Raw genomic sequence first — 57,671 nt, 5'->3', positions numbered from 1 at the left:
CGCGGGCGCCGCCGAGGTGCCCGTCCACGAGCGGGGCGACGTCCTGGTCGACGCCGACCGGGCCGCCGCCATCGCCTCCGCGGTCGCCCGCGCCGAGCCCGGTGACACGGTGCTGATCGCCGGCAAGGGCCACGAGCAGGGCCAGGACATCCACGGCGTGGTACGCCCCTTCGACGACCGCGTGGTCCTGCGCGCGGCCATCGAGCGGTCCCTGGGGCACCGGCGCGCCGAGAGCGCCGACCACCGCGCCCACACCCACGAGAACAACAGTCAGGGATGACCAAGTGATCACCCTTTCCCTCGCCGAGATCGCCGAAATCGTCGGCGGGCAGTCGCACGACATACCCGATCCGGCAGCAACCGTCAGCGGGCCGGTCGTCATCGACTCCCGGGAGGTGAAGCACGGCAGCCTGTTCGTCGCCTTCGCCGGCGAGCGGGTCGACGGCCACGACTATGCGCAGCGCGCCGTCGAGGCGGGCGCGGCAGCCGTGCTGGCCGCCCGCCCCGTCGGCGTTCCGGCGATCGTCGTCGACGACGTCGTGGCCGCACTCGGCGCGCTCGCCCGCACCGTCGTGGGCCGCCTCGGCACCACCGTCGTCGCGCTCACCGGCTCCGCGGGCAAGACCTCCACCAAGGACCTCATCGCCCAGCTCCTCGAACGCAAGGGGCCCACCGTCTACCCGGCGGGCAACCTCAACAACGAGATCGGCCTGCCGCTCACCGCGCTGCGCGCCACCGAGGACACCCGCCACCTCGTCCTCGAAATGGGTGCACGCTACATCGGCGACATCCGCTACCTCACCGGTCTCGTCCCGCCCCGCGTCGGCCTCGTCCTCAACGTCGGCACCGCTCACATCGGCGAGTTCGGCGGCCGCGAGCAGATCGCACAGGCCAAGGGCGAGATGGTCGAGTCGCTGCCCGAGGACGGCGTCGCCGTACTCAACGCCGACGACCCGCTCGTACGCGCCATGTCCTCCCGCACGAAGGCCCGGGTGCTGCTCTTCGGGGAAGCCGCGGAAGCGGACGTACGGGGCGAGAAGGTCCGTCTCACCGACGACGGACGCCCCGCTTTCCAGCTCCACACACCCACCGGGTGCAGCGACGTGACCATGCGCCTGTACGGTGAGCACCACGTGTCGAACGCGCTCGCCGCGGCCGCCGTCGCCCATGAGTTGGGCCTGTCCGCAGACGAGATCGCCGAAGGGCTCTCCGAGGCGGGCACCCTCTCCCGCTGGCGCATGGAGGTCACCGAGCGTCCGGACGGCGTGACGTTCGTCAATGACGCCTACAACGCGAACCCCGAATCCATGAAAGCCGCGCTGCGCGCGCTGGCCGCCATGGGGAAGGGCCGGCGTACGTGGGCGGTGCTCGGCCAGATGGCCGAGCTCGGCGACGCCTCGCTCGCCGAGCACGACGCGGTCGGACGGCTCGCCGTCCGGCTCAACGTCAGCAAGCTCGTCGCGGTCGGGGGCAGAGAAGCCTCCTGGCTGCAACTGGGCGCATACAACGAGGGTTCGTGGGGTGAGGAGTCGGTGCACGTGTCCGACGCACAGGCCGCGGTCGACCTGCTGCGCAGTGAACTGCGCCCGGGAGACGTCGTGCTGGTGAAGGCGTCCCGGTCGGTCGGCCTGGAGCAGGTCGCCATGGCACTGCTGGGGAACGCGTCCGAGGGCGAGGTCTCCGGCCGATGAGGCAGATCCTCTTCGCGGGGGCCATCGGGCTCTTTCTGACCCTGGTCGGAACTCCGCTGCTGATCAAGCTGCTGGCCCGCAAGGGATACGGGCAGTTCATCCGGGACGACGGCCCGCGTACCCACGGGTCCAAGAAGGGCACGCCCACCATGGGCGGTATTGCCTTCATCCTGGCGACGATCATCGCGTACATCGCGGCGAAGCTGATCACCGGCGAGGAGATGCGATTCTCCGGCGTGCTGGTGCTCTTCCTGATGGCCGGCATGGGCCTCGTGGGCTTCCTCGACGACTACATCAAGATCGTCAAGCAGCGTTCGCTGGGCCTGCGGGCCAAGGCGAAGATGGCGGGCCAGCTGATCGTGGGCATCGCCTTCGCGGTGCTCTCGCTCCAGTTCGCGGACAAGCACGGCAACACCCCGGCCTCCGACCGGCTGTCGTTCGTCGCGGACTTCGGCTGGTCGATCGGCCCGGTGCTGTTCGTCGTCTGGGCGCTGTTCATGATCCTGGCCATGTCCAACGGCGTGAATCTGACGGACGGTCTGGACGGCCTGGCCACCGGTGCCTCGGTGATGGTCTTCGGCGCCTACACCTTCATCGGGCTGTGGCAGTTCCAGGAGTCCTGCGTCAACGCGGACACCCTGACCAATCCCAACGCCTGTTTCCAGGTACGCGACCCACTCGACCTCGCGGTCGTCGCCTCGGCGTTGATGGGCGCCTGCTTCGGCTTCCTGTGGTGGAACACCTCGCCCGCCAAGATCTTCATGGGTGACACCGGTTCGCTCGCCCTCGGCGGCGCCCTCGCCGGTCTGGCGATCTGCTCCCGCACCGAGTTCCTGATGGCCATCCTCGGCGGCCTCTTCGTGATGATCACCATGTCCGTGGTCATCCAGGTCGGATCCTTCAAGATGACCGGCAAGCGGGTCTTCCGGATGGCGCCGCTCCAGCACCACTTCGAACTCAAGGGGTGGTCCGAAGTCCTTGTCGTGGTCCGCTTCTGGATCATCCAGGGCATGTGCGTGATCGTCGGACTCGGACTCTTCTACGCGGGATGGGCAGCCGAGAAGTGAGCAACCAGGACTGGCAGGGCAAGCGCGTCACCGTCGCGGGACTCGGGGTCTCCGGAATCCCGGCGGCCAAGGTGCTGCACGGCCTCGGGGCCGTCGTCACGGTGGTCAACGACGGGGACGACGAGCGTTCCCGTGCGCAGGCCGCGGAGCTGGAGGCGCAGGGCATCACCGTGCGCCTCGGCGACGGGGCGACCCTGCCCGGGTCCACCGAGCTCATCGTCACCACCCCGGGCTGGAAGCCCGACAAGCCGCTCTTCACCGCAGCCGCCGAGGCGGGCGTCCCCATCTGGGGCGACGTCGAACTCGCCTGGCGGCTGCGGGGCCCCGGCGCGGCTCCCTGGCTCGCGGTCACCGGCACCAACGGTAAGACCACGACCGTACGGATGCTCGCCTCGATCCTGGAGGCGGCCGGGTTGCGCACCGCCGCAGTCGGCAACATCGGCGTCTCCCTCCTGGACGCCGTGCTCGGCGACGAGGAGTACGACGTACTCGCCGTCGAGCTGTCCAGCTACCAGCTGCACTGGGCGCCCTCGCTGCGCGCCCACTCCGCCGCCGTCCTCAACCTGGCCCCGGACCACCTCGACTGGCACGGCTCCATGGCGGCGTACGTCGCGGACAAGGGCCGGATCTACGAGGGCAACCGCGTCGCCTGCGTCTACAACGCGGCCGACCCGGCGACCGAGGACCTGGTCCGCGAGGCCGACGTCGAGGAGGGCTGCCGGGCCATCGGCTTCACCCTGAACACACCGGGCCCGTCCCAACTGGGCGTCGTCGACGGCATCCTCGTCGACCGCGCCTTCGTGGCGAACCGGCAGAAGCAGGCCCAGGAGCTCGCCGAGGTCGGGGACATCGACCCGCCCGCCCCGCACAACATCGCCAACGCCCTCGCGGCGGCGGCCCTGGCCCGCGCCTTCGGCGTCGAGCCCGCGGCCGTACGCGACGGACTGCGGGCCTTCCGCCCCGACCCGCACCGCATCGAGCACGTCGCGGACGTCGCCGGGGTCGCGTACGTCGACGACTCCAAGGCCACCAACACCCATGCCGCCGAGGCCTCCTTGGCGGCCTACGACCCGATCGTCTGGATCGCCGGCGGCCTCGCGAAGGGCGCCACCTTCGACGAGCTGGTGACCGGGGCCGCCGGGCGGCTGCGGGGCGTCGTACTGATCGGCCGGGACCGGGAACTGATCCGCGAAGCCCTCACGCGACACGCCCCCGAGGTCCCGGTGGTCGACCTCGACCGGACCGACACTGGGGCGATGTCCGAGGCGGTCCGCGAGGCGGCACGGCTCGCCCGGCCGGGAGACACCGTACTGATGGCCCCGGCCTGTGCCTCGATGGACATGTTCGTCAATTACAACAAGCGGGGCGAGGCGTTCGCGGACGCGGTCCGCGCACTCGCCGCCGAGAGCGCCTGACGGGCCCGGCCCCCGCGCCGTACCGTCACGGCCGTCGGCCCTCGCCGGAGGCCCCGGGCACGAGCAGTGGAGGGGACAGCGACAATGCCGGCCGAAGAGAGCTCCGCCGGGCCCCGTGGGGGCCGCTCACGGGCCACCGCGGCGATCAGCCGGGCGCTCACCCCGCCGCTGCTCGCGGGAGCGGCTGCGGGCGTCCCGGCGCCCCTCGGCCCCGCCCTCAGGGTCCGGTCGGCCACCGGCTCACGGCGCCCCTCGGTGCCGCGCTCCAAGGGCCGCTCCACCGGCAGCCCCCGCGCTCCGCGAGGCGGCGTGCGGCGGATGTACGAGCAGGCACGCCGGGCCTGGGACCGCCCTCTGACCGCGTACTACCTGATCCTGGGCGCCGGCCTGCTGATCACCGTGCTCGGCCTGGTGATGGTCTACTCCGCGTCGATGATCAAGGCGCTGGAGCTCGACAAACCGGGCACCTACTTCTTCCGCAAACAGTTCCTGGCCGCCGTCATCGGCGCCGGACTGATGGCGCTCGCCGCCCGGATGCCCGCCAAACTGCACCGGGCGTTCGCCTACCCGCTGCTCATGGGCACCGTCTTCCTGATGGTGCTGGTCCAGGTGCCGGGGATAGGGATGTCGGTCAACGGCAACCAGAACTGGCTCTACCTGGGCGGCCCCTTCCAGCTCCAGCCCAGCGAATTCGGCAAGCTCGCCCTGGTCCTGTGGGGCGCGGACCTGCTCGCCCGCAAACAGGACAAACGGCTGCTGACCCAGTGGAAGCACCTGCTCGTCCCGCTCGTCCCGGTCGCCTTCATGCTCCTCGGGCTGATCATGCTCGGCGGCGACATGGGAACTGCGATCATTCTCACCGCGATCCTGTTCGGACTGCTCTGGCTGGCCGGGGCACCCACCCGGCTCTTCGGCGGAGTGCTCGGCTTCGCCGCGCTGATCGCCTTCGTGCTGATCAAGACCAGCCCGAACCGGATGTCCAGGCTCGCCTGCATCGGCGCCAGCGAGCCCGGACCGGGGGACTCCTGCTGGCAGGCGGTGCACGGCATCTATGCTCTGGCGTCCGGCGGATGGTTCGGTTCCGGGCTCGGTGCGAGTGTGGAAAAATGGGGCCAACTACCTGAACCGCACACCGACTTCATCTTCGCCATCACCGGGGAGGAACTGGGGTTGGCGGGGACGCTGTCGGTACTCGCCCTCTTCGCGGCTCTAGGCTATGCGGGTATCCGCGTGGCCGGACGCACGGAGGACCCCTTCGTGAGGTACGCCGCGGGAGGTGTGACCACCTGGATCACGGTGCAGGCCGTGATCAACATCGGTGCGGTGCTCGGCCTGCTGCCGATCGCCGGTGTCCCGCTCCCGCTGTTCTCCTACGGAGGATCGGCCCTGCTGCCGACCATGTTCGCCGTCGGGCTGCTGATCGCGTTCGCGCGAGAGGATCCCGCAGCGAAGGCGGCCCTGGCCATGCGGAGGCCCGGGGTGAGATGGAAGACGATGAGACGGCGCGTCAAGAAGCGTCCGTCCGGAGAGCGGTGAATTTCGGTGCATGTCGTACTCGCCGGTGGGGGGACCGCCGGCCACATCGAGCCCGCGCTTGCCCTCGCGGACGCCCTGCGCAGGCAGGACCCGACCGTGGGAATCACTGCCCTCGGCACGGAGCGCGGACTCGAGACCAGGCTCGTACCCGAGCGGGGGTACGAACTCGCCCTGATCCCGGCGGTGCCGCTGCCGCGCAAACCCACCCCGGAACTGATCACCGTCCCGGGACGGCTGCGCGGCACCATCAAGGCCGCCGAGCAGATCCTGGAGCGCACCAAGGCGGACTGCGTCGTCGGCTTCGGCGGCTACGTCGCCCTGCCCGGCTACCTCGCCGCCAAGCGGGCCGGAGTGCCGATCGTCGTCCATGAGGCCAACGCCCGTCCCGGCCTGGCCAACAAGATCGGTTCGCGGTACGCCCACGGCGTCGCCGTCTCCACCCCCGACAGCAAGCTGCGCGGTGCCCGCTACATCGGCATCCCGCTGCGCCGCACCATCGCCACCCTGGACCGGGCCCGGGTCCGCCCCGAGGCACGTGCCGCCTTCGGTCTTGACCCCAACCTGCCGACGCTGCTGGTCTCCGGCGGCTCGCAGGGCGCCCGCCACCTCAACGAGGTGGTCCAGCGGGTCGCCCCGCTGCTGCAGCGCTCCGGGATCCAGATCCTGCACGTGGTCGGACCGAAGAACGAATTGCCGCGCGTCGACAACATGCCCGGGATGCCGCCCTACATCCCGGTACCGTACGTGGACCGGATGGATCTCGCGTACGCCGCGGCCGACATGATGCTCTGCCGTGCCGGCGCGATGACCGTCGCCGAACTCTCCGCCGTCGGGCTCCCCGCCGCCTACGTCCCGCTGCCCATCGGCAACGGCGAACAGCGGCTCAACGCCCAGCCGGTGGTCAACGCCGGCGGCGGACTGCTGGTGGACGACGCGGCGCTCACCCCCGAGTGGGTGCAGGGCAACGTCCTCCCGGTGCTCGCGGATCCGCACCGGCTGTACGAGATGTCCCGCGCCGCCGCCGAGTTCGGCCGCCGGGACGCCGACGACCTGCTCGTCGGCATGGTGTACGAGGCGATTGCCGCACGCCGAGGCGCGTGAGGCGGACGGGTCCGGGGGCGGCGCCCCCGGACCCGGCGTAAGGAGCGAGCGTGGCCGGACCGACGACCGCCCAGCGCGGAGCACGGCAGCGGGAGAACTCCCCGGCCCGCCCGCCGCGCCCGCGCCCCGAAGGGCGCAGACTGCCCGGCCGCATGAGGCTGATCCTGATCGGCGTGCTCGTGCTGCTGCTCGCCGCCGGCGCCGTCTGGGCGCTCTACGGCTCCTCCTGGTTCCGGGCCGAAGAGGTCAGGACCACCGGTGTCGACGTTCTGACACCGTCCGAGGTGGAGGCCGCCGCGGCGGTACCGATCGGGGCCCCGCTGATCTCCGTGGACACCGACGCCATCGCCGACCGGTTGCGCCAGAAGTTGCCTCGTATCGATTCCGTGGATGTCGTACGGTCATGGCCGCACGGAATCGGACTTAAGGTGACGGAACGACAGCCGGTCCTGCTGGTCAAAAAGGGCGCAAAGTTCATTGAAGTGGACGCGAAAGGCGTGCGTTTCGCAACGGTGGACAAATCGCCTGGGCGTGTGCCTCTGCTGGAACTGACACCTGATCAGTCCGCGAGTCTGCGCCGCTTCGGCAGTGCCCGGCTGGTGCGGGAAGCGGTCCGGGTCGCGGGCGAACTCCCGGGCGGCGTCGCCAAGGACACCAAGGTCGTACGGGTCACCTCGTACGACTCGATCTCCCTGGAACTCACCCGGGGGCGCACGGTGATCTGGGGCAGCGGTGAAGGAGGTCCGGTGAAGGCGAGAGTTCTCACCGCTCTCATGAAATCCGCTCCCAAAGCGGGACACTTCGACGTGAGTGCACCCACCGCCCCTGCCGTGTCGGGCAGTTGACGCACATTTGGCCTGGCCAGCACCCTGGTTGGTCAGCGCTACGGGTGATCACATAGGGTGAAAAGAAAAACGGGAGGTTCGGCGTGTTCGTTGAACGTGCGCCACTTGTCGACTTAGTGTCCTGTTCGGAAGAGTCCATGAAGCAGACACACTGGTAACCCTAAACTTCAACGTTAGGGTTTGGGTCGGCGTTTCGGACCGTCCCAATCGGCATCCGTCGTCGCGGCGGGACTACCGCGAAGCGACGACACGTAACTCGAGGCGAGAGGCCTTCGACGTGGCAGCACCGCAGAACTACCTCGCAGTCATCAAGGTCATCGGTGTCGGCGGCGGTGGTGTCAATGCCATCAACCGAATGATCGAGGTCGGTCTCAAGGGCGTCGAGTTCATCGCGATCAACACTGATGCGCAAGCCCTGTTGATGAGCGACGCCGACGTCAAGCTCGACGTCGGCCGCGAACTCACCCGCGGCCTTGGCGCCGGCGCCAACCCGGCAGTCGGTCGCAAGGCGGCAGAGGACCACCGTGAGGAGATCGAGGAGGTCCTCAAGGGGGCCGACATGGTCTTCGTCACCGCCGGGGAAGGCGGCGGCACCGGCACCGGCGGCGCACCCGTCGTCGCCAACATCGCGCGCTCGCTCGGCGCCCTGACGATCGGCGTGGTCACCCGCCCGTTCACCTTCGAGGGCCGGCGACGCGCGAACCAGGCGGAGGACGGCATCGCCGAACTCCGCGAAGAGGTCGACACCCTCATCGTCATTCCCAACGACCGGCTGCTGTCCATCTCGGACCGCCAGGTCAGCGTGCTCGACGCGTTCAAGTCGGCCGACCAGGTACTGCTCTCGGGTGTCCAGGGCATCACCGACCTCATCACGACCCCGGGTCTGATCAACCTCGACTTCGCCGACGTCAAGTCGGTCATGTCCGAGGCCGGATCGGCACTCATGGGCATCGGCTCGGCCCGCGGCGACGACCGCGCGGTGGCCGCCGCGGAGATGGCGATCTCCTCGCCGCTCCTGGAGGCGTCCATCGACGGCGCCCGCGGTGTCCTGCTCTCCATCTCCGGCGGCAGCGACCTCGGTCTCTTCGAGATCAACGAGGCCGCCCAGCTGGTGAGCGAGGCGGCGCACCCCGAGGCGAACATCATCTTCGGTGCGGTCATCGACGACGCGCTGGGCGACGAGGTACGTGTCACCGTGATCGCCGCGGGCTTCGACGGCGGACAGCCGCCGACCCGTCGTGAGAACGTCCTGGGCGCGAACTCCGCCAAGCGCGACGAGCCCGCCGCGCCGGTCCGGGCCCCCGAGCCCGTGCGTCAGACCAGTGGGCTGGGCTCCGTGCCCACCCGCGAGGAGCCGCCGGTCCAGGCGGAGCCCGTACCGGTGGTGAGCGAGAACCACCTGTCGCCGATCGCTTCGCCGCACGTCCCGCCGGCCCGTCCTTCCTACCAGGACTCCCAGGCCGAAGAGCTGGATGTTCCGGACTTCTTGAAGTGATAGCTCAGCTCCACGCACGGTCCTCGGCGGGCGGCGCCCACTTCTCCTTCACCGACAGGTGGGGCGGAGTGAGCGCCGCTCCGTACGAGGAGCTCAACCTCGGCGGCGCGGTCGGAGACGACCCCGCCGCCGTTCTGGCCAATCGCGAACGCGCCGCCCGGAACCTCGGTCTGGACCCGGCGCGGGTCGTCTGGATGAACCAGGTGCACGGGCGGGACGTCGCGGTCGTCGACGGGCCGTGGGGAGACGCTTCTGAGATCCCCGCGGTGGACGCGGTGGTGACCGCGCGGCGCGGGCTCCCGCTCGCCGTGCTCACCGCCGACTGCACTCCCGTACTGCTCGCCGACCCGGTCGCCGGGATCGCGGCCGCGGCGCACGCGGGCCGTCCGGGTCTGGTCGCCGGGGTCGTCCCCGCCGTGGTCGAGGTCATGGTCGGGCTCGGCGCCGACACCTCCCGGATCGTCGCCCGCACCGGACCGGCGGTCTGCGGACGGTGCTACGAGGTCCCCGCCGACATGCGCGCCGAAGTCGCCCGGAGCGTCCCGGCCGCCTGGTCCGAGACCAGCTGGGGCACTCCGGCCGTGGACGTCACCGCCGGGGTCCATGCCCAGCTCGAAGCGCTAGGCGTCGAGGACCGGCAGGCCTCGTCGGTCTGCACCCTCGAATCGAGTGACCACTTCTCGTACCGCCGCGACCGCACCACCGGGCGGCTCGCCGGATATGTCTGGTTGGACTGATAGGGCATGACGGACCGTAAGGCTCAACTCGCCGAAAATCTGGCGCGGGTGGAGGAACGCATTGTTTCCGCCTGTGCCGCCGCCGGTCGTGAGCGGGAAGAAGTGACCCTCATCGTGGTCACCAAGACCTACCCCGCGAGCGATGTGCGGATTCTGCATGAACTGGGTGTGCGTCATGTCGCGGAGAATCGTGACCAGGACGCGGCTCCCAAGGCAGCCGAATGCGCGGATCTGTCGCTCACATGGCATTTCGTCGGTCAATTGCAGACGAATAAGGTTCGTTCTGTAGCGAGTTATGCCGATGTCGTGCAGTCGGTGGATCGGACCAGACTGGTCACCGCGCTCTCGGCGGCCGCCGTGCGCGAGGGGCGCGAACTCGGCTGTCTCATCCAGGTCGCACTCGACGCGGAGAGCGGCGAGCGGGGTGACCGGGGCGGCGTCGCGCCGGACGGGATCGAGGAGTTGGCCGCCGCGGTCGATTCCGCGCCGGGGCTGCGGCTCGGCGGTCTGATGACCGTCGCACCGCTCGCCGGAGCGTACGCGGGACGGCAACGGGCCGCCTTCGACCGGCTGATGGAATTCTCATCCCGCCTGCGCGGGAACCATCCGGCTGCGAACATGGTCTCTGCGGGGATGAGTGCGGACCTCGAGGATGCCGTCGCGGCCGGAGCGACACATGTGCGCGTCGGTACGGCGGTACTCGGAGTCCGACCCGGGCTCGGGTAACGTCGCCAAGCAGGTCGGACCACAGCAGAAAATATGGTCATTCCCGCCTATGGCGGGCAGGCCTCAGTGGATCGCGGGGCACTTGGTGACAGATGCCGATCCACCACAGAGCGGAGGACTCAGAGCATGGCCGGCGCGATGCGCAAGATGGCGGTCTACCTCGGCCTCGTGGAGGACGATGGGTACGACGGTCCGGGGTTCGACCCCGACGACGAATTCGAACCCGAGCCGGAGCCCGAGCGCGACCGGCGGCGGCACCAGCCCGCGCATCAGGTGGAGCGGGACCGGGAGCGGGACGAACCGGTACGAGTGGTGCAGCCTCCCGCGCAGCGGGAGCCGGTTCAGATCCCGGCGGAAAGAGAGCGACCCGCCCGAATCGCCCCCGTGGCATCCATCACACCTGAACGCCCGAACATGGAGAAGAACGCACCGGTGATCATGCCCAAGGTCGTGTCCGAGCGGGAGCCCTACCGCATCACCACACTGCACCCCAGGACCTACAACGAGGCCCGTACCATCGGGGAACACTTCCGTGAGGGCACTCCGGTGATCATGAATCTCACGGAGATGGACGATACGGACGCAAAGCGACTTGTCGACTTTGCTGCAGGACTCGTCTTCGGTCTCCATGGCAGCATTGAGCGCGTGACGCAGAAGGTGTTCCTGTTGTCGCCTGCTAACGTCGATGTCACGGCGGAGGACAAGGCCCGTATCGCTGAGGGCGGATTCTTCAACCAGAGCTGAGAACACGACACCGGGAACAACCCGGCCGCGAGGCCGGAGCTACGAGAGCCAGGGGAGAGGGAAGCGCGAAATGGGCGTCGCACTGCAGGTTGTCTATATCGCGCTGATGTGTTTCCTCATCGTGCTGATCTTCCGGCTGGTCATGGACTACGTCTTCCAGTTCGCGCGTTCATGGCAGCCCGGCAAGCCGATGGTGGTCATACTTGAGGCCACCTACACTGTCACCGATCCACCGCTCAAGCTTCTGCGGCGATTCATCCCGCCGCTGCGTCTCGGGGGCGTGGCACTCGACCTGTCCTTCTTCGTTCTGATGATCATCGTCTACATCCTGATCAGCATCGTGATCAGGCTGTGAGCGATACGGTCTTGCCGACTGCCGACGACTACGTAGAGGTGAAGAAGAGATGCCGCTGACTCCTGAGGACGTGCGGAACAAGCAGTTCACGACCGTCCGCCTCCGAGAAGGCTATGACGAGGACGAGGTCGATGCCTTCCTCGACGAGGTCGAGTCCGAGCTGACCCGCCTGCTCCGTGAGAACGAGGACCTGCGCGCGAAGCTGGCCGCTGCCACGCGTGCCGCCGCGCAGAACCAGCAGCAGCAGGGCATGCGCAAGCCGGAGCCGCAGGACCGGCCCGGGGCACCCGTGCCCGCCGCCATATCGGGTCCGCCGGTCCAGCAGCAGCCCCCGCAGATGGGTCCGCCCCAGCTGCCCGGTGGTGCTCCGCAGCTGCCCGCCGGTCCCAGCGGTCACGGTCCTGGTCCCCAGGGCCCGCACGGCCCCGGTCCGCAGGGTCCGCACGGCCCCGGTCCGATGCAGGGCGGCCCGATGGGCGGCCCCATGGGTGGTCACGCCCCGCAGCAGCAGATGCAGCAGATGCAGCAGATGCAGCAGCCGCCGCAGATGCAGCAGCCCGGTCAGGGCCCCGGTGGCGACAGCGCCGCCCGTGTCCTCTCGCTCGCGCAGCAGACCGCCGACCAGGCGATCGCGGAGGCCCGTTCCGAGGCCAACAAGATCGTCGGCGAGGCGCGCAGCCGTGCCGAGGGCCTGGAGCGGGACGCACGCGCCAAGGCGGACGCCCTGGAGCGGGACGCGCAGGAGAAGCACCGCGTGGCGATGGGCTCGCTGGAGTCGGCCCGCGCGACGCTGGAGCGCAAGGTCGAGGACCTGCGTGGCTTCGAGCGTGAGTACCGGACCCGCCTGAAGTCCTACCTGGAGAGCCAGCTGCGTCAGCTGGAGACCCAGGCGGACGACTCGCTGGCCCCGCCGCGGACTCCCGCGACCGCTTCGCTGCCGCCGTCGCCCTCGCTGGCCCCGGCCGGTGCGGGTGCCATGGGTCACGCCATGGGCGGCAACCACGGCAACCAGCAGATGGGCGGCAACCCGTCCATGGGCGGTGGGCCCTCGTACGGCGGCCAGCAGCAGATGTCGCCGGCGATGACCCAGCCGATGGCGCCGGTGCGGCCGCAGGCGCCGCAGCCGATGCAGCAGGCTCCTTCGCCGATGCGTGGGTTCCTGATCGACGAGGACGACAACTGAGCCGGGTGCGCGCGTTGAGCGCGTAGCCGTCGGCAGGCTGAGGGCCGGGCCCCGGGGATTCCCCGGGGCCCGGCCCTTTTGTCGTGCGTGGTGGGCGGGCGCGGGCGCGGGCGCCGGGGCGGGGGCGTGGGCCTTGAGTTGTGGGCAGCAGGTGGGGGGCCGCTGCGCGGGGCCGTTCCCCTACCCGCCCCTTCCCGAACCTGGGGCTCTGCCCCAGACCCCGCTCCTCAATCGCCGGAGGGGCTGAAAAGCGGAGCCGGGAGGCTGGAGGGTGGAGCTGCACGGCTGGAGGGCGGGGTCGGGAGGCCCGGGAAGCAATGAGAAAGGCCCGGTCGGACTGGTGTCCGGCCGGGCCCCTCTTCCTGCTGTGGGCTACTGCTCCGTCTTGCGGAGGCGGAACGTCAGGGACAGGCCCTCGTCCTCGAACGGGGCGCCGTACGCCGGGTCCGCCTCGCCCTGGGCGTAGTCCAGTGCGAGGACCTCGTCCGCGATCAGGGCCGCGTGCTCGGTCAGGGCTTCCACCGTGGCGGGGGAGGCCGACGTCCAGCGGACGGCGATGCGGTCGGCGACGTCCAGGCCGCTGTTCTTGCGGGCCTCCTGGATGAGGCGGATCGCGTCACGGGCGAGGCCCGCGCGCCGGAGCTCCGGGGTGATCTCCAGGTCCAGGGCGACCGTCGCGCCCGAGTCGGACGCGACCGACCAGCCCTCGCGCGGGGTCTCGGTGATGATCACCTCGTCGGGGGAGAGGGTGATCGTCTCGCCGTCCACCTCGACCGACGCCGTGCCCTCGCGCAGGGCCAGCGAGAGGGCCGCCGCATCGGCGTTCGCGACCGCCTTGGCCACCGCCTGGACGCCCTTGCCGAACCGCTTGCCGAGCGCCCGGAAGTTCGCCTTCGCGGTCGTGTCGACCAGCGAGCCGCCGACCTCGGACAGCGAGGCCAGCGAGGAGACGTTCAGCTCCTCCGTGATCTGGGCGTGCAGTTCGGGGGAGAGCGCCTCGAAGCCCGCCGCCGCGACCAGTGCCCGGGAGAGCGGCTGGCGGGTCTTCACACCGGACTCGGCGCGGGTGGCCCGGCCCAGCTCTACCAGGCGGCGCACCAGCGCCATCTGGGTGGAGAGGGCGGGGTCGATCGCCGTCGGGTCCGCCTTGGGCCAGGTGGAGAGGTGGACCGATTCGGGGGCGTCCGGCGTGACCGGGACGACCAGGTCCTGCCAGACCCGCTCGGTGATGAACGGGGTGAGCGGGGCCATCAGCCGGGTCACCGTCTCGACGACCTCGTGCAGGGTGCGCAGCGCCGCCTTGTCGCCCTGCCAGAAGCGGCGGCGCGAGCGGCGTACGTACCAGTTGGACAGGTCGTCGACGAAGGCGGACAGCAGCTTGCCGGCGCGCTGGGTGTCGTAACCGTCCAGGGCCTGCGTGACCTGGTCCACCAGCGCGTTCAGCTCGTTCAGCAGCCAGCGGTCCAGGACCGTGCGGTCCGCCGGTGCCGGGTCGGCCCCGGAAGGGGCCCAGCTGGACGTACGGGCGTACAGGGCCTGGAAGGCGACCGTGTTCCAGTACGTCAGGAGGGTCTTGCGGACGACCTCCTGGATCGTGTTGTGGCCGACGCGGCGCGCCGCCCACGGCGAGCCGCCCGCCGCCATGAACCAGCGCACCGCGTCCGCGCCGTGCTGGTCCATGAGGGGGATGGGCTGAAGGATGTTGCCCAGGTGCTTGGACATCTTGCGGCCGTCCTCGGCGAGGATGTGGCCCAGACAGACCACGTTCTCGTAGGACGACTTGTCGAAGACCAGGGTGCCGACCGCCATCAGCGTGTAGAACCAGCCGCGGGTCTGGTCGATGGCCTCCGAGATGAACTGCGCCGGGTAACGGCTCTCGAAGAGTTCCTTGTTCTTGTACGGGTAGCCCCACTGCGCGAACGGCATCGAACCCGAGTCGTACCAGGCATCGATGACCTCGGGGACGCGGTACGCCTCCAGCTGGCAGTTCTCGTGCGAGCAGGTGAACGTGATCTCGTCGATGAACGGGCGGTGCGGGTCGAGGCCCGAGAGGTCGGTGCCGGTGAGCTCGCTCAGCTCTGCGCGCGAGCCGACGCAGGTGAGGTGGCTGTCCTCGCAGCGCCAGATCGGCAGCGGGGTGCCCCAGTAGCGGTTGCGGGACAGCGCCCAGTCGACGTTGTTGTTCAGCCAGTCACCGAAGCGGCCGTTCTTGACCGAGTCCGGGAACCAGTTGGTCTTCTCGTTCTCCTGGAGGAGCCGGTCCTTGATGGCGGTCGTACGGATGTACCAGGACGGCTGCGCGTAGTAGAGCAGCGCGGTGTGGCAGCGCCAGCAGTGCGGGTAGCTGTGCTCGTACGGGACGTGCCGGAAGAGCCTGCCGCGGGCGGCCAGGTCCTCGGTGAGCGCCTCGTCGGCCTTCTTGAAGAAGACACCACCGACCAGCGGCAGGTCCTCCTCGAAGGTGCCGTCGGGGCGGACCGGGTTCACGACCGGCAGGCCGTACGCCTTGCAGACCAGGAGGTCGTCGGCGCCGAAGGCGGGGGACTGGTGGACCAGACCCGTACCGTCCTCGGTCGTCACGTACTCGGCGTTGACCACGTAGTGGGCCTCGGCGGGGAAGTCCACCAGGGTGAAGGGGCGCTCGTAGGTCCAGCGCTCCATCTCGCGGCCGGTGAAGGTCTCGCCGGTGGCCTCCCAGCCCTCGCCCAGCGCCTTCTCGACGAGCGGCTGCGCGACGACGAGCTTCTCCTCGCCATTGGTCGCGACGACGTAGGTGACGTCGGGGTGCGCGGCCACGGCGGTGTTGGAGACCAGGGTCCAGGGGGTGGTCGTCCAGACGAGGAGGGACGCCGAGCCGGCCAGCGGGCCGGACGTGAGGGGGAAGCGGACGAAGACCGACGGGTCGACGACCGTCTCGTAACCCTGTGCCAGCTCGTGGTCGGAGAGACCCGTGCCGCAGCGGGGGCACCAGGGGGCGACGCGGTGGTCCTGGACCAGGAGGTCCTTGTTGAAGATCTCCTTCAGCGACCACCACACCGACTCGACGTACTCGGGGTCCATCGTGCGGTACGCGTCGTCGAGGTCGACCCAGTAGCCCATGCGGGTCGTGAGCTCGGTGAACGCGTCCGTGTGGCGGGTCACGGACTCACGGCACTTGGCGTTGAACTCGGCGATGCCGTACGCCTCGATGTCCTTCTTGCCGTTGAAGCCCAGTTCCTTCTCGACCGCGAGCTCGACCGGCAGTCCGTGGCAGTCCCAGCCGGCCTTGCGACCGACGTGGTAGCCCTGCATGGTCCGGAAGCGGGGGAAGACGTCCTTGAAGACGCGGGCCTCGATGTGGTGGGCGCCGGGCATGCCGTTGGCGGTGGGCGGGCCCTCGTAGAAGACCCACTCGGGGCGGCCCTCGGACTGTTCGAGGCTCTTGGCGAAGACCTTGCTGTCGCGCCAGAAATCGAGCACGGCGTGCTCCAGCGCGGGCAGGTCGACCTGGGCGGGTACCTGGCGGTACTGCGGCGATGTCATGGGCGGACTTCCTCCGGCGGACGTTTTCCACTTCCGTCGGAGGGACGAGGGCCTCATCGGCTCCCGCGGTACCACCCTCCTTGGCCCCGGGCGTGCGCCCGTGGCCCCCTCATTGGGGTCGCGATGCCGGTTCTACTTGCCTTGCGGCGTTCTTCCGACGGCTCCGGGTGATCTTCACGACGCGCTCGCCCCCGGGCTTCCACCGTCCCCGGGTCGCTCCTGGCTGCGTACGACGCTACTCGTCCCATCCACGCCTCTCGCTGGGCCCAGTGTACGGGCCCTTACGGGCGACGGCCGACCGGTTTAACCCGAGGGGCGGGGCGTGACCCGAATGGGCAGACGGAGGAGTACGGAGTCCGGGCGGGGTGCCGGGAGGCGGATTACCCGGCGGTGAGCTGGGCACAACGGATGCAGGCAGGTCGGTATCCGGACGCGGGGAGGGGCGATTCGGCGGCGTGCCCCGTTGCCGCGGCGCTGGGGTCGATTTATCGTCCCAGCACGATTCGCGTGCAAGATCACAATATGTGAAGGGGCCGCGGCCATGGTGGCGAAGAAGACCGCCGCGAAGAAGACGGCGTCGGCCGGATCCACGGGCGCGGCGGCCGGGGAGACGGGCGGTGACGCAGGTATGGAGACTGTCCCGGAGGTCGAGGCCGAGGCCGGTGCGACGGAGGCCGCCGTGAAGAAGACGGCGGCGAAGAAATCCGCGGCCAGGAAGACAGCGGCCGGAATGAAGGCGGCGTCCGCCGAGCATGAGGATGCCGAGCACGAGGATGCCGGGCCCGCGGAGCCGCCCAAGAAGGCACCTGCGAAGAAGAGCGCGGCCAAGAAGGCTTCGAAGAGGGCCGCGTCCGCGGCCAAGGGGGCGGCCGAGGCCGCCGGGAAGACGGGAGCCCACACGGTGGTAGCCAAGAAGAGCGCGACCCGGACCCGCACGGCCGGCACGGGCGCGGCGCCCGTGCCCCCGGCCACCGGGGGCGTCACGACAGCCCCCGGCGAGCTGGCGGTCCGACCGGGCGAGGACCCCTGGACCCCGGAGGAGGTCGCCGAGGCGCGGGCCGTGCTGAGCAGCGAGACCATGCGGCTGCGCAGTGAGCTGGAGGCCGCGAGTGCCGCGCTCGCCGGACTGATGCGTGACTCCGGTGACGGCGCGGGTGACGACGAGGCGGACACCGGCACCAAGAACATCACCCGCGAGCACGAGATGTCGCTCGCCGCCAACGCCCAGGAGATGCTGGAGCAGACCGAGCGGGCCCTGGCCCGGCTCGACGCCGGGACGTACGGACTGTGCGAGATCTGCGGCAATCCGATCGGCAAGGCGCGGATGCAGGCGTTCCCGCGCGCCACGCTCTGTGTCGAGGACAAACAGAAGCAGGAGCGGCGCGGTTGATCCCCGGCGGTGTGTCGTACCCTCGTCCTCAGTCAGGAACCTAGGTTGAGGGATTCACGTGGCAGAGGCGGAGCGCATCATCGGTACGCCGGACATCCCCGATGCTGAGGGGACCGAAGGGGGCGAGGCCGCGGACCGGGCCGATGACCGGGGCGGGGAGACCGCCCCGAGCAGGGGCAAGCGGAGGATCATGGTGCTCTTCGCCGTGGCCGTGTTCGCCTACCTCATCGACCTGATCAGCAAGATGCTCGTGGTCGCGAAGCTGGAGCACCACGAGCCGGTCGAGCTCATCGGCGACTGGCTGCAGCTCAGCGCGATCCGCAACGCCGGTGCCGCGTTCGGTATCGGTGAGGCGTACACCGTCATCTTCACGTTCATCGCGGCGACCGTCATCGTCGTGATCGCCCGGCTCGCGCGCAAGCTCTACAGCCTGCCGTGGGCCATCGCGCTCGGCCTGCTGCTCGGCGGTGCGCTCGGCAATCTCACCGACCGCATCTTCCGTGCCCCGGGCACCTTCCAGGGCGCGGTGGTGGACTTCATCGCCCCGGCGCACTTCGCCGTCTTCAACCTCGCCGACTCCGCGATCGTCTGCGGCGGCATCCTGATCGTGATCCTTTCCTTCAAGGGCCTGGACCCCGACGGCACCGTGCACAAGGACTAGTGGCCGCAAGGCATACTCGACAGGTGAGTACGTATCCCGAGGTCCGCACCCTGCCCGTACCCGACGGTCTGGAAGGCGAGCGTGTCGACGCCGCCATTTCCCGGATGTTCGGTTTCTCCCGCACCAAGGCCGCCGAGCTGGCAGCCGCCGGGAAGGTGCAGGTGGACGGCTCGGTGGTCGGGAAGTCCGAGCGGGTCCGGGGTGGTGCCTGGCTGGAAGTGGAGATGCCGCAGGCGCCCGCTCCGGTGCAGATCGTCGCCGAGCCCGTCGAGGGCATGGAGATCGTGCACGACGACGACGACATCGTCGTGATCGTGAAGCCGGTCGGGGTCGCCGCCCATCCGAGCCCCGGCTGGACCGGCACGACCGTCATCGGGGGTCTCGCCGCCGCCGGGTACCGGATCTCGACGTCCGGTGCCGCCGAGCGCCAGGGCATCGTCCACCGTCTCGACGTCGGCACCTCCGGCCTGATGGCCGTCGCCAAGTCCGAGCGGGCCTACACCCTGCTGAAGGCGCAGTTCCGCGACCGGGTCGTCGAGAAGAAGTACCACGCGCTGGTGCAGGGCCACCCGGACCCGATGAGCGGCACCATCGACGCCCCCATCGGGCGCCACCCCAACCACGACTACAAGTGGGCCGTCACGGCCGAGGGCAAGCCCTCCGTGACGCATTACGACCTCATCGAGGCCTACCGCTCCGCCAGCCTCCTGGACATCAAGCTGGAGACGGGCCGTACGCACCAGATCCGGGTGCACATGTCCGCCCACCGCCACCCCTGCGTCGGTGACCTCACCTACGGCGCCGACCCGACGATGGCCAAGCGCCTCGGCCTGACCCGGCAGTGGCTGCACGCCGTCCGGCTCGGCTTCGAGCACCCGTCCGACGGCAGCTGGGTGGAGTTCACCAGCAGCTACCCGGACGATCTCCAGCAGGCCCTGGACAAGATCGCGGCGGAGAGCGAATGACCGGCGCGCCCGCCCCGTACACCACGCGTACCGTCGTCGACGAGCAGGACCTCGCGGCCTGCTTCCTGGTCCGCAAGGACGTCTTCGTCGGCGAGCAGGACGTACCCGAGGAGATCGAGTACGACGTCTACGACGCGGACGCCCTGCATGTCGTCGCCGTCGCGGCGGACGGCTCGGCGCTGGGCACCGGGCGGCTGCTGCACGGCCCGGCCGCCGCCGCGAAGACGGGCGGCGACCCGGCCGTCGGTTCGCTCGGCAGGCTCGCGGTGACCAAGGAGGCACGCGGCCTCGGCGTCGGCGCGGCGCTGGTCCGGGCCATCGAGGACGCGGCCCGTGAGCTCGGTCTGGCCGCCGTCGATCTGCACGCCCAGACCCATGCGCTGGGCTTCTACGAGCGCCTCGGCTATGTGGCGTACGGCCCCGAGTTCCCGGACGCGGGCATCCCCCACCGGGCGATGCGCCGCACCCTGCGGGACTGAGGGCCTCCGGCCCGGCGGTTCAGTCGGGCAGGCCCCAGCGGGTCCACGTACCGTTCGACGGCACATCGCGCGGGGCCGTCCGTGGGCGGCGCGAACCCTGCGGGGTGACCACCGCCGTGGAGCCGCGCGGCAGGGCGACCGTGATCCGGCCCGGTCCGGTCTCCCGCCAGTGCAGCGGGCGCCCGTGCGCGTCCCGTACGTCGATCCGGCCCGCGATGGAGTGGTCCAGGGTCAGCGGGGTGCCCGCCTCGCTGCGCACCCGTACCCAGCGCGTGGCACCGCCCGAGCGGTCCGCGTCCACCAGGAAGGCGCCCTGGGTGCGCAGTGACGCGATCGACGCGTCCGCCCAGCGGTCCGAGACGGACGGGAAGACCTTCACCACCCCCTCGTGGCCCTGCACCACCATGTCGAGCATCGACTGGGCGGCGGACAGCGGGCTCTCCAGGGCGAGGTTCTTGCCCTCCCGGTACATCGTGTTGACCGTCATCCGGCAGTCCGCGACCACGTTGAGGTCGGTGAAGAAGGTCAGGAAGTCGAGGGCCTTCTCCGGCTCGCCCATCACCGAGTACATGGACGAGGCGGTGGCGTAGCTGTAGCCGTGCCACAGCTGCTGCATGGAGACCCAGTGGTCCATGGAGCGCCGCATCACCTCGCGGTCCCCGGGCCGGTCCCAGTTCCGTTCGCGCAGCGGGTACAGCCACAGCAGGTGCGAGTGGTGCCGGTGCGAGTCGGCGAGCGGGACGTCCTTGCCGATCATGACGCCGGCCGCCGGGTCCTCGGCGTACGGGGTGAGGCGCCGGTCGATGTCCTGCCAGCGCTTCAGCCGCGGATCGTCGTTCCGCAGCAGCTTCGCCGACGCGATCAGGGTGCGCACGCCCCAGCGGATCAGCGAGAGGTCGTAGGTGCAGTCCACGGCGTTGGCGTACTCGGGGGAGCGGGTCTCCGGCAGGTGCAGACGGCCGTCCGGGCCCTCGTGCAGGAAGTGCGCGTAGAAGTTGATGGCCTTCGCGAGGATCGGGTACACCACGTCGCGCAGGACCGACAGGTCCATCGAGTGCCGGTAGGACTGCCAGACGTTGTGCAGCGCCCAGGTGAGATTGCCGAAGTTGTCGGAGACATGGGCCGAGCCGGGGGCGCCGACGTCGTAGGTGTCGCCCGCGCGCAGCTGCCAGTCGGAGGGGTGGCCCAGCGCGTAGCTCTCGCCGTCGCGGTAGTCGGCCGGGACCGAGGCCGGGAGGTTGTGCTCGAAGCGGCGGAAGGCGCCGGTCACCGAGTCGAGTTCGGGGTGGTTGGAGCCGTGGACGGGGGCCATGCCGATCTGGACGTTGAGGTTCCACCAGACCGCGGTCCAGTTGTTGCCGACCTCGGGGAACCACGGGCCCCATTCGGAGATCGTCGGGCCGTCGGCCCTGGTCGACGCGGCGAGCTTGTAGAGCTGGATGAGATAGAAGCTCTGCAGCCGCTTGTCCGGTACGGAGAGGAAGCTGCGCCGGTAGTACGCGTGCCACCAGCGGCGGTGCCGGTCCACCAGCCGGTCGGGGTCGGCGGCCAGGGTGCGGTCCACGGCCCGCAGCGCGTCGGCCGTCGCCCCGGACACCTGGCCGGGGAAGCGGTACACGAGGTGCGCGGCGAGCAGTCGGCCGGTGCCCTCGCGCCGCTCGCGCCAGGCGGTGGCCCAGCCGCCGCCCGCGAGCAGCGGCTGCTCGACGAAGCCGTCGCCGGTCCGGGGGTCCGGATTGGGCGTGTAGTCCTCGGGTCTGCCGCTGGTGCGGGTGGTGGCGGCCCGCAGCCACTGGAAGGACCAGGCCGCGGACTCCTCGCCGGGGCTGGGGCGGGTGGAGACCAGCAGGGCGCCGGTGTCGTTCTGGACGAGGGCGGAGAAGGCCAGGGAGCCACGGGTCGTGGTGACGGTGCCGCGCAGCTCGGCGTCGTACAGGTCCAGGGTCCAGTCGACGGCGGTGATCTCCCCGGCGAGGGTCAGGGTGAAGTACCCGATGGGGAGGCGGGAGAAGCCGATGCCGCCGCGCCACTGGCCGCGCTGGTCCTGCACCTGGCTGTGACTGATCATCAGCTTCAGTGTGTCGGCGGTCTTTCCGGCGTACAGCTGGGCGCCGAGACGGCCGTTGGCGAGGAACGGGGCCTGCTGCCAGTCGGCGGGGAGCGTGCGCCAGGTCATGGCGGCGTCGCGGACGGTCTTCTCGTGGATGTCGATGTCCGGGTGCTCCGTCGGTACGGGGCCGGCCGCCGCCCATGAGGTACGGGAGCCTGCCAGCCAGAGTGCGGATGTTCCGGCAGCGGCGGTGGAGACGAAATGCCTTCGGGAGAACGCGGTCACGTGGCCTCTCCTGACAGTCATGTATGTGGTGACAGTTCCTGTCCCTGAATCACGCACGCCGCATACTGCCCGCCCCGAGGAAGCAGCGGAAGGGGGCCGACGGTATAGACATCGGAGGAATGCCGGTCGAGGAGGTGGGAATGCGGGGGTGTTGTCTGGATTGCGGGCCTCGCGTGGCAGGCTTTGCCCCCAGATCCGCCGATCACGGAGATCGGCGCCCCGCGCTCCGGAAGGCACCTCGTGGACCAAATGGCACTGCTCCTCCTGCTGTTGCTCGGGGCTGTGGTCACGGTCCCGCTGGGAGAGCGTCTCGGGCTGCCCGCGCCGGTGCTGATGACGCTCGCCGGGGTCGGCATGGCGTTCCTCAGCTTCGTACCGAATGTGGACATCCCGCCCGAGATCATCCTTCCGGCGCTGCTGCCGCCGCTGCTCTACGCCTCCGTGCAGCGGACTTCCTGGCGGCAGTTCGCCGCCAATAAACGACCGATCTTTCTGCTGGCCGTGGCGCTGGTCTTCGTCACGACGGCCGCCGTCGCCGCGGTCGCCAATGCGATCGTCCCCGGGCTGCCCATCGCCGCGGCCGTGGCGCTCGGCGCGCTCGTCGCCCCGCCCGACCCGGTCGCGGCGACGGCCGTCGCCGGCTCGGTCGGGCTGCCGCGCAGGCTCGTCTCCATCCTGGAGGGCGAGGGGCTGTTCAACGATGTGACCGCGATCGTGCTGTACCACGTGGCGATCGCCGCCGCGGTGAGCGGGAGCTTCTCGCTCCCGGAGGCGTTCGGGCTGCTGATCCTCTCGGCGGTGGTGGCCGTGGTCGTGGGCCTGGTGCTGGGCTGGCTCACCATCAAGCTCATGGGTCTGCTCGGCGACGCCACGCTCCAGGTCGGCCTCACCCTGCTGGTGCCGTTCGTGAGTTACGTGCTCGCGGAGGAGCTGATGGGGTCGGGTGTTCTCGCCGTCCTCACCACCGCGCTCTTCCTCGCCGAGCACACCGCCGACGCCGACGACGTCCTCGGGCGGCTCACCGGCCGTACCTTCTGGGAGATCGTCGACACGCTCGTCACCGGGGTCGCCTTCGGGCTGATCGGCCTCGAACTGCACAACGTCTTCGGGACGGCGGACGGGCGCGAACTCCAGATGCTGGGCTGGGGACTCGCCGTGGTCGTGGTCGTCGTCGGCGTGCGGCTGCTCTATCTGCTGCCCGCCACCTGGCTCGCCAAGCGGCTGCACACCCGGCGCGACGTCAGCGAGGAGATTCCCACCAGCTGGCGGGAGACCGTCGTCATGTGGTGGGCGGGGATGCGCGGAGTGGCCTCGGTCGCGCTGGCGCTCGCGATCCCGCTGAAGACGGACGACGGGAAGCCGTTCCCGGGGCGCGACGAGATCGTCTTCATCGCCTTCGCCGTGATCATGGCCACGCTCGTCGTCCAGGGGCTCACCCTGCCGTGGCTGGTCCGCAAGCTCCGGGTCAAGGCGGACACGGACGCCGAGGAGGCACTGGAGAAGGACCTCGCGATCCGCGCCGCGAAGGCCGCGAAGGAGCGCCTCAAGGAGATCCAGGAGGTCGAGGAGTTCCCGGACGAGGTCACCGAGCGGCTGCACCGGCTGGCGTACGACGTGGGGGCGCGGATCAGTCCCGACATGGTCGACGACGAGCGACGCGAGGCGTACGCGAAGCGGGCCGAGCGCTTCAAGGCGGTCAGCCGCGTCCAGCGCGAGATGATGTCGGCCGCACGCCACGCGGTGCTGTCGGCCCGCAACGAGGCGGGGGCGGACCCGGAGGTCGTCGACCGGGTGCTGCGCCAGCTGGACGTCCGCAGCCTGCGGTGAGGCGGGAGGGCCGAGCGGCCCGGGGCCTGGCCTGGCCGGGCCGCTGTCCGCCGTCCCCGTCAGCCGCGTCCCGTGCGGGGGGACTTGTCCCGGTCCGAGGGTTTCTCGTCCGTCGGGCGGGACGGATGCGGCCACTCGTCGGACGGAAGCGCCGCGGGCGCCGTCGCGATCCTCGGCAGCGCGTACGGATGGTGGTCGCGCAGCCAGCCGATGAGCTCCTCCCGTACGGCACAGCGCACCGTCCAGATGTCGCCCGGGTCCTTCGCCGTGACCACCGCGCGGACCAGGATCGTCGATGGTGTGGTGTCGGTGACGGCGAGGGACCAGTCCCGGCCGTCCCAGGCGGCGCACTCGCCCAGGATGTCCCGCAGCTGCTCGCGCATCGCGGCGACCGGGGCGGAGTGGTCGAGGTGGAAGAAGACCGAGCCGGTCATCTGCGCGCTGCCGCGCGACCAGTTCTCGAACGGCTTGCCGGTGAAGTACGAGACGGGCATCGTGATCCGCCGCTCGTCCCAGGTCCGTACCGTGAGGAAGGTTAGCGTGATCTCCTCGATCGTGCCCCACTCGCCGTCCACCACCACCGTGTCACCGATGCGCACCATGTCGCCGAACGCGATCTGCAGCCCCGCGAAGAGATTGCCGAGCGTCGACTGGGCGGCCACACCCGCGACGATGCCGAGCACACCGGCCGAGGCCAGCATCGAGGTGCCGAAGGTCCGCATCGCCGGGAAGGTCAGGAGCATCGCACCGACGGCGACCGTCGCCACGATCGCGGTGACCACCCGCTGGATCAGCGTCACCTGGGTACGGACCCGCCGCACCCGCGCCGGATCGGTGGTGTTCGCGGCGTACCTCGCGTAGAGGGAATCGACGACGGCCGTCGCGATCCGCACCACCAGCCAGGCCGAGGCCCCGATCAGCACCAGTGTCAGGACCTGGCCGATCCCCGGCCGGTGAGCGTTGATCGCTTCGAGCCGGGTGTGGGTGTACGAGCCCCGCAGCAGCGCCGCGCACAGTGTCAGCTGGAGCGGAATCCGGCAGCGGCGCAGCAGCCCCCACAGCGGGGTGTCGTGGTGCCGGCCGTCGGCCCGTCTGAGCAGCAGATCCACCAGCCCGCCGACCAGCAGAGTGATCACGACCGAGCCGCCGACGACGATCAGCGGGCGCAGTATGTTCTCCATCCCGTCGTTCTCCATGCTCCTGACCGTAGCTGGCACCATGGGACTCATGAACATCATGCTTTTCCACTCGACGTACGGTCTGCGCCCCGCGGTGCATGCGGCGGCCGACCGGCTTCGCGCCGCCGGGCACGAGGTACAGGTGCCCGATCTCTTTGAGGGGCACACGTTCGAAACCGTCGAGGAAGGCATGGCCTTCAAGGAAGAGGTGGGCAAGGACGAACTGCTCCGGCGGGCCGTGCTGGCCGCCGCCCCCTACTCGGACCGGGGCCTGGTGTACGCGGGTTTCTCGTTCGGCGCCGCCACCGCGCAGACCCTGGCCCTCGGCGACGAGAAGGCCCGCGGTCTGCTGCTGTTCCACGGCACCTCGGACATCGCCGAGAACGCGTCCGTGGACGAGCTGCCGGTACAGCTGCATGTCGCCGACCCGGACCCGTTCGAGACGCACGACTGGCTGAACTCCTGGTATCTGCAGATGCAGCGGACCGGCGCCGATGCCGAGGTCTACCGCTACCCGGGCGCGGGCCATCTCTTCACGGACGCCGAACTGCCCGACTTCGACCAGGCGTCGGCCGAGCTGGCCTGGAAGGTCGCGCTCGGCTTCCTCGCCACGCTCTGAACGCGCGGAGGGCCCCGCACCGTGCGGGGCCCTCCGTACGGACAGGACGGATCAGCCCCGGTAGGCGGTCCAGCTGTCGCTCATCCGCTGCACCTGGCCCGCGGTGAACTGGGTCATGCACGAGTCGTACGTGTAGTCCATGAAGTTGTGGATCGGGTCGACCCCGGTCTTGTTGGTGCAGGTGTCACGTCCGGTCGGGCATTCGTACGCGGCGCTCTTCTCGGCCGGGGTGTCGGCCACGTAGTCGCCGTTGCCGTTACAGCCGCCCTGGAACGTGTGGTAGAGCCCCATCCAGTGGCCGACCTCGTGGGTGGCGGTGTCGCCCTCGTTGTAGTTGGTGGCGGAGCCGCCGGGCAGCGAGGCGTCGAGGATGACGACGCCGTCGTCCGAGGGATTGGACTTGTACGAGCTGGGGAAGGTGGCCCAGCCCAGCAGGCCGCCGCCGAGGTTGGCGGTGTAGATGTTGAGGGCGTTCGCGCCGCCCTTGCGCAGCGAGGACTTCATGGCCTTCTCGGCGGCGGAGCCCGGGGAGACGCCGTCGTACCAGGAGCTGTTGTCCGTGTAGTCCGTGCCGGCCAGCGTGTACTGGAAGCCGGAGTTCGTGTTGCCCGAGCCCTGTCCGCTGTAGGCGGCGTTCAGGACGCTCATCTGGCTGCTGATCGCGGACGCGCTGAGCTTGCCGGTCGTCCCGGAGTGCACGACGTGGAAGTACACCGGGATCGTCGCGCCCGCGGTGAGCGAGGAGCCGCTGAGCCGGCGGTCCGCGAGTCTCTGCTTCAACTGCGCGTCCATGGCCTTGGCCTGGGTCGCGGTCAGCTCGTTCGGGTCGTCGGTGTGGGCGGTGCCCGAGGGGCGGGCCTCGCGCGCCGTGGCGCTGGTGCCGGCGTCGTCCCCGCACTTCTGGGCGGCGGACGCGGAGACCTTGGAGGCGGCGGAGGCGGCGGAGCCGGAGGGGGCGGAGAGCGGTGCCAGGGCCAGAGTTCCGGCCAGAACGGCGGTGCCGATCGCACGGTTACGCATACGCGGCGATATACGGGCAAGAGTGCGCACGGGGACTCCTCGCGGATGTGTGGGGGAGGAATTTCCTCACCCGCCGCCGGGAGATTACGTGCGCATGTCAGGCCCCGAGGAGGAATGATCAGGCCCAATCGGTTATTCACCAAAGGGCGGAAACCGGGAGGAATCTTTCTTCGTGTTCCAGAGTTTGAGACGGCGACGTAACCGTAGGCGTTACCCCGGCGGGCGGTGTGTCCCCATTCGGTCCATGGGACACGCCACCCGCCGTAGCGACGTAATGCGCCGTCAACATATGGAGGAGTGGCCGAAAGTAGTGCCTCAGCGCACCGGGCGGTCCACCCGCTCGACCTTCTGCGTCCCGCTGAGCGTCCGGTACGAACGCGTCCAGGCGGAGGTCGCGTCCCGCTTCGTCCGGTCGGAGACGGCGTAGTAGTCCATCTGCGAACGCTCGGCGGTCACGTCCAGGACGCCGTAGCCGTGCGAGTCCATGTCCACCCACTTCACATGGCGGTTGGCGGCCTTGACCGCGGCGGCCGCGACCACCGAGACCGTCTGCGGCGCCACATGCAGGATGTCGTCGATGTTGTCCGAGGTCACCGATGTCACCACGAACTCGGTGGCGGCCGAGGCGGAGAGCGGATACGTCGCCGCCTTCACCGGCACGTCGTTGGCCCAGGCCATGTGGATGTCACCGGTCAGGAAGACCGTGTTGGTGATCGACCGGTCCCGCAGGTGGGTGATCAGCTCCTTGCGGTCGTCCGTGTAGCCGTCCCACTGGTCGACGTTGACGGCGAGGCCCTCCTTGGGCAGCCCCAGCAACTCGGCCAGCGGTTCCAGCAGATGGGCGGGCACGGAGCCGAACGTGACCGGCGAGATCATCACCGACGTGCCGACCAGCTTCCAGGTGGCGTCCGAGCCGGCCAGCCCCGACTTCAGCCAGTCCAGCTGCGCCCGGCCGGTGATGGTGCGCTCCGGGTCGTCGACCGCGCCGCTGCCGATGGACGCCTGCTGGGAGCGGAAGGTGCGCAGGTCGAGGAGATGGAGATCGGCCAGGTTGCCGAAGTGCAGCCGCCGGTAGACGGTGCCCTCGGTGGAGGCGCGGACCGGCATCCACTCGAAGTACGCCTGCTTGGCGCCCGCCGCCCGGTCCGCCCAGGAACCCTCCGTGCCCGGTGTGTGGTTCTCGGCCCCGCCCGACCAGGCGTCGTTGGCGAACTCGTGGTCGTCCCAGATCGCGATCACCGGGTGGGTGGCGTGCAGGGTCTGGAGGTCGGCGTCCGTCTTGTACGTGGCGTGCCGGGTGCGGTAGTCGGCGAGGGTGAGGATCTCGTGCTTCGGCTCGTGCTGCCGTACGACGTACTTCGCGTCCGGGTAACTGCCCGACGCGTACTCGTAGATGTAGTCGCCGAGATGAAGGACCGCGTCGAGGTCGGCGCGGGCGGCGAGGTGGCGGTACGGGGAGAAGTACCCGGCCTCCCAGTTGGCGCACGACACCACCCCGAACCGCACGCCGGGTATGGCGGACCCGGCCGCGGGAGCCGTCCGGGTGCGGCCGGTCGGTGAGACGGTCTCCGCACCGTCGCCCGCCGAGAAGCGGAACCAGTACGCGGTGGCGGGGGCCAGGCCCCGCACATCGGCCTTGACCGTGTGGTCGGACGCGGCCGTCGCGACGGTCGTGCCCCGGGCCACGACCCGGGCGAAGTCCTTGTCCTCGGCGACCTCCCAGCGCACCGCCGTATCGGCGCCGCGGCCCGAACCGGGGACCGCGTCGGGGGCCGGGGTGACGCGGGTCCAGAGCAGGATGCCGTCGGGGAGGGGATCGCCGGAGGCGACGCCGTGCAGGAAGGCGGGGCCGTCCGCGGCGCGGGCGGCGGTGGCGGAGCCCAGCACCGGGGCTGCGACGGCGGTGGCGGCAGCGGCCTTGACGACCGTGCGGCGGCTGGGGGCGGAGAGCGGCGAGGAAAGGTGTCGACTGGTCACGGGGCAGAACCCTACTGACGGGTAAGCCGAACGGGCAGGCGAACGAAGGAAGTTCGCCTGCCCGCCGGGGAGCCGCTGCCGTGATGTCGCCGGTCGGTCAGCCCTTCAGTGCGGCCGTGATCGCGGTGTTGAAGTCGTCCACCGTCATCGGAGCGTTCTCGCTCTTCCCGTCGGTGAGCGCCTTGCCGTTCATCTTCAGGGTCGGCGTGCCCTTCACACCGCTGTCCTCGAACTTCGCCGACATCTTCATCGCCCAGTTGTCGAACGTGCCGTCCTTGACGTTCTTCTGGAAGGCGGCGTTGCCCTTGAGCGCGTCCACCGTGTCGGCCACCTTGATCAGGTAGGAGTCGTCCTTGAACTTGTCGTCGGTCTCCTCCGGGTGGAACTTCGCGGAGTAGAGCGCGTACTTGTAGTCGAGGAAGGCCTCCGGGCTGACATTGAGCGCGGCGCCGAGCGCGCTCAGCGCGTTCTTCGAGCCCTCGCCGCCGGTCATGCCGTCGATGAACGTGGCACCGATGTACTTGATCTTGTACTTTCCGGCGTCGACGTCCTTGTGCACCGTCTCGCCGATGGACTGCTCGAACGTTCCGCAGATCGGGCAGCGCGAGTCCTCGTACAGCTCCAGGGTCTTCTTGGCGCTCGACTTGCCGATGACGACCGTGGTGCCGTTCTCGCCCGAGGTGTTCTTGGGCGCGGTCACGTTCTTCGCGTCCTTGGCCGCCTCCCAGTGGGACGGCTTGTTCAGCTGCATGATGCCCCAGGTGCCGGCCCCCACGACGGCCAGGACACCGACGATCGAGACGCCGACGATGATCTGCCGGCGGGCCTTGTCCTTTTTGGCCTGGCGCTCGCGCTCGGCACGCAGCCGCTCGCGGGCCGCCGACTTGTTGGCCTGGCTGTTGCGATTGCTCATGTCTGTGTCTCCATGGTGTGAGGGGTACGTCGTCGGGGATGTGCGGGCTCAGGCGATGGCGCAGGCCGAGCGCGGCGGTCCCCTCCGTCCCACGGAGTGCACGAGCAGACGGGCGTGTACGAGCAGGTGCGGGCCGTGTCCGGCGGGCCGCACCCGGCGGCGTACCGGGCGGCGGGCCGTACCGACCACGGCGACCGCGACCAGCAGCGGCCGGAACGCCAGGACGGCGACCGCCTCCAGCAGACCGGCCAGCGCGGACTCGCCCCGCCGGAGCCAGGCCGCGGCGAGCAGGCCGACCGTCACATGGGCGGCGAGCAGCAGCCACGGCACCGCGGGGCCGGGCGAGGCCAGCAGCGCGGCCGTGGTGTGTCCGGCATCGGTCACCGAGGCGAGCGGGGTGACTTCGGCACCGGCCCGTGCCGCACCGGCGCCGAACTGGCCGCCGCAGAGCACGTCGACGCCGACCGAACGCAGCGGCCCCGCGATCGGGCCGCCGGCCGCGCCGTAACAGACGTGCTGACCGGTGGTGAAGATGGTGTCGGCGGCCAGCTCCAGCGGGACCAGCAGCCCGGCGATCGCCCCGAAGCCGCGCTCCCGGCCGGCCAGCGCGTACGCCACGGCGAAGACCGCGCCGGCCAGCAGGACGACGGCGGTCAGCGGCAGCGGGACCCGGGAGAGCAGCACATGGGACGCAGCGGAGAGCGTCACGACGAGCGCCGTGAAAAGCGCCGCGCGAACGACTCTGAGCTGCGTCCCGGATATGTCCATCGCCGAGGAGTGTCGCATGCGAACCTGTAAGTGACCCCTAAAGGGACGGGCCGCGGGGAATCACAGCCCCGGAATGCGGCCGTTGCGGAAGAGATCCACGAAGATCTGGTGGTCGGCGCGGGCGCGGGCGCCGTAGCTGTGGGCGAAGTCCACCAGCAGACCGGCGAAGCCCTCCTCGTCGGCCGCGATGGCCGCGTCGATCGCCCGCTCGGTGGAGAACGGCACCAGCGAGTGGCCGCTCTCGTCGTCCGCCGCGGAGTGCATCGTCGCCGTCGCCCGGCCCAGATCGGCGACGACCGCCGCGATCTCCTCCGGCTCGTCGATGTCGGACCAGTCCAGATCGACCGCGTACGGAGACACCTCGGCGACCAGCTGGCCCGCCCCGTCCAGCTCGGTCCAGCCGAGCCACGGGTCGGCGTGCGCCTGCAGGGCGCGCTGCGAGATCACGGTGCGGTGGCCCTCGTGCTGGAAGTACTCGCGCACGGCCGCGTCGGTGATGTGCCGGGAGACCGCGGGCGTCTGCGCCTGCTTGAGATAGATCACCACATCGTTCTCCAGGGCGTCGCTGTTGCCCTCCAGGAGGATGTTGTACGAGGGCAGCCCGGCCGAGCCGATACCGATGCCGCGACGGCCGACGACATCCTTCACCCGGTACGAGTCGGGGCGGGTCAGGCTCGACTCCGGCAGCGTCTCCAGATAGCCGTCGAAGGCGGCCAGCACCTTGTAGCGCGTTGCCGCGTCCAGATCGATCGAGCCGCCGCCCGGAGCGAACCGGCGCTCGAAGTCCCGGATCTCCGTCATCGAGTCCAGCAGCGAGAACCGGGTCAGCGACCGGGCGTCGCGCAGCGCGTCCAGCAGCGGGCCCTGTGCCGTGTCCAGCGTGAAGGGCGGTACCTCGTCGTTCTTCGCGCCCGTCGCCAGTGCGTGGATCCGCTCACGGTAGGCCGCCGCGTAGACCCGGACCAGTTCGGTGATCTGGTCGTCGCCGAGCGCCTTCGCGTAACCGATCAGGGCGACGGAGGCGGCGAACCGCTTGAGGTCCCAGGTGAACGGGGCTACGAAGGCTTCATCGAAGTCGTTCACATTAAAGACAAGGCGGCCATTGGAATCCATGTACGTGCCGAAGTTCTCAGCGTGCAGATCGCCGTGCACCCACACCCTGCTGGTTCGCTCGTCCAGATAGGGGTCCGCGTTCCTCGTCGAGCTGAGATCGGCGTAATACAGGCAGGCCGTGCCCCTGTAGAACGCGAACGGTGATGCGGCCATCTTGCGGAACTTGACCCGGAAGGCTGTCGGGTCTGCGGCCAGGAGCTCTCCGAAGGCTGTCTCGAAGACCGCAAGGATCTGCTCCTCGCGCTCAGTGTCCGAGACTTCGAAAGTGCTGCGCATTGCCGGCCTGCTTCCTTCGTTGATGACAGGGCCTTCCTGTCTGCCCTCCTGCTGAGAACGCCGGACGCGCCGCATCAGTGCCCGGACCCGGAAAGTGCGGCCACAGTCACTGATTCGGGTGACGTGTGGGTGATTCCACCTCGGATGGTCCGACCTTCGCAATAGTTGTAGATAGGTGCATTGGGGCGACCGGAAGGGATGCATGAACGTCCTGCGTGCGGTGATCTACGTCAGGCTGTCGCGAACCACGGAATCGAGTACCTCCCTGGCCAGGCAGGAGGCGTCATGCCGTGGCTATGCGGAACGGCAGGGCTGGACCGTCCTGCGGGTGTTCCAGGACAGCAACGTCTCGGGCGGGGAGCCGCCGGGGGAGCGCCCCGCACTTCGCGAACTGTGCGAGAACCTGTCTCACTACGACGTGTTGCTGACCTGGCGGGCGGACCGCATCGCTCGATCGTTGATCCATTTCTCATCAGTGATCGAGGCGTGCGATACGGCTGGTGTTCGCCTCGTGGCCATCGAGGACGGGTGGGACATGTCGACTCCGCACGGGCGGTTCGCCGCGAATGTGCTGGCCTCATTTGCCCAGTTCGAACGGGAACTGGGGCGGGAGAGGACGGTCTCATCGCAGAACCATCTGAGGAAGACCGGACGCTGGGCCGGCGGACGGGTGCCGTATGGCCTTCGGCCGACGCCGAACACGGAAGGCAGGGGCAAGATCCTCATACGTGATGACCGAGCGGAGCCCATTGTTCGCGAACTGGCCGAACGCATCATTGCCGGGGAAGCCCCGACGCGCATCGCCGCAGACCTCCAAGCCCGGGGAGTCCCCGCACCACGAGTCCATAACTCCACAAGGCCCGACCCTGCACCGTCGGCCTGGACCCACAAGTCCATCAAGATTGTTATGACGTCACAGACGCTCTTGGGACACAAGATCGAGCATCGGACCGGCAAGGTGATCTGTGACAACGCGGGCCCTGTGAAGTTCTGGCCACCCATGCTGACGCAGGAGGAGTTCGCGCGGATCGCGCAGATCATTGAGGACGGGTACAGGCCACGACGGCCGAACCGTCCTTCGCACTGGCTTCACGGTGTCGTCATCTGCGGGGTTTGCGGGCGGAACATGAAACGGTCGCAGTCCTCGGGGGCCGAGACGTTCAGATGTCTCGGGCCACTGACGGAACCGCATCGGAGTGTGAGCATCAAGGGCGACCTCCTGGAGGGGTGGTTCATCGCGGAGCTGCGGGAACGGCTGCGGAACGCCCCTGTTGTGGAGCACACCTACCGCGCGGAGGTCGATCTCAGCGACGAGATCAGGCGTCTGCGTACCTACGTGGCCGAGCTGCTGGACGACCGTCGGGCCGGGGTATTCAGCACCCCTGAAGCAGTGGAGGTCTTCCGCAACGAGTACCGGCTGGCATCGACCCGACTCGAAGCTTGCGAGCGACAGCCTCACAAACCCGGTGGGTGGGAAATGCGCGCGGCCGCACAGTCGATGTGGGACGCCTGGAATGTGTGGTGTCCCGAGGAGCGTGGAAGTTACCTGGTCGGCTGCCAGGTTCGTGCCGTGGTCAGCTCGCCGCCACGCCCACGTGCGAGGGTGGAGGCTGCTGACCGCTGCGTCTGTGATCTCGGCAACCTCATTGGGTTCGACGGTGCGCGGTCGGAGTGACAGGCCGCGGAGTATCGGTGTCGCGACGTAGACTTCCACGCTGTCCCCCTCACCCGCCCTGCTCGCCCGGAGGCCACAAACCGTGTCGTCGAAGCCGCCCTTTACGCACCTTCACGTCCACACCCAGTACTCGCTGCTGGACGGTGCCGCGCGGCTCAAGGACATGTTCGCTGCCTGCAACGAGATGGGCATGTCGCACATCGCGATGACGGACCACGGCAACCTGCACGGGGCCTACGACTTCTTCCACTCGGCGCAGAAGGCGGGCGTCACACCGATCATCGGCATCGAGGCGTACGTCGCGCCGGAGTCGCGCAAGCACAAGCGGAAGATCCAGTGGGGCCAGCCGCACCAGAAGCGCGACGACGTGTCGGGTTCGGGTGGTTACACCCACAAGACGATCTGGGCGTCGAACGCGAAGGGCCTGCACAACCTCTTCAAGCTGTCCTCGGACGCGTACGCCGAGGGCTGGCTGCAGAAGTGGCCGCGCATGGACAAGGAGACCATCGCCCAGTGGTCCGAGGGCCTGATCGCGTCCACCGGCTGCCCCTCGGGCGAGGTGCAGACCCGGCTGCGGCTCGGCCAGTTCGACGAGGCCGTCCAGGCCGCCTCCGACTACAAGGACATCTTCGGCGAGGACAAGTACTTCCTGGAGCTGATGGACCACGGCATCGAGATCGAGCGCCGGGTCCGTGACGGGCTCCTCGAAATCGGCAAGAAGCTGAAGATCCCGCCGCTGGTGACCAACGACTCGCACTACACCTACGCGCACGAGGCCACCGCCCACGACGCCCTGCTCTGCATCCAGACCGGCAAGAACCTCTCCGACCCGGACCGCTTCCGCTTCGACGGCACCGGCTACTACCTCAAGACGACCGACGAGATGTACGCCGTCGACTCCTCCGACGCCTGGCAGGAGGGCTGCGCCAACACCCTGCTGGTCGCGCAGCAGATCGACACCGCCGGCATGTTCGAGAAGCGCGACCTGATGCCGAAGTTCGACATCCCGGACGGCTACACGGAGATCACCTGGTTCCAGGAAGAGGTCCGCGTCGGCATGAACCGGCGCTTCCCGGGCGGCGTCCCCGAGGACCGGCAGAAGCAGGTCGAGTACGAGATGGACATCATCATCCAGATGGGGTTCCCGGGGTACTTCCTGGTCGTGGCCGACTTCATCATGTGGGCGAAGAACAACGGCATCGCGGTCGGCCCCGGCCGAGGCTCCGCCGCCGGTTCGATCGTGGCGTACGCGATGGGCATCACCGACCTCGACCCGATCGAGCACGGACTGATCTTCGAGCGGTTCCTCAACCCCGAGCGCGTCTCCATGCCCGATGTCGACATCGACTTCGACGAGCGTCGGCGCGTCGAAGTGATCAGGTACGTGACGGAGAAGTACGGCGCCGACAAGGTCGCCATGATCGGCACGTACGGAAAGATCAAGGCGAAGAACGCCATCAAGGACTCCGCCCGGGTCCTCGGCTACCCGTACGCGATGGGCGACCGGCTCACCAAGGCCATGCCCGCCGACGTCCTCGGCAAGGGCATCGACCTCAACGGCATCACCGACCCCAAGCACCCGCGCTACAGCGAGGCGGGCGAGATCCGGGGGATGTACGAGAACGAGCCGGACGTCAAGAAGGTCATCGACACCGCGAAGGGTGTCGAGGGCCTGGTCCGGCAGATGGGCGTGCACGCCGCAGGCGTCATCATGTCCAGCGAGCCGATCGTCGACCACGCCCCGATCTGGGTGCGGCACACCGACGGCGTCACCATCACGCAGTGGGACTACCCGCAGTGCGAGTCGCTCGGCCTGCTGAAGATGGACTTCCTGGGCCTGCGAAACCTCACCATCATGGACGACGCCGTGAAGATGGTGGAGTCCAACAAGGGCGTCAAGCTGGACCTGCTCGGCCTCCCGCTGGACGACCCCAAGACGTACGAGATGCTCTGCCGCGGTGACACGCTCGGTGTGTTCCAGTTCGACGGCGGCCCGATGCGCTCCCTGCTGCGCCAGATGCAGCCCGACAACTTCGAGGACATTTCCGCCGTCTCGGCCCTGTACCGGCCGGGCCCGATGGGCATGAACTCGCACACGAACTACGCCGAGCGCAAGAACGGCCGCCAGGAGATCACCCCGATCCACCCGGAGCTGGAGGAGCCCCTCAAGGAGGTCCTCGGCCTCACCTACGGCCTGATCGTGTACCAGGAGCAGGTGCAGAAGGCCGCCCAGATCGTCGCCGGCTACTCGCTCGGCGAGGCCGACATCCTGCGCCGCGTGATGGGCAAGAAGAAGCCCGAGGAGCTGGCGAAGAACTTCGTCCTCTTCGAGGCGGGGGCCAAGGAGAAGGGCTTCTCCGACGCCGCGATCAAGGCCCTGTGGGACGTGCTGGTCCCGTTCGCCGGATACGCGTTCAACAAGGCGCACTCCTCCGCGTACGGCCTGGTCACCTACTGGACCGCGTACCTCAAGGCGAACTACCCCGCCGAGTACATGGCGGCGCTGCTGACCTCGGTCAAGGACGACAAGGACAAGTCGGCCGTCTACCTCAACGAGTGCCGTCGCATGGGCATCAAGGTGCTGCCGCCCAATGTGAACGAGTCCCTGTCGAACTTCGCCGCCCAGGGCGACGACGTGATCCTCTTCGGCCTCACCGCCGTGCGCAACGTCGGCCAGAACGTCGTCGACTCGATCATCCGGTGCCGCAGGGCGAAGGGGAAGTACAGCACCTTCCCCGACTTCCTGGACAAGGTCGAAGCGGTCGTCTGCAACAAGCGCACCGTCGAATCGCTGATCAAGGCCGGCGCCTTCGACGAGATGGGCCACACCCGCAAGGGCCTCGTCGCCCACCACGAACCGATGATCGACAACGTGGTGCAGGTCAAGCGCAAGGAGGCCGAGGGGCAGTTCGACCTCTTCGGCGGCATGGGCGAGGAGGAGAGCGACGAGCCGGGCTTCGGGCTCGACGTGGAGTTCTCCGACATCGAGTGGGAGAAGTCCTACCTGCTGGCCCAGGAGCGCGAGATGCTCGGCCTGTACGTCTCCGACCACCCGCTCTTCGGTCTGGAACACGTGCTGTCCGACAAGGCCGACTCCACGATCTCCCAGCTGACCGGCGGTGAGCACGGCGACGGCGCCATCGTCACCGTCGGCGGCATCATCTCCGGCCTTCAGCGCAAGATGACCAAGCAGGGCAACGCCTGGGCCATCGCCACCGTCGAGGACCTGGCCGGTTCCATCGAGTGCATGTTCTTCCCGGCCACCTACCAGCTGGTCTCCACCCAGCTCGTCGAGGACACCGTCGTCTTCGTCAAGGGACGCCTCGACAAGCGGGAGGACGTGCCCCGGCTGGTCGCCATGGAGATGCAGGTCCCCGACATCTCGTCGGCCGGCACCAACGCCCCCGTGGTCCTGACCATCCCCACCGTCAAGATCACCCCGCCGATGGTCAGCCGCCTCGGCGAGGTCCTCAGCAACCACCGGGGCGACACCGAGGTGCGGATCAGGCTCCAGGGCCCCCGCAAGACCACGGTGCTCCGGCTCGACCGGCACCGGGTCAAGCCCGACCCGGCGCTCTTCGGTGACCTGAAGGTGCTGCTCGGCCCGTCCTGCCTGGCCGGCTGAGCCGGCTCTTCCGCAGACGTACGAGAGGGGCGCCCCGCGAAAGCGGGAGCGCCCCTCTCGGCTACCCGGCCTGCGGCCGGAGCGGATACGTCTCCGGTCAGTTGTGGCCGAAGCGCCGCTGGTGCTTACGGGCAACATCAGCAGGGCTGCCCTGGGCCTGCGGCTGAGGCTGTATCTGCGACTCGTACGCGGTCGTCTTGGCCTCTTCCGCGCCGCGCTCCGGAGTGGACGCGCGGTTCTGCTGGCTGCCCTGCTTGCGGTTCTTGTTCTTGGCCATGGTGTTCCTCCTATGGGGACTCTCGGGGCCAGGACCGCGTTCAGATTCACATAGCGGGGTAAACCGTGCATGTTGGATCATTACCGTGCGTAGCGGGGGTGGGGGATGCGTCGTTTTCCCGATCCGCCACGCCGATGATCGAGTTCCGGACGTCAACCCCTGCGCGGTCGGGCAGACTCGAAGGAAACCCTTGGCAAAGACCGCACCCGAACTTCTGGAAGAGGGTGGATCGCGTGGACCGTTGCGTCGTCCTGGTGGACGCCGGCTACTTGCTGGGCGCAGCCGCGAGCCTGCTGGCCGGGGAGCCCGCCCGTTCCCGCATCACGGTCGACCACGCGGCCCTCATCCGGGGCCTGCGCGAGCGGGCCGAGGGCGATACGCAGCAGCCGCTGCTGCGGATCTACTGGTTCGACGGCGCCCCCGACCGCGTGCCGCAGCCCGAGCACCGCAGACTCCGCGTGATGCCCCGGGTGACCGTACGGCTCGGCGCCCTCACCCGCAGTGACGGGCGCTGGGCGCAGAAGGGTGTCGACGCCGCGATGCACGCCGAGCTCACCGAACTCGCCAGGAACCGGGCCTGTTCCGACGTGGTGCTGGTGACCGGCGACGGCGATCTGCTGCCCGGTCTGATGTCCGCCAAGGAACACGGCGTCGCCGTCCATCTGTGGGCCGTCCAGGCCGCCGACGGCGACTACAACCAGTCCGAGGACCTGGTGGCCGAGGCCGACGAACGCAGGGTGCTCGACCGGGCCTGGATCACCCAGGCCGTACGGCCCAAGGAGACCGGCGGCGTCTGCGCCCCGCCGCCCGTGCCCGGTCCGGAGATCGCCGCGATCCTCTCCGCGCCACTGCCCGAGGCCGCCCTCGCCGCCTCCGCCGAGCGGGCCTCGGAGGCCCAGGCGGCAGCCGCCGCCAACGGCGCCGCGGCACCGCCCGAGGAGGGCGCCGCCACCGACCGGCCCGTGCACGGCGGCAAGGGCGTCCCCACCCCCAAGGACCTGGCGGGCAGCCTGCGCGGCCACGGCGCCCAGCCCGACCGGCACCTCCCTCAGCCGTCGCCCGCCAACGCGACTCTGCGCTGGTCCTCCGACAAGAGCTGGACGGAGCGCGGCGGACCGCTGGGCGAGCCCGCCGAAACCGCCTCCCTGCCGACGCTGGCCCAGCTCACCAGTGCCGAGCAGCGCTGGGCGGACCGCGAGGAGGACATCACCACCGTCGGCGGCGACCCCTTCGAGGTGGGCCAGGTCTTCGCCCGTCGCTGGATGGAGCGACTGCCGGAGACCGTCCATCTGCAGAAGCTCTCGACCATGTATCCGCGCATCCCGCACCGCATCGACGGCGAGCTGCTGCGCTACGCGGCACGGTTCGGCCTGCTCGCCCACAAGGACGACCAGATCGACGAGCACGACCGCTACGCGATCCGGGCGGGATTCTGGCGGGAGATCGATGTACGGGCCGCGGCCGAGCACACCCCCGCGGCGGAGCGGACGACCCCGTCGGCCGACTGACGGCCGAGCGGGACCACGGGCGGGCGACCCGGTCGCCGATCACCGCGTCGACGCCCGGCCGGTGTGGCCCCGGACGCAATACGGGGCATCCGACCCCGTACTCTCATACCTCGTGAGTACGGGCACAGCACAGGCGCAGCCGGCGACCGGGACCGTGTGCGCGGTGCGTGATCTGGTCAAGACCTATCCCGCCGTCCGCGGCCGTCGCGGTACCCCCGCCACACCAGAGGTGCGCGCCACCGACGGGATCAACCTGGACGTGCGGCGCGGCGAGATCTTCGGACTCCTCGGCCCCAACGGCGCCGGCAAGTCCACGCTGGTCCGGCAGCTCACCGGGCTGATGCGCCCCGACTCCGGCAGCGTCACCGTGCTGGGCCACGATCTCGTACGCCATCCGGAGCGGGCCTCCCGGCTGATCGGCTACCTCGGGCAGGAGTCCACCGCCCTCGACGAGCTGACCGTGTCGCTCGCCGCCGAGACCACCGGACGGCTGCGCGGCCTCGCGGCGGCGGACGCCCGCGCCGAGCGCGACGTCGTACTCGACGAACTGGGCCTCACCGAGATCGCGGGACGCCCCCTGAAGAAGCTCTCCGGGGGACAGCGGCGGCTCGCCTGCTTCGCGGCCGCGCTGGTCGGCGAGCGGCCGGTGCTGGTGCTGGACGAGCCGACGACCGGCATGGACCCCGTCGCGCGGCGCGCCGTCTGGGCCGCCGTGGACCGGCGCCGGGCCGAGCGCGGCACGACGGTGCTGCTCGTCACCCACAACGTCATCGAGGCCGAGACGGTCCTCGACCGGGTCGCCGTGATCGAACGCGGCAGGGTCATCGCCTGCGACACGCCGACCGGGCTCAAGGAACGCGTCGCGGGCGAGGTCCGGGTCGAGCTGGTGTGGCGCGAACGGGCGCCCCTGGACGTCCCCGAAGTGGCCGCGCTGCGTGCCTCGGCCCAGGAGTCCGGGCGGTGCTGGGTGCTGCGGCTCGCTCCCGACGAGGCACGGGCGGCAGTCGCCGCGGTGACCGGCGGCGCGGCCTTCGCCGCACTCGACGACTTCACGCTGGCGACGCCCAGCCTGGAGGACGTCTATCTCGCGCTCGGCGGGGACGTGACCAAGGGGCTGGTGAAGTCATGACCGGGGTGAGCGGGACGACCGGGTGCGGGTGCGCGGCCGGGCAGGGAGCGAACAGGAGCAGCGCCAGGTGACGAGCATCGTTCCCGCGCACGCGGTGACCGGACCCGTCCGGGCCGCGGAGGACGGCCGGGCCGGTCCCCCCGGCGACGGCTTCGCCGAGGTGGGGGCACCGCCCGCGCCGCTCGCACCGCGGGCCCGGCTGTTCCCCTCGCTCGCGGCCGTCTACCGCGCCCAGCTGTCCAGGGCCAGGGTCGCCCGTATCCCGCTGCTCTTCGTCGCCACGTTCCAGTCCGTCGGGATCATGGTGCTGATGCGTGGGGTCGTCGACGGCGGCTCCGAGGCGCGGGCCGTCGTCGCCGGCTCCAGCGTCCTCGTCGTGGCCTTCGTGGCGCTCAATCTCCTCGCCCAGTACTTCGGGCAGCTGCGGGCCGGCGGCGGACTCGACCACTACGCCACTTTGCCGGTGCCGCCCGCCGCGGTGGTGCTCGGCGCGGCGGGGGCGTACGCCTCCTTCACCGTGCCCGGCACGATCGTCACGGCCGTGGCCGGCAGCATGCTGTTCGGGCTGCCGCTGACGCATCTGTGGGTGCTCGTCGCCGTCATCCCGCTCTCCGGGGCGGCGCTCTCCGGGCTGGGCGCGGCGCTGGGACTGCTCGCGCCCCGGCAGGAGCTGGCCACGCTGCTCGGCCAGCTGGGCATGTCGGCGGCACTGCTGCTCGGTGTGCTCCCGGCCGACCGGCTGCCCGCGCCGGTCGGCTGGGCGCGCGATCTGCTGCCCTCGACCTACGGTGTCGAGGCGCTCTCGCGGTCCTTCGACGCCCACCCGGACTGGACGGTCGTCGCGCTGGACCTCGCCGTCTGTGCCGTTGTCGGCGTCCTCTCGCTGGCCGTGGCGACCTGGGCGTACCGCAGGGCAGCGGTCCGGTGAGGCGCGGCGCGGGGGCGCCTGGCACGATGGCACGGTGACCGCACCTCTGACGCCGCCTCACCAGCCCTCGTCCAACGATCCCTGGCAGACCCCGCCCAACTGGGGCGGTCCGGGAGGATCCGGTGGACCCGGGGGTTCCCGCGGGGCCGGTGGGTACTACCCGGGCACCCCGCTGGAGTCGAAGGAGGACAAGGACCTCCGGTCGGACCTGCGGCGGGCCGTGGTCGTCACCGTTCTCGTGACCGTCTCGGGCATCGTCCTCGGGCTCCTCTGGCTGTGGCTGGCGCCGAGGGTTCCGCTGATCTCCGACAGCACCGCCGTCTTCCTGAACGACAGCGAGGGCGAGGAGGCGATCGGCGCCGACGGCACGTTCGTGCTGCTGGCCCTGGCCTTCGGGGCGGTCTCCGCGGCGCTGGCCTTCTGGTTCCAGCGGCGCGGCGGGATCGCCCTGGTGGTGGGGCTCGCGCTGGGCGGGCTGCTCGGTTCGCTGCTGGCGTGGCGGCTGGGGGTGTGGCTCGGGCCGACCCAGGACGTGGTCGCGCACGCGCGGGCGGTCGGCAAGGGCGTGGTCTTCGACGCGCCGCTCCAGCTGCGGGCGAAGGGGGCGCTGCTGGCGTGGCCGCTGGGGGCGATGGCGGTCCATCTCGGGCTGACCGCGCTGTTCGGGCCGCGGGATCCGGAGCCGGAGTGGGGGGTGTTTCCGGGTGGGCCCGTGCCGGGGGCGCCTTCGGCGCCTGTGGCGCCCGGGTCCGGGGCGCCTGCGGGTGGGGGTGTGCCGCCGGTGCCGCCGACGCAGTCGTAGTTCTGCGGGTGCGGGTGCGGGGGCCGGTGGGCTTGGGCGGGTGGGCCGCTGCGCGGGGCTTGTCCCCTACGCGCCCCTTCCCGAAACCGGGGCTCTGCCCCGGACCCCGGTCCTCAATCGCCGGACGGGCTGAAAGGTTCCCGGACGGGGCCGGGAGGCGCCGGATGGGCTGAAAAGGTGCCCGGACGGGCCGGGAGCGATGCCCGGCTATCCCCGGCCGATCTCCGCGAACACCGCTCCCGTCAGCGACGCCAGGTCCGTGGGTGAGAGTTCGACCTCCAGGCCGCGGCGGCCCGCCGAGACGCAGATCGTGTCGTGGGAACGTGCCGAGGCGTCCAGCACCGTACGCAGGCGCTTCCGCTGGCCCAGTGGGGAGATGCCGCCGCGTACGTAGCCGGTGGTGCGTTCCGCGGCTGCCGGGTCGGCCATGGTGGCCCGCTTGCCGCCCACCGCGGAGGCCAGGGCCTTGAGGTCCAGCGTGCCGGCCACCGGGACGACCGCCACGGTCAGGGTGCCGTCGACGTCCGCCACCAGGGTCTTGAAGACCCGGTCGGGGGAGACGCCCAGCGCCTGGGCCGCCTCCTCGCCGTAGGAGGCCGATGCCGGGTCGTGGTCGTAGGTGTGGACGGTGAACGCCGTGCCGGACGCGGTCAGGGCGACCGTTGCCGGAGTGCCGCCGGACTGTTGCTGCTTCTTCGGCTTCTTCGCCACGGGGAGACGGTCCTCGGTCGATCGGTCGGTCGGATCAGTTCCGGATCAGTTGGGGTGGGTCGGGGCGCGGGTCAGGTCCACTGCGGGCAGGGACGGCAGATGGCGGATGACGGCGGTCTCGGAGCGCAGCAGCGTCAGTTCCTCGCGCAGCCGGGTCGCGGTGTCGGGTGCCTGGAGCAGCCGTTGCTTGGTCGGTGCGTCGAGTACGGCCGCCGCCGCGACCAGGTAGGAGACGACGGCGGGGTCGTCGGGCAGGTCCGCGCCGGTCGTGAGGGACCGTTCGCTCGCCCCGGCCAGCCGCTTCTGGTAGCTGCGGAAGGCCCGCAGTACGCCCTCGGCGAGCGCCCCCGCCTCCTCGCCGGTCTCCTCGTCCAGCTCTTCGAGTTCGGCCGTCAGGAAGGGGCCGCTCGCGTCGACGGAGAGCAGCTTGACCCGGGTGGTGCCGGTCGCCAGGACCTCGAAGCTGCCGTCCGGCCGTTCCCGGATCTTCGCCGCGTCGGCGATGCAGCCGACCCGGTGGAAGGTCTGGACCGGGTCGGGGCCGAAGCCGTCCGCGGGGCCGCGTTCGGCGGGGACGTTCACCGCGTCCGGCATTCCGGAGCCCGTCGGGGCGGTCTCGCGGCCGTCGCGGATGGCGACCACGGCGAAGCGGCGGGGCGCGTCCTCGTCGGTCTTCAGGAGCTCGCGCATCATGGCGCGATATCGCTCCTCGAAGACGTTCAGCGGCAGCACGAGGCCGGGGAACAGCACCGCGTTCAGCGGGAACAGGGGCAGGCGAGCGGTGGTCACAACGGTCAAGCGTAATGGCCGCCGGGCCGGGCCCGGTCGGCCCGTCCCGGGATCGGCGTCGCGCGGGCCGCCCGGAGCCGCGTGTCGTCCCGCGCCTCCAGGAACCGGCCGAGCGGATCCTCGGAGACCGAGGACCACGGGAACGACGCCGCGTGGGGTCCGATCTGCCGGAACTGTTCCAGTGCCTCGTCCCAGCGGCCCCGGGTGACCAGCACGAACGCCAGCAGGTTGCGGACCTCGGCGGGCCAGGGGTCGCCCGACGTGAACGAGGCGGACAGCGCGATGGCCAGATCCGCCGCCGCGTCGATCCGTTCCTCCTGCACCGAGGTGGTCCGTGCGCCGGCTCCCTCTATCAGCAGGGCGAAGGCGGCCCGCAGCGGCAGCGCCTGGACCAGCGAGCTGGGCAGCGAGTCCTCGGCGGCCCGCTCGGCGAAGTCGAAGCACTCGCGGTGCGAGCCGTACCAGGCGGCGGAGAGGTACCGCAGCGCCGCGACGTGGCAGCCGTAGTGGTGCGAGGAACGCCGTATCGCCTGCTCCCACAGCGCCTCGAACATGGTGTGCGTGGCGTGGGTGCCGCGCGCGTGGTCGAGCGCGAGGCGCCAGGGCACCGGGTCGCGCGGATCGCTCTCGGCCGCCGCCGTGATCAGTGGTCCCACCTCGCGCAGCTGCTCGGCCCGAGCGGGCGACTCCCAGGCCCGGCGGACCGCCAGCTCGGCCTTGACGAGCAGCGCGTCCGGGTCGTGCGGGGCGGCGGCGAGCCAGTCGGTCAGCCAGCCGTCGCGGTTGCGGGCGAAGGTGACGAGCCGGCCGAGGTAGCGGTCGCGGTTCTCCCACTCGGCGCCGTCCCGGGTGGTGGCGAGGAGTTTCGCGGCCGGTCCGTACTCCCCGAGGGCGGCGGCGACGAGCGCCGGGGAGAGCCGCTCGTCGGGGGCGTCGAGCAGCACCTCGTCGTCCGCGGGCAGTCCGGCAGGGCCCTGCGAGGAGCGCCGGACCGTGCACGCGGCACGGAGCAGAGCACGAAGGATTGGCATGGTGCAGACCATTGAAAAGCGCTGGTCGGGGCGGCGCCAGAGGTGCGCTGTGAAGCTTTGGTGCCGAGTGAATGGGTTGTATTGGACCGGGTCAAGAAGAAGTAAAGGAAAATGTGGAATCTGGCTTGTTCCTGCTGTTCCGGCCAATGGCTTGCGGTAGTTCGACCGCAGCTCGGGCAGTCGTTCGACCATGGCCCACGGGCGCCGTGCGGACCGTTCGGCAGAGGCGATTGCGAACGGTCCGACGGCCCGTGGTCGGGTCGGCCGTGGCCGGATTCCGGTCAGCCCCGGCGCAGCAGCCGTGAGGCGCCCGCCGCGACGGTCGTGGCGAGTATCCAGCCCAGCAGGACGAGCACCGCCGCCGCCCACTGCCAGCCGCCCTCCATCCGCCAGTAGCCGTCCTGGCCCAGATTGATCACCGGGATCAGCAGATCCAGCGCGTACAGCGCCGGGTTCCACTGCGGATGCTCGTCCTGTTTGATCGCCGCCGGGACGTGCTGGGCGAAGGCCATCGCCCCCGCCGCCCACAGCAACGCCATCCACAACGCGGCCCGCCCGGGCCGGTAGCCGTACGCCACCGTCCAGTCCTGGAGGAAGCCCCAGAGCTTCGCGGCGAGCGGCAGCGTCTCGCGCCGCCGCCGCTGCTTGGCCAGCAGCACCTCCCGGGCGTCCGCGTCCTCCCCGCAGTTGCGCAGCACCGTCGCGAGCCGTTCGTACGGCTCCGGTACGTACTCCGGGGTCGCCGCCGCCACCCACTCCAGGCGCCGGGAGAGCGGGAAGTGCCCGTACGGGACGAGGTTCTCGTACACGAAACCGCCCATCGCCAGGCCGCCGGGCCCCGGCCAGCTGGTCGACACGTCGATCAGCGTGACGACCTTCGCGCCGTTCAGCACGACCCGGCCCTCCTCCGGCCGTTCCGCGTTGAACCGCAGCTCCGGGGTGACGATCCGGCGCAGCGACAGCTCCTCGTGCCGGCCCAGCACGAACCGCGCCTTGTGCAGATCGACCGCGTCGCCGAACCGTCCGTCGTCCAGGCGCACCCCGCCGCGGCACTCGAAGATCTGCGAACGCGTGCCGTTCGCGGGGGTCGACGCCAGGACGATGCCGAACGGGGGAGTGGTGCCCTGGATCCCGGTGTCGACGCTCACCCAGGCCTCGCTCATGTACAGCGTCCGCTCCACGGTCAGCTGCGGGGCGTTCAGGGCGCGCCGTCCCTCCCTGCCCCGCAGCCGGCTGCCGCGCAGGCTCAGCGAACCGCCGACCTTCGCCCCGCGCAGACTCAGCTCGCCGCGCGCCTCGATCAGCTCCGCCTGCAGATCCTGGGCGACCGCCAGCCCGTCACCGGCCAGCGCCCGCCCGCCCCGGTCCGGGCCGATCTCGATCTGGTTGATCAGCAGATCGGTGCCGATCTGGGCGTCGGTGAGCCGGATCCCGCGCGGGACCCGACAGCGCGGCAGATGCAGATCGCCCTCGGTGCGCAGCCGGGCCGCCTCCAGCCGGGGCATCGCGCAGCCGACGATCCGTAACGTCGTGAAATGGCATTCCGGCAGCACCACCTCGCTCTCGAAGCGGCAGCCGGTCATCTCGACGTACGGCGCGACGCGCCCGCCCGCGAGATCGAGTGTTCCGGTGATCCGCACACCCCGGAGCTTCAGCGCCGCGACCCGGCCGGGCCGCGGCGGCGGACCCGAGAGCAGCAGGCGGGCGACGACGCGCCCGTCCACACTGCGCTCCGGTCCCCAGACCCGCGGCGCGAACGGATCGTCCCGCGCCGGGTCGCGGGCGCGCAGATCGTAGGTGCTGCCGTTCCGGAAGGCCTGCCACATGCCCAGCTCTGCTGCGCTCAGTCCGTCCGGGAAATCACCGTCGTGCGGCTCGGTCACGGGTGCCCCTTCCGCTCGGAGCTGTTCTTCCCGCTGAGTGACGAAGTGAAAGCTATTGGTCAGCAGTGACGTCCGGGACATGTATCAGCCAGTGATACGGGCGACCGGACGCCGGAGGCGGTCTGCGAGAATTGCGGTGTGATCTCTCGAATCGATCTGCGCGGCAATGCCCTCCCCGAGGGTGGAGCCCTGCGCGACCTGCTGCCCCGTGCCGAGTTCGACGTGGAAGCCGCCCTGGAGACGGTGCGGCCCATCTGCGAGGACGTACGCCATCGTGGCTCCGCGGCAGTGATCGAGTGGGGGGAGAAATTCGACGGCGTACGGATCGACTCGATCCGGGTCCCGGCCGCGGCGATCGCCGAGGCCGTCGAACAGCTCGATCCGGCCGTGCGGGCCGCCCTGGAGGAGTCGATCCGCCGCGCCCGCCTCGTCCACCGCGAGCAGCGCCGCACCACGCACACCACCCAGGTCGTCCCCGGCGGCACCGTCACCGAGAAGTGGGTGCCGGTCGAGCGCGTCGGGCTCTACGTCCCGGGCGGGCGCTCCGTCTACCCGTCGTCCGTGGTCATGAACGTCGTACCGGCCCAGGAAGCGGGCGTCGAGGGCATCGCCGTCGCCTCCCCGCCGCAGAAGGACTTCGGCGGTCTGCCGCACCCCACCATCCTCGCCGCCTGCGCCCTGCTCGGTGTCGACGAGGTGTACGCGGCCGGCGGCGCCCAGGCCGTCGCGATGTTCGCGTACGGAACGGCCGAATGTCTTCCGGTGAACCTCGTCACCGGCCCCGGCAACATCTTCGTCGCCGCCGCCAAGCGCCTCCTCAAGGGCCGCATCGGCATCGACGCGGAGGCGGGCCCCACCGAGATCGCGATCCTCGCGGACTCCACCGCCGACCCGGTGCACGTCGCCGCCGACCTGATCAGCCAGGCCGAGCACGACCCGATGGCCGCGGCGGTCCTCGTCACCGACTCCGCGGAACTGGCCGCGGCCACCGAGGCCGAGCTGAAGCCGCAGATCGCCGCGACCAAGCACGTCACCGACCGGATCGAGCCCGCGCTGGCCGGCCGCCAGTCCGCGATCGTCCTGGTCAACGACCTGGAGGACGGCCTCAAGGTCGTCGACGCGTACGCCGCCGAGCACCTGGAGATCCAGACCGCCGACGCCGCCGCCGTCGCCGACCGGGTCCGCAACGCCGGTGCGATCTTCGTCGGCCCCTGGGCCCCGGTCTCGCTCGGCGACTACTGCGCCGGCTCCAACCACGTGCTGCCCACCGGCGGCTGCGCCTGCCACTCCTCGGGCCTCTCCGTGCAGTCCTTCCTGCGCGGCATCCACATCGTCGACTACACACGCGACGCGCTCGCCGAGGTCACCCACCACGTCGTGACCCTCGCCGAGGCGGAGGACCTCCCCGCCCACGGCGCCGCGCTCAAGGCCAGGTTCGGCTGGAAGGTCCCGCAGCAGTGACGAACAGCGACACCCCTCGCAAGACCACCCGCATCGACGATCTCCCGATCCGCGACGAACTGCGCGGCAAGTCCCCCTACGGGGCGCCGCAGCTCGACGTACCCGTGCGGCTGAACACCAACGAGAACCCCTACCCGCTGCCCGAGGCGCTCGTCGACCGGATCGCCGAGCGGGTCCGCGAGGCCGCCCGCGACCTCAACCGCTACCCCGACCGGGACGCCGTCGAGCTCCGCACCGAACTGGCCCGCTACCTCACCCGCACCGCCGGGCACGAGGTCGCCCTCGCCAACGTCTGGGCGGCCAACGGCTCCAACGAGGTGCTCCAGCAGCTGCTCCAGACCTTCGGCGGCCCCGGCCGCACCGCGATCGGCTTCGAGCCCTCGTACTCCATGCACGCCCTCATCGCCCGCGGCACCGGCACCGCCTGGATCTCCGGACCGCGCAACGAGGACTTCACCATCGATGTCGAGGCCGCCCGCCGGGCCATCGCCGAGCACCGGCCCGATGTCGTCTTCATCACCTCCCCCAACAACCCCACCGGCACGGCCGTCGACGCCGAGACCGTGCTCGCGCTCCACGACGCGGCCCAGGCGGCCAGGCCGTCGATGGTCGTCGTCGACGAGGCGTACGGCGAGTTCAGCCACCATGCCTCGCTGCTCCCGCTGATCGAGGGCCGGCCGAACATGGTGCTCTCGCGCACCATGTCGAAGGCGTTCGGCGCCGCCGGACTGCGCCTGGGCTACCTCGCCGCCGACCCGGCCGTGGTGGACGCGGTCCAGCTGGTGCGGCTGCCGTACCACCTTTCCTCCGTCACCCAGGCCACCGCGCTCGCCGCCCTGGAGCACACCGATACGCTGCTCGGATACGTCGCGCAGCTCAAGAGCGAGCGCGACCGGATCGTCACCGAGCTGCGCGCTCTCGGCTACGACGTCACCGACTCGGACGCCAACTTCGTCCAGTTCGGCCGCTTCGCCGACAGCCACACCGCCTGGCAGCGGATCCTCGACCGGGGCGTCCTGGTCCGGGACAACGGCGTACCGGGATGGCTGCGGGTCTCCGCGGGCACCCCGGCAGAGAACGACGCGTTCCTCGACGCGGTACGCGCACTGAAGAAGGAGCACGACGCATGAGCCCCCGCGCAGGCCGCGTACTGCATCTCCCGGGGGACGACCCCCGGACCCCCAGCCGACACGGGGCCGACCGCGATCCGGCCCGGCGAGGCGAGCACAACCAAGGAGCAAGCGCATGAGCCCCCGCGTAGGCCGCGTGGAACGCACCACCAAGGAAACCTCGGTGCTCGTCGAGATAAACCTCGACGGCACCGGCAAGGTCGATGTGTCGACCGGGGTCGGTTTCTACGACCACATGCTCGACCAGCTCGGCCGGCACGGGCTCTTCGACCTCACGGTCAAGACCGACGGCGACCTGCACATCGACTCGCACCACACCATCGAGGACACCGCCCTCGCTCTCGGCGCCGCGTTCAAGCAGGCCCTCGGCGACAAGGTCGGCATCTACCGCTTCGGCAACTGCACCGTCCCGCTGGACGAGTCGCTCGCCCAGGTCACCGTCGACCTGTCCGGCCGCCCCTACCTGGTGCACACCGAGCCGGAGAACATGGCGCCGATGATCGGCGCGTACGACACGACGATGACCCGGCACATCCTGGAGTCCTTCGTCGCGCAGGCGCAGATCGCCCTGCACGTCCACGTGCCGTACGGGCGCAACGCCCACCACATCGTGGAGTGCCAGTTCAAGGCGCTCGCCCGCGCCCTGCGCTACGCCAGCGAGCACGACCCGCGCGCCGCCGGGATCCTTCCCTCCACGAAGGGCGCGCTGTGACCGGCCTCAACACCATCCTGATCGTCCTCGGCCTCTTCCTGGCCGGCGGCGTCTACTCCTTCTCGAAGCAGGGCATGCCCAAGGGCGTCATCGTCCTGCTCTCGATCGCCTCCGTGATGTGCCTGGTGGCAGGCATTCTGCGGATCCAGGGACTCTGGGACTGAGGAACGAGCTGTGAGCGACAACAAGAAGGTCGTCGTCTTCGACTACGGCTTCGGCAACGTCCGCTCCGCCGAACGGGCCCTCGCCCACGTCGGCGCGGACGTCGAGATCACCCGCGACTACGAGAAGGCGATGAACGCCGACGGGCTGCTGGTGCCCGGCGTCGGCGCGTTCTCCGCGTGCATGGACGGGCTGAAGAAGGCCCGCGGCGAATGGATCATCGGCCGCAGGCTCTCCGGCGGCCGCCCCGTCATGGGCATCTGCGTCGGTATGCAGATCCTCTTCGAGCGCGGCATCGAGCACGGTGTGGAGACGGAGGGTCTGGACGAATGGCCCGGCACCGTCGCCCCGCTGAAGGCCCCGGTCGTCCCGCACATGGGCTGGAACACCGTGCGGGCCCCCGAGGAGTCCCAGCTCTTCGCCGGTCTCGACCCCGAGGCCCGGTTCTACTTCGTGCACTCCTACGCGGTGCACGACTGGAGCCTGGAAGTCACCAACCCCAAGATCCGTTCTCCCCGGGTCACCTGGGCCACCCACGGCGAGCGGTTCGTCGCCGCCGTGGAGAACGGCGCACTGTGGGCCACCCAGTTCCACCCCGAGAAGTCCGGCGATGCCGGCGCCCAGCTGCTGACCAACTGGATCGAGACGCTGTAATGCCGAAGCTTGAACTGCTCCCCGCCGTCGACGTCCGCGACGGCCAGGCCGTCCGCCTCGTCCACGGCGAGTCCGGCTCCGAGACCTCCTACGGTTCCCCGCTGGAGGCCGCCCTCGCCTGGCAGCGTGCCGGGGCCGAGTGGCTGCACCTCGTCGACCTGGACGCCGCCTTCGGTACCGGGGACAACCGCGCGCTGATCGCCGAGGTGGCCGGCGCCATGGACATCAAGGTCGAGCTCTCCGGCGGCATCCGCGACGACGCCTCGCTCGCCGCCGCCCTCGCCACCGGCTGCCGCCGGGTCAATCTCGGCACCGCCGCCCTGGAGACCCCTCAGTGGGTCGCCGAGGTCATCGCCGAGCACGGCGACCAGATCGCCGTCGGCCTGGACGTCCGCGGCACGACGCTGCGCGGCCGTGGCTGGACCCGTGACGGCGGCGACCTCTACGAGACGCTCGCCCGCCTCGACTCCGAGGGCTGCGCCCGCTACGTCGTCACCGACATCGCCAAGGACGGCACGCTCCAGGGCCCCAACCTGGAGCTCCTGAAGAACGTCTGCGCCGCCACCGACAAGCCCGTCGTCGCCTCCGGTGGCGTCTCCTCGCTGGACGACCTGCGGGCCATCGCCTCGCTCGTCCCGGACGGCGTCGAGGGCGCGATCGTCGGAAAGGCGCTCTACGCGAAGGCGTTCACCCTCGAAGAAGCACTCCAGGCGGTCTCCGGATGAGCGACTCCGTCAACCGTGTCTCCTCCGGTGCCCCGTGGGAGGAGAAGTTCGGCTACTCCCGCGCGGTGGAGCTGCCGAACGGCCTCGTCCTGGTGGCCGGCTGCACCTCGGTGGAGAACGGACAGATCTCCGCCGGCGGCCCGTACGAGCAGACCGTCACCTCCTTCAAGGTCGCCTTCGACGCGCTGAAGCAGCTCGGTCTGGGCCGCGAGGACGTCGTCCGTACCCGGATGTACCTCACGCACGCCCGGGACGTGGACGAGGTCGGCCGCGCCCACAAGGAGCTCTTCGACGACGTCCGCCCCGCCGCCTCGATGATCATCGTGTCCGGTTTCGTGGACCCGAGCCTGGTCGTCGAGGTCGAGGTCGAGGCCTACCGGGCAGGTGCGCGATGAGCCTCGCGGTGCGTGTCATCCCGTGCCTGGACGTCGACAACGGCCGGGTCGTCAAGGGCGTCAACTTCCAGAACCTGCGCGACGCGGGCGACCCCGTCGAGATGGCGAAGCTGTACGACGCCGAGGGCGCCGACGAGCTGACCTTCCTGGACATCACCGCGTCCAGCGGTGACCGGGAGACCACCTACGACGTGGTGCGCCGCACCGCCGAGCAGGTCTTCATCCCGCTCACGGTCGGCGGCGGCGTCCGTACCGCCGACGACGTCGACAAGCTGCTGCGGGCCGGTGCGGACAAGGTCGGCGTCAACACCGCAGCCATCGCCCGCCCCGACCTCATCCGGGAGATCGCCGAGCGCTTCGGCCGCCAGGTCCTGGTGCTCTCCGTGGACGCCCGGCGCACCCCCGCCGGCACCTTCGAGGTCACCACGCACGGCGGCCGCAAGGGCACCGGCATCGACGCCGTCGAATGGGCGCACCGGGCCGCCGAGCTGGGCGCGGGCGAGATCCTGCTCAACTCGATGGACGCGGACGGCACCAAGGACGGCTACGACACCGAGATGATCACGGCGGTACGGAAGCACGTGACCGTCCCCGTCATCGCCTCCGGCGGCGCCGGCCGGCTCGCGCACTTCGCACCCGCCATCGCGGCGGGCGCCGACGCGGTGCTCGCCGCGTCCGTCTTCCACTTCGGCGATCTGCGGATCTCCGAGGTCAAGAACGCGCTCAGGGAGGCCGGACACCCGGTCCGCTGACCCGCGGTACCCATCGAGCCCATCGCCGGGCGGAGCCGATTCATCGGCCCCGCCCGGCGATGGGCTTTTCCACGGTCCAGGAACCCGCAGCTTTTATTGCGCAATAAAGATTGCGCAAGTTTCCTTTCCTATTTACGCTGGGGGGCATGGCAAGCAAGGAATCGCGCCGGGTCTCGGACCTGGAGACCCTGAAAGCGTTCGGACACCCCCTGCGGATGAAGCTCTACCGGGCGCTCCACATCGCCCGTGAGGCCACCGCGTCCCAGCTGGCCGAGCAGGTCGACGAGGCGGTCTCACTGGTCAGCTACCACCTGCGGAAGCTCGCCGACCACGGCCTGATCGAGGAGGCCGAGCAGCAGGGCAAGGACGGCCGCGAACGCTGGTGGCAACCCGCCTCGAACGGACTGAACTTCCACGACGAGGACTTCAGCGACGCCCTCGAGAAGGCCGCCACGCACGCCGCCGTCGGCCGGCTCTCCTTCGACCAGCACATCGAGCTGTACCGCCGCTACCTCGACTCCACCCAGTCCTGGGCCCCCGAGTGGCGCAGCGCGTCCTTCGCCTCCGAGTACCTGCCCCGGCTCACCGTCGAGGAGCTCGCCGCGCTCGCCCGCGAGATGCACGAGCTGATCAACCGCTACCAGGACACCGCCCGCGTCCGCGAGGAAGCCGGCGATTCGGACGGCCGTGAACAAGTCGCACTGCACGTGTACGGATTCCCGTTCCGGACCTGAACCGGCCACCCGAGGAGGACGATCCATGACCGTCACCGTCCCGCCCGCGCAAGCCGCCGAACGCCCCGCCCACCGCGACGCCAACGTCCTGCGCTGGCTCGGTGCCCACACCGCCTCGATGATCGGCGACAGCGTCTACTACATGGCGCTCGCCTGGGCCGCCGCCCGCACCGGCAGCGACGCCCAGACCGGGATCGTCCTCGCCGTCGGCTCCATACCCCGGGCCGTGCTGATGCTCGGCGGGGGAGTGCTCGCCGACCGGATCGGACCACGCCGCGTCGTCATCGGCAGCGACGCCGCCCGCTGCCTGGTCGTCCTCGGCCTGGCCGGCGCCCTGCTGCTCACCTCGCCCGCCCTGTGGATGCTGATCGCCGTCGCGCTGGTCTTCGGCGTGGTCGACGCCCTCTTCCTGCCCGCCGTCGGCGCCCTGCCGCCGCGGATCACCACCGCCGGACAGCTGGCCCGCGTCCAGGGCCTGCGCGGGCTCGCCACCCGTATCGCCAATGTCGTCGGAGCGCCGCTCGGCGGTCTCGCGGTGGCCCTCGGCGGACCGACGCTCGCCTTCGCCGCGGCCGGGGTGCTCTTCGCCGTGTCGCTGCCGCTGCTCCTGTCCCTGCGGATCCGCCCGCTGCCCGATCAGGACAGCGCCGAACCGTCCGGCACCGCCTGGCGCGAACTGGCCGACGGGCTGCGCCACATCCGCCGCCACCCGCTGCTCGGGCCGTTGGTGCTCGTCGTCGCCGTCAGCGAGCTGGGCTTCGTCGGACCGCTCAACCTCGGACTGGTCCTGCTGGTCCGCGAGCGCGGCTGGGGGGCGTCCGGCATGGGCTGGATCATCGCCGCGTTCGGCATCGGCGCCGGTGCGACGGCGCTGCTGCTCGCCGTGCGCGGCCGGGTGCCGCGCGCGGGGCTGTTGATGTGCCTGACGGTGCTGACCGGCGCGGTCGCCATCGGCGCCCTGGCGTACATGCCCTCGGTGGCCCTCGCCGCCGCCACGGCGGTCTGCGTCGGGCTCTTCGCGGGCCTCGGCGGCTCCCTGTGCGGCGCCCTGATCCAGACCGTCACCGAACCCGCCTACCTCGGCCGGGTCACCTCGGTCTCGACGCTCTTCACCCACGCCGTCGCCCCGCTCAGCTACCCGGTCACGGGAACGGCCGTCGCGGTCTGGGGGACCGGCCCGGTCTTCGTCACCAGCGCCGCGGTGTGCGCCGCGGGGGCGACGGCGGGCCTGGCCTTCACCCGGCTGCGCCGCGCGGAACTCCCGGGCTGAGCCCGTCCCCGTACGCGCTACATCCCCAGCTCCGCCGTGTGCAGCCGGTCCACCGCCTCCTTGTCGCCCTCCAGGCCCACCGTCGCCGCGTCCTGCCGCCCGAACGCGAAGAGCAGCAGCTCGCCCGGCTCGCCGGTGACCGTCACCACCGGGGTGCCCTTGTGCGCCACCGCCGTCTGGCCGTCCGGGCGGCGCAGCACCAGACCCACCGGGGACCGGCGGCCCAGCAGCCGGGCCGTCCTCTCGGCGCGCGACCACAGCAGATCGGCGAACACCGGGTCCAGCTCGCGCCGCGACCAGTCCGGCTGGGCCCGGCGGACATCCTCCGCGTGGATGTAGAACTCCACGGTGTTGGCGGCCTCGTCCAGCTGCTTCACTGCGTACGGGGAGAACCTCGGCGGTCCCGTACGGATCAGCTGGATCAGCTCCTCGTACGGCTTCGCGGCGAATTCGGCCTGCACCCGTTCGAGCCGGTTCCGCAGCGCGCCCAGCAGAATCCCGCCCGCCGCGTCCGGCCGCCGTTCCCGGACCACCACATGGGCGGCCAGGTCCCGGGTCGTCCAGCCGTGGCACAGGGTCGGGGCCTCCGGTCCCGCCGCCTCCAACAGGTCGGCGAGCAGAAGTCGTTCGCGCTTCGCATGGGTCGACATGCTCGCCAGCGTACGACCGCCGCACGCGGTCCGCCCAGTGGACGCCGCACGGAAACGCCCCCGCGACCACGGCACAATGGGCGCATGACCAGCGCGCCCACGCCCAGCACTCCGCCGCCGTCCGGCAACCTCGACCCGGCCATCGCGGCCCGACTCAAGCGCGGTGCCGACGGACTCGTCCCGGCCATCGCCCAGCAGTACGACACCGGCGAGGTGCTGATGCTCGGCTGGATGGACGACGAGGCCCTGCACCGCACCCTCACCACCGGCCGCTGCACCTACTGGTCCCGCAGCCGCCAGGAGTACTGGGTCAAGGGAGACACCTCGGGCCACATCCAGCAGGTCAAGTCCGTCGCCCTCGACTGTGACGCCGACACCGTCCTCGTCAGGGTCGACCAGACGGGTGCCGCCTGCCACACCGGCGACCGCACCTGCTTCGACGCCGACGTCCTCCCGCTCGCGCAGTAAAGGGCCAGCCGCCATGGATCTCGACACCTTCCGCAAACTCGCCGTCGACCGGCGCGTCATCCCCGTCAGCCGCAGGCTCCTCGCGGACGGCGACACCCCGGTGGGGCTCTACCGCAAACTCGCGGGCGAGCGCAGCGGCACCTTCCTCCTGGAGTCCGCGGAGAACGGCCGCACCTGGTCGCGCTACTCCTTCATCGGGGTACGCAGCGCCGCCACCCTCACCGCACGCGACGGACAGGCCAACTGGCTGGGCGTCCCGCCCGTCGGCGTCCCCGTCGACGGCGACCCGCTGGAGGCCCTGCGCGCCACCATCGAGACCCTGCACACCCCGCACGACCTGGTCGTCGACGGCGGGCTGCCCCCGTTCACCGGCGGCATGGTCGGCTACCTCGGCTACGACATCGTGCGCCGCCTGGAGAAGATCGGCGACAGCGGCGAGGACGACCTGCACGTCCCCGAGCTGACGATGCTGCTCACCTCGGACCTGGCCGTGCTCGACCACTGGGACGGCAGCGTCCTGCTGATCGCCAACGCGATCAACCACAACGACCTCTCGACCGGCGTCGACGAGGCGTACGCGGACGCCGTCGCCCGCCTCGACGCCATGGAACGGGACCTCTCCCGCCCCGTCCAGAACACCCCCGCCGCCCTCCCGCCGTCCGAGCTTCCCCCGTACACCGCGCTATGGGGCGGCACGGCGTACCAGGACGCCGTCGAGGACGTGAAGGAACGCATCAGGGCCGGCGAGGCCTTCCAGGTCGTCCCCTCCCAGCGCTTCGAAACCCCGTGCACGGCAAGCGCGTTGGACGTCTACCGGGTGCTGCGCGCCACCAACCCGTCGCCGTACATGTACCTCTTCCGGTTCGACGGCTTCGACGTCGCGGGCTCCAGCCCGGAGGCCCTCGTCAAGGTCGAGGACGGACACGCCATGGTCCACCCGATCGCCGGCACCAGGCACCGCGGCGCCACCCCGCAGGAGGACCAGGCGCTCGCCGACGAACTCCTCGCCGACCCGAAGGAACGCGCCGAGCACCTGATGCTGGTCGACCTCGGCCGCAACGACCTGGGACGGGTCTGCGCACCCGGCACCGTCGAGGTCGTCGACTTCATGTCGATCGAGCGGTACTCGCACGTGATGCACATCGTCTCCACCGTCACCGGCCGCGTCGCCGAGGGCCGCACCGCCTTCGACGTCCTCACCGCCTGCTTCCCCGCGGGCACCCTCTCCGGCGCCCCCAAGCCCCGCGCGATGCAGATCATCGAGGAACTCGAACCGACCCGCCGCGGACTGTACGGAGGCTGCGTCGGCTATCTCGACTTCGCCGGGGACTCCGACACCGCCATCGCCATCCGCACCGCCCTGCTCCGCGACGGCACGGCATACGTCCAGGCCGGAGCGGGCGTCGTCGCCGACTCCGACCCGGTCGCCGAGGACACCGAATGCCGCAACAAGGCCGCGGCGGTCCTCCGCGCGGTGCATACGGCCAACCGGCTCCACGGCGCATGAGGCGGTAGGGGATAGTGGAGTACGTGAGTGCTGTCCCCGTACCCCAGCCCCGTGCCCGAGCCGCCACCGCGCCCGACACCTCGGGAAGCCGCCGCAGCCTGGCCGCCGGTCTGCTCCTCGGGGCGGCCGGCGCCACCGTCGTCCTGCTCGCCTCCGGCCAGACCTGGGCCGAGGGCGAGGCGTCCGTCGGCGGCGGCTCGCTGCCCCTGACCGCCGACGGCCAGGACGTCACCGGTCTTCCGGCGGCCCTTGCCATAGTCGGCTTGGCCGCCCTCGTCGCCGTCTTCGCGGTCCGCGGGGCCTCCCGGCTGCTCGTCGCCGGGCTCCTCGCCCTCAGCGGCCTCGGCGCCGGACTGAGCGCCTGCCTCGGCGCCTCCGACAGCGCGGCGCTCGACGAGAAGGCCGCCCAGTCCACCGGCGACGCCTCGGCGACCATCGACGCGCTCGCCCACACCGCGTGGCCCTACGTCACCGCGGCCGGCGGCCTGCTGATCCTGCTCGCCGGGCTGCTCGCCCTGCGGTACGGGAAGCTCTGGCCCACCATGTCGGGACGGTACGAACGGGACGGCACCCCCCGCCCCCGCAAGGCCGCCCCCACCGCCCCGGACCCGGACCGGCCCGAGGACCTCTGGAAGGCCCTGGACCGCGGCGAGGACCCGACGCGCTAGGCCTTGTCGTTGAAACCCACGCATCCCCCCGAGGGGAGAAACCCCTGCGAAGAGAGAAGATTGTCCGAAAAGCACCAGGGAAACCCC

The 57,671-nt window shown here is 70.4% G+C and carries 52 protein-coding genes (1 of these 52 only partly in view); 38 read left to right on the top strand and 14 right to left on the bottom strand.

The genetic code is table 11. The features are described 5' to 3' along the window. The 13 genes from ACFVX4_RS00500 to ACFVX4_RS00440 form a co-directional block, all read left to right on the top strand. On the top strand, positions 1–280 hold the 3' end of the coding sequence (locus ACFVX4_RS00500; RefSeq protein WP_389970289.1) for a UDP-N-acetylmuramoyl-L-alanyl-D-glutamate--2,6-diaminopimelate ligase. It extends 1,448 nt beyond the left edge of the window; 280 of the gene's 1,728 nt are visible here — the last part of the coding sequence; the start codon falls outside the window, past its left edge; the stop codon is at positions 278–280. Between the two features lie 4 nt (positions 281–284). Further along, the gene (murF, locus tag ACFVX4_RS00495) at positions 285–1,691 is read left to right on the top strand and encodes a UDP-N-acetylmuramoyl-tripeptide--D-alanyl-D-alanine ligase (RefSeq protein WP_389970286.1); all 1,407 of its coding nucleotides are present in this window, start codon (positions 285–287) and stop codon (positions 1,689–1,691) included. Further along, complete coding sequence (mraY, locus tag ACFVX4_RS00490) at positions 1,688–2,758, top strand: phospho-N-acetylmuramoyl-pentapeptide-transferase (protein WP_329592953.1); 1,071 nt, start codon at positions 1,688–1,690, stop codon at positions 2,756–2,758. Before murF ends, mraY begins: the two co-directional genes overlap by 4 nt. Continuing rightward, positions 2,740–4,173, top strand: coding sequence for a UDP-N-acetylmuramoyl-L-alanine--D-glutamate ligase (gene murD / locus ACFVX4_RS00485; RefSeq protein ID WP_389970282.1), 1,434 nt, complete (start codon positions 2,740–2,742; stop codon positions 4,171–4,173). Before mraY ends, murD begins: the two co-directional genes overlap by 19 nt. An 84-nt stretch (positions 4,174–4,257) precedes the next feature. Further along, complete coding sequence (gene ftsW, locus ACFVX4_RS00480) at positions 4,258–5,709, top strand: putative lipid II flippase FtsW (protein WP_389970279.1); 1,452 nt, start codon at positions 4,258–4,260, stop codon at positions 5,707–5,709. Between the two features lie 6 nt (positions 5,710–5,715). After that, positions 5,716–6,810, top strand: a complete 1,095-nt coding sequence (gene murG / locus ACFVX4_RS00475; RefSeq protein WP_124718176.1) for an undecaprenyldiphospho-muramoylpentapeptide beta-N-acetylglucosaminyltransferase — start codon at positions 5,716–5,718, stop codon at positions 6,808–6,810. Between the two features lie 50 nt (positions 6,811–6,860). After that, a complete protein-coding gene (locus ACFVX4_RS00470) occupies positions 6,861–7,655 on the top strand; it encodes a cell division protein FtsQ/DivIB (RefSeq protein WP_389970276.1) in 795 nt (264 codons plus the stop codon). Between the two features lie 277 nt (positions 7,656–7,932). Further along, positions 7,933–9,150, top strand: coding sequence for a cell division protein FtsZ (ftsZ, locus tag ACFVX4_RS00465; protein WP_389970273.1), 1,218 nt, complete (start codon positions 7,933–7,935; stop codon positions 9,148–9,150). Then, positions 9,147–9,887 (top strand): peptidoglycan editing factor PgeF, encoded by a 741-nt coding sequence (pgeF, locus tag ACFVX4_RS00460; RefSeq protein WP_389970270.1) that lies wholly within the window; start codon positions 9,147–9,149, stop codon positions 9,885–9,887. The genes ftsZ and pgeF overlap by 4 nt, the downstream gene beginning before the upstream one ends. 6 nt (positions 9,888–9,893) lie before the next feature. Then, positions 9,894–10,613, top strand: coding sequence for a YggS family pyridoxal phosphate-dependent enzyme (locus ACFVX4_RS00455; protein WP_389970267.1), 720 nt, complete (start codon positions 9,894–9,896; stop codon positions 10,611–10,613). Between the two features lie 126 nt (positions 10,614–10,739). Next, positions 10,740–11,357, top strand: a complete 618-nt coding sequence (locus ACFVX4_RS00450; RefSeq protein ID WP_114244064.1) for a cell division protein SepF — start codon at positions 10,740–10,742, stop codon at positions 11,355–11,357. A gap of 70 nt (positions 11,358–11,427) precedes the next feature. Beyond that, positions 11,428–11,712, top strand: coding sequence for a YggT family protein (locus ACFVX4_RS00445; protein WP_072483208.1), 285 nt, complete (start codon positions 11,428–11,430; stop codon positions 11,710–11,712). 49 nt (positions 11,713–11,761) lie between these two features. Then, positions 11,762–12,895: a DivIVA domain-containing protein gene (locus ACFVX4_RS00440; RefSeq protein ID WP_389970264.1), complete on the top strand. Its 1,134-nt coding sequence runs from the start codon at positions 11,762–11,764 to the stop codon at positions 12,893–12,895. A gap of 372 nt (positions 12,896–13,267) precedes the next feature. Here ACFVX4_RS00440 and ileS read toward each other — a convergent pair whose 3' ends face one another. Continuing rightward, on the bottom strand, positions 13,268–16,417 hold the full coding sequence (gene ileS, locus ACFVX4_RS00435; protein ID WP_389970262.1) for an isoleucine--tRNA ligase: 3,150 nt from the start codon (positions 16,415–16,417) through the stop codon (positions 13,268–13,270). Between the two features lie 541 nt (positions 16,418–16,958). Between ileS and ACFVX4_RS00430 the strand changes: the two genes are divergently transcribed. The 4 genes from ACFVX4_RS00430 to ACFVX4_RS00415 are packed head-to-tail and all read left to right on the top strand — an operon-like array spanning position 16,959 to position 19,912. Next, positions 16,959–17,807: a TraR/DksA family transcriptional regulator gene (locus tag ACFVX4_RS00430; protein ID WP_389970259.1), complete on the top strand. Its 849-nt coding sequence runs from the start codon at positions 16,959–16,961 to the stop codon at positions 17,805–17,807. Between the two features lie 58 nt (positions 17,808–17,865). Beyond that, positions 17,866–18,468, top strand: a complete 603-nt coding sequence (gene lspA / locus ACFVX4_RS00425; RefSeq protein WP_389970256.1) for a signal peptidase II — start codon at positions 17,866–17,868, stop codon at positions 18,466–18,468. A gap of 23 nt (positions 18,469–18,491) precedes the next feature. Beyond that, positions 18,492–19,433: an RluA family pseudouridine synthase gene (locus tag ACFVX4_RS00420; protein ID WP_389970254.1), complete on the top strand. Its 942-nt coding sequence runs from the start codon at positions 18,492–18,494 to the stop codon at positions 19,431–19,433. Continuing rightward, on the top strand, positions 19,430–19,912 hold the full coding sequence (locus ACFVX4_RS00415; protein ID WP_389970251.1) for a GNAT family N-acetyltransferase: 483 nt from the start codon (positions 19,430–19,432) through the stop codon (positions 19,910–19,912). The genes ACFVX4_RS00420 and ACFVX4_RS00415 overlap by 4 nt, the downstream gene beginning before the upstream one ends. Positions 19,913–19,931: 19 nt before the next feature. Here the strand turns inward: ACFVX4_RS00415 and ACFVX4_RS00410 are convergent, their stop codons facing one another. Further along, on the bottom strand, positions 19,932–22,247 hold the full coding sequence (locus ACFVX4_RS00410; protein WP_389970248.1) for a hypothetical protein: 2,316 nt from the start codon (positions 22,245–22,247) through the stop codon (positions 19,932–19,934). A gap of 240 nt (positions 22,248–22,487) precedes the next feature. On the opposite strand from ACFVX4_RS00410, the gene ACFVX4_RS00405 reads away from it, so the two are divergent. Beyond that, on the top strand, positions 22,488–24,074 hold the full coding sequence (locus tag ACFVX4_RS00405) for a Na+/H+ antiporter (protein ID WP_389970245.1): 1,587 nt from the start codon (positions 22,488–22,490) through the stop codon (positions 24,072–24,074). A 59-nt stretch (positions 24,075–24,133) separates the two neighbouring features. On the opposite strand, the gene ACFVX4_RS00400 is transcribed toward ACFVX4_RS00405, so the two are convergent. Next, the gene (locus ACFVX4_RS00400; protein WP_389972029.1) at positions 24,134–25,255 is read right to left on the bottom strand and encodes a mechanosensitive ion channel family protein; all 1,122 of its coding nucleotides are present in this window, start codon (positions 25,253–25,255) and stop codon (positions 24,134–24,136) included. A 37-nt stretch (positions 25,256–25,292) separates the two neighbouring features. Between ACFVX4_RS00400 and ACFVX4_RS00395 the strand changes: the two genes are divergently transcribed. Then, positions 25,293–25,871 carry a dienelactone hydrolase family protein gene (locus ACFVX4_RS00395; RefSeq protein WP_389970243.1) on the top strand — a complete coding sequence of 193 codons (579 nt, stop codon included), beginning with the start codon at positions 25,293–25,295 and terminating at the stop codon, positions 25,869–25,871. Positions 25,872–25,922: 51 nt separating this feature from the next. Here ACFVX4_RS00395 and ACFVX4_RS00390 read toward each other — a convergent pair whose 3' ends face one another. From ACFVX4_RS00390 to ACFVX4_RS00370, 5 genes are all read right to left on the bottom strand, one after another. After that, positions 25,923–26,891: a zinc metalloprotease gene (locus tag ACFVX4_RS00390; RefSeq protein WP_389970241.1), complete on the bottom strand. Its 969-nt coding sequence runs from the start codon at positions 26,889–26,891 to the stop codon at positions 25,923–25,925. A 315-nt stretch (positions 26,892–27,206) separates the two neighbouring features. Continuing rightward, complete coding sequence (locus tag ACFVX4_RS00385) at positions 27,207–28,868, bottom strand: alkaline phosphatase D family protein (RefSeq protein WP_389970239.1); 1,662 nt, start codon at positions 28,866–28,868, stop codon at positions 27,207–27,209. A 97-nt stretch (positions 28,869–28,965) separates the two neighbouring features. Continuing rightward, positions 28,966–29,781, bottom strand: coding sequence for a DsbA family protein (locus ACFVX4_RS00380; protein ID WP_389970236.1), 816 nt, complete (start codon positions 29,779–29,781; stop codon positions 28,966–28,968). Positions 29,782–29,829: 48 nt separating this feature from the next. Further along, positions 29,830–30,549 (bottom strand): hypothetical protein, encoded by a 720-nt coding sequence (locus ACFVX4_RS00375; RefSeq protein WP_389970233.1) that lies wholly within the window; start codon positions 30,547–30,549, stop codon positions 29,830–29,832. Between the two features lie 60 nt (positions 30,550–30,609). After that, positions 30,610–31,938: a DUF2252 domain-containing protein gene (locus tag ACFVX4_RS00370; RefSeq protein ID WP_389970231.1), complete on the bottom strand. Its 1,329-nt coding sequence runs from the start codon at positions 31,936–31,938 to the stop codon at positions 30,610–30,612. 202 nt (positions 31,939–32,140) lie between these two features. On the opposite strand from ACFVX4_RS00370, the gene ACFVX4_RS00365 reads away from it, so the two are divergent. Together ACFVX4_RS00365 and dnaE are read left to right on the top strand one after the other, a co-directional pair. Further along, positions 32,141–33,613: a recombinase family protein gene (locus ACFVX4_RS00365; protein ID WP_389970229.1), complete on the top strand. Its 1,473-nt coding sequence runs from the start codon at positions 32,141–32,143 to the stop codon at positions 33,611–33,613. A gap of 82 nt (positions 33,614–33,695) precedes the next feature. Continuing rightward, a complete protein-coding gene (gene dnaE, locus ACFVX4_RS00360; RefSeq protein ID WP_389970227.1) occupies positions 33,696–37,238 on the top strand; it encodes a DNA polymerase III subunit alpha in 3,543 nt (1,180 codons plus the stop codon). 97 nt (positions 37,239–37,335) lie between these two features. Here dnaE and ACFVX4_RS00355 read toward each other — a convergent pair whose 3' ends face one another. Continuing rightward, entirely contained in the window at positions 37,336–37,515 is a 180-nt protein-coding gene (locus ACFVX4_RS00355) for a hypothetical protein (RefSeq protein WP_389970225.1), read from the bottom strand. A 224-nt stretch (positions 37,516–37,739) separates the two neighbouring features. Here ACFVX4_RS00355 and ACFVX4_RS00350 point away from each other — a divergent pair, with 224 nt between their 5' ends. The 4 genes from ACFVX4_RS00350 (at position 37,740) to ACFVX4_RS00335 (ending at position 41,882) form a co-directional block, all read left to right on the top strand. Further along, on the top strand, positions 37,740–39,023 hold the full coding sequence (locus ACFVX4_RS00350; RefSeq protein WP_389970223.1) for an NYN domain-containing protein: 1,284 nt from the start codon (positions 37,740–37,742) through the stop codon (positions 39,021–39,023). A gap of 154 nt (positions 39,024–39,177) precedes the next feature. Beyond that, positions 39,178–40,152 carry an ABC transporter ATP-binding protein gene (locus ACFVX4_RS00345; protein WP_389972027.1) on the top strand — a complete coding sequence of 325 codons (975 nt, stop codon included), beginning with the start codon at positions 39,178–39,180 and terminating at the stop codon, positions 40,150–40,152. A 67-nt stretch (positions 40,153–40,219) separates the two neighbouring features. Further along, complete coding sequence (locus tag ACFVX4_RS00340; protein WP_389970220.1) at positions 40,220–41,080, top strand: ABC transporter permease; 861 nt, start codon at positions 40,220–40,222, stop codon at positions 41,078–41,080. 34 nt (positions 41,081–41,114) lie between these two features. Then, positions 41,115–41,882 (top strand): ABC transporter permease, encoded by a 768-nt coding sequence (locus ACFVX4_RS00335; RefSeq protein WP_389970217.1) that lies wholly within the window; start codon positions 41,115–41,117, stop codon positions 41,880–41,882. A 207-nt stretch (positions 41,883–42,089) separates the two neighbouring features. On the opposite strand, the gene ybaK is transcribed toward ACFVX4_RS00335, so the two are convergent. From ybaK to ACFVX4_RS00315, 4 genes are all read right to left on the bottom strand, one after another. Continuing rightward, entirely contained in the window at positions 42,090–42,593 is a 504-nt protein-coding gene (gene ybaK, locus ACFVX4_RS00330; RefSeq protein ID WP_389970213.1) for a Cys-tRNA(Pro) deacylase, read from the bottom strand. Positions 42,594–42,638: 45 nt separating this feature from the next. Next, positions 42,639–43,382 (bottom strand): LON peptidase substrate-binding domain-containing protein, encoded by a 744-nt coding sequence (locus tag ACFVX4_RS00325; protein ID WP_389970210.1) that lies wholly within the window; start codon positions 43,380–43,382, stop codon positions 42,639–42,641. Positions 43,383–43,387: 5 nt separating this feature from the next. Further along, entirely contained in the window at positions 43,388–44,425 is a 1,038-nt protein-coding gene (locus ACFVX4_RS00320) for a hypothetical protein (protein ID WP_389970207.1), read from the bottom strand. Positions 44,426–44,694: 269 nt separating this feature from the next. Next, positions 44,695–46,296: an oxidoreductase gene (locus tag ACFVX4_RS00315; RefSeq protein ID WP_389970204.1), complete on the bottom strand. Its 1,602-nt coding sequence runs from the start codon at positions 46,294–46,296 to the stop codon at positions 44,695–44,697. A 138-nt stretch (positions 46,297–46,434) separates the two neighbouring features. On the opposite strand from ACFVX4_RS00315, the gene hisD reads away from it, so the two are divergent. The 10 genes from hisD (at position 46,435) to ACFVX4_RS00265 (ending at position 54,291) form a co-directional block, all read left to right on the top strand. Further along, positions 46,435–47,757, top strand: a complete 1,323-nt coding sequence (gene hisD / locus ACFVX4_RS00310; RefSeq protein WP_266420542.1) for a histidinol dehydrogenase — start codon at positions 46,435–46,437, stop codon at positions 47,755–47,757. Beyond that, positions 47,754–48,887 (top strand): histidinol-phosphate transaminase, encoded by a 1,134-nt coding sequence (locus ACFVX4_RS00305; RefSeq protein ID WP_389970200.1) that lies wholly within the window; start codon positions 47,754–47,756, stop codon positions 48,885–48,887. The genes hisD and ACFVX4_RS00305 overlap by 4 nt, the downstream gene beginning before the upstream one ends. A gap of 115 nt (positions 48,888–49,002) precedes the next feature. Then, a complete protein-coding gene (gene hisB, locus ACFVX4_RS00300) occupies positions 49,003–49,599 on the top strand; it encodes an imidazoleglycerol-phosphate dehydratase HisB (RefSeq protein ID WP_072483182.1) in 597 nt (198 codons plus the stop codon). Next, positions 49,596–49,763, top strand: coding sequence for a hypothetical protein (locus ACFVX4_RS00295; protein WP_353788990.1), 168 nt, complete (start codon positions 49,596–49,598; stop codon positions 49,761–49,763). Before hisB ends, ACFVX4_RS00295 begins: the two co-directional genes overlap by 4 nt. A 10-nt stretch (positions 49,764–49,773) precedes the next feature. Beyond that, positions 49,774–50,415 (top strand): imidazole glycerol phosphate synthase subunit HisH, encoded by a 642-nt coding sequence (hisH, locus tag ACFVX4_RS00290; protein WP_389970196.1) that lies wholly within the window; start codon positions 49,774–49,776, stop codon positions 50,413–50,415. After that, positions 50,415–51,140, top strand: a complete 726-nt coding sequence (priA, locus tag ACFVX4_RS00285) for a bifunctional 1-(5-phosphoribosyl)-5-((5-phosphoribosylamino)methylideneamino)imidazole-4-carboxamide isomerase/phosphoribosylanthranilate isomerase PriA (protein ID WP_389970193.1) — start codon at positions 50,415–50,417, stop codon at positions 51,138–51,140. Before hisH ends, priA begins: the two co-directional genes overlap by 1 nt. Beyond that, positions 51,137–51,535 carry a RidA family protein gene (locus ACFVX4_RS00280; RefSeq protein ID WP_389970191.1) on the top strand — a complete coding sequence of 133 codons (399 nt, stop codon included), beginning with the start codon at positions 51,137–51,139 and terminating at the stop codon, positions 51,533–51,535. Before priA ends, ACFVX4_RS00280 begins: the two co-directional genes overlap by 4 nt. After that, complete coding sequence (gene hisF / locus ACFVX4_RS00275) at positions 51,532–52,287, top strand: imidazole glycerol phosphate synthase subunit HisF (RefSeq protein WP_266420558.1); 756 nt, start codon at positions 51,532–51,534, stop codon at positions 52,285–52,287. The genes ACFVX4_RS00280 and hisF overlap by 4 nt, the downstream gene beginning before the upstream one ends. A 146-nt stretch (positions 52,288–52,433) precedes the next feature. Beyond that, positions 52,434–53,021, top strand: coding sequence for an ArsR/SmtB family transcription factor (locus ACFVX4_RS00270; RefSeq protein ID WP_389970188.1), 588 nt, complete (start codon positions 52,434–52,436; stop codon positions 53,019–53,021). 25 nt (positions 53,022–53,046) lie between these two features. After that, on the top strand, positions 53,047–54,291 hold the full coding sequence (locus ACFVX4_RS00265; protein WP_389970185.1) for an MFS transporter: 1,245 nt from the start codon (positions 53,047–53,049) through the stop codon (positions 54,289–54,291). Between the two features lie 17 nt (positions 54,292–54,308). On the opposite strand, the gene ACFVX4_RS00260 is transcribed toward ACFVX4_RS00265, so the two are convergent. Next, positions 54,309–54,941 carry a TIGR03085 family metal-binding protein gene (locus ACFVX4_RS00260; RefSeq protein ID WP_389970182.1) on the bottom strand — a complete coding sequence of 211 codons (633 nt, stop codon included), beginning with the start codon at positions 54,939–54,941 and terminating at the stop codon, positions 54,309–54,311. Between the two features lie 84 nt (positions 54,942–55,025). On the opposite strand from ACFVX4_RS00260, the gene hisI reads away from it, so the two are divergent. The 3 genes from hisI to ACFVX4_RS00245 are packed head-to-tail and all read left to right on the top strand — an operon-like array spanning position 55,026 to position 57,584. Further along, positions 55,026–55,409, top strand: coding sequence for a phosphoribosyl-AMP cyclohydrolase (hisI, locus tag ACFVX4_RS00255; RefSeq protein WP_093543499.1), 384 nt, complete (start codon positions 55,026–55,028; stop codon positions 55,407–55,409). After that, entirely contained in the window at positions 55,306–56,916 is a 1,611-nt protein-coding gene (locus ACFVX4_RS00250) for an anthranilate synthase component I (RefSeq protein ID WP_389970179.1), read from the top strand. Before hisI ends, ACFVX4_RS00250 begins: the two co-directional genes overlap by 104 nt. Positions 56,917–56,930: 14 nt before the next feature. Continuing rightward, complete coding sequence (locus ACFVX4_RS00245; RefSeq protein ID WP_389970176.1) at positions 56,931–57,584, top strand: TIGR02234 family membrane protein; 654 nt, start codon at positions 56,931–56,933, stop codon at positions 57,582–57,584. Positions 57,585–57,671: the final 87 nt, after the last annotated feature.

Origin of the sequence: Streptomyces sp. NPDC058240 (assembly GCF_042882135.1) — a bacterium.
GTDB lineage: Bacteria > Actinomycetota > Actinomycetes > Streptomycetales > Streptomycetaceae > Streptomyces.
This window is presented reverse-complemented; position numbering and strand designations above follow the sequence as displayed.

Excerpts from the sequence above, each read along its gene's own strand:
- ACFVX4_RS00450 (WP_114244064.1), top strand. The coding sequence starts at position 10,740 with ATGGCCGGCGCGATGCGCAAGATGGCGGTCTACCTCGGCCTCGTGGAG.
- ACFVX4_RS00320 (WP_389970207.1), bottom strand. The coding sequence starts at position 44,425 with ATGGTCTGCACCATGCCAATCCTTCGTGCTCTGCTCCGTGCCGCGTGC.
- ACFVX4_RS00455 (WP_389970267.1), top strand. The coding sequence starts at position 9,894 with ATGACGGACCGTAAGGCTCAACTCGCCGAAAATCTGGCGCGGGTGGAG.
- ACFVX4_RS00280 (WP_389970191.1), top strand. The coding sequence starts at position 51,137 with ATGAGCGACTCCGTCAACCGTGTCTCCTCCGGTGCCCCGTGGGAGGAG.
- ACFVX4_RS00265 (WP_389970185.1), top strand. The coding sequence starts at position 53,047 with ATGACCGTCACCGTCCCGCCCGCGCAAGCCGCCGAACGCCCCGCCCAC.
- ACFVX4_RS00415 (WP_389970251.1), top strand. The coding sequence starts at position 19,430 with ATGACCGGCGCGCCCGCCCCGTACACCACGCGTACCGTCGTCGACGAG.
- ftsW (WP_389970279.1), top strand. The coding sequence starts at position 4,258 with ATGCCGGCCGAAGAGAGCTCCGCCGGGCCCCGTGGGGGCCGCTCACGG.
- ACFVX4_RS00260 (WP_389970182.1), bottom strand. The coding sequence starts at position 54,941 with ATGTCGACCCATGCGAAGCGCGAACGACTTCTGCTCGCCGACCTGTTG.
- ACFVX4_RS00430 (WP_389970259.1), top strand. The coding sequence starts at position 16,959 with ATGGTGGCGAAGAAGACCGCCGCGAAGAAGACGGCGTCGGCCGGATCC.
- ACFVX4_RS00365 (WP_389970229.1), top strand. The coding sequence starts at position 32,141 with ATGAACGTCCTGCGTGCGGTGATCTACGTCAGGCTGTCGCGAACCACG.
- ACFVX4_RS00375 (WP_389970233.1), bottom strand. The coding sequence starts at position 30,549 with ATGGACATATCCGGGACGCAGCTCAGAGTCGTTCGCGCGGCGCTTTTC.
- mraY (WP_329592953.1), top strand. The coding sequence starts at position 1,688 with ATGAGGCAGATCCTCTTCGCGGGGGCCATCGGGCTCTTTCTGACCCTG.
- ACFVX4_RS00370 (WP_389970231.1), bottom strand. The coding sequence starts at position 31,938 with ATGCGCAGCACTTTCGAAGTCTCGGACACTGAGCGCGAGGAGCAGATC.
- ACFVX4_RS00445 (WP_072483208.1), top strand. The coding sequence starts at position 11,428 with ATGGGCGTCGCACTGCAGGTTGTCTATATCGCGCTGATGTGTTTCCTC.
- ACFVX4_RS00380 (WP_389970236.1), bottom strand. The coding sequence starts at position 29,781 with ATGAGCAATCGCAACAGCCAGGCCAACAAGTCGGCGGCCCGCGAGCGG.
- murD (WP_389970282.1), top strand. The coding sequence starts at position 2,740 with ATGGGCAGCCGAGAAGTGAGCAACCAGGACTGGCAGGGCAAGCGCGTC.
- ACFVX4_RS00440 (WP_389970264.1), top strand. The coding sequence starts at position 11,762 with ATGCCGCTGACTCCTGAGGACGTGCGGAACAAGCAGTTCACGACCGTC.
- ACFVX4_RS00390 (WP_389970241.1), bottom strand. The coding sequence starts at position 26,891 with ATGCGTAACCGTGCGATCGGCACCGCCGTTCTGGCCGGAACTCTGGCC.
- ileS (WP_389970262.1), bottom strand. The coding sequence starts at position 16,417 with ATGACATCGCCGCAGTACCGCCAGGTACCCGCCCAGGTCGACCTGCCC.
- ACFVX4_RS00355 (WP_389970225.1), bottom strand. The coding sequence starts at position 37,515 with ATGGCCAAGAACAAGAACCGCAAGCAGGGCAGCCAGCAGAACCGCGCG.
- hisF (WP_266420558.1), top strand. The coding sequence starts at position 51,532 with ATGAGCCTCGCGGTGCGTGTCATCCCGTGCCTGGACGTCGACAACGGC.
- ACFVX4_RS00395 (WP_389970243.1), top strand. The coding sequence starts at position 25,293 with ATGGGACTCATGAACATCATGCTTTTCCACTCGACGTACGGTCTGCGC.
- ACFVX4_RS00270 (WP_389970188.1), top strand. The coding sequence starts at position 52,434 with ATGGCAAGCAAGGAATCGCGCCGGGTCTCGGACCTGGAGACCCTGAAA.
- hisI (WP_093543499.1), top strand. The coding sequence starts at position 55,026 with ATGACCAGCGCGCCCACGCCCAGCACTCCGCCGCCGTCCGGCAACCTC.
- hisB (WP_072483182.1), top strand. The coding sequence starts at position 49,003 with ATGAGCCCCCGCGTAGGCCGCGTGGAACGCACCACCAAGGAAACCTCG.
- ACFVX4_RS00400 (WP_389972029.1), bottom strand. The coding sequence starts at position 25,255 with ATGGAGAACATACTGCGCCCGCTGATCGTCGTCGGCGGCTCGGTCGTG.
- priA (WP_389970193.1), top strand. The coding sequence starts at position 50,415 with ATGCCGAAGCTTGAACTGCTCCCCGCCGTCGACGTCCGCGACGGCCAG.